At 75.4% G+C, this 56,812-nt stretch carries 51 protein-coding genes, 1 pseudogene and 1 riboswitch (1 of these 53 cut by a window edge); of the genes and pseudogenes, 20 read left to right on the top strand and 32 right to left on the bottom strand.

What is annotated here, in order from left to right; all coding sequences use genetic code 11:
* A protein-coding gene (locus tag RND61_RS24195; RefSeq protein WP_315880202.1) for a phosphodiester glycosidase family protein crosses the window boundary here: on the top strand, positions 1-250 show its 3' end. Its footprint begins 1,007 nt before the window's first position; only the last 250 of its 1,257 coding nucleotides appear in the window; the start codon falls outside the window, past its left edge; its stop codon occupies positions 248-250.
* Between the two features lie 37 nt (positions 251-287).
* On the opposite strand, the gene RND61_RS24190 is transcribed toward RND61_RS24195, so the two are convergent.
* The 12 genes from RND61_RS24190 to RND61_RS24135 all read right to left on the bottom strand — a co-directional run bounded on the left by RND61_RS24190 (position 288) and on the right by RND61_RS24135 (position 12,997).
* Entirely contained in the window at positions 288-482 is a 195-nt protein-coding gene (locus tag RND61_RS24190) for a hypothetical protein (RefSeq protein WP_315880182.1), read from the bottom strand.
* A gap of 122 nt (positions 483-604) precedes the next feature.
* Positions 605-1,342, bottom strand: coding sequence for an ABC transporter ATP-binding protein (locus RND61_RS24185; protein WP_315880181.1), 738 nt, complete (start codon positions 1,340-1,342; stop codon positions 605-607).
* Positions 1,335-2,408 carry an ABC transporter ATP-binding protein gene (locus tag RND61_RS24180; protein WP_315880180.1) on the bottom strand — a complete coding sequence of 358 codons (1,074 nt, stop codon included), beginning with the start codon at positions 2,406-2,408 and terminating at the stop codon, positions 1,335-1,337. The genes RND61_RS24185 and RND61_RS24180 overlap by 8 nt, the downstream gene beginning before the upstream one ends.
* On the bottom strand, positions 2,405-3,271 hold the full coding sequence (locus tag RND61_RS24175; protein ID WP_315880179.1) for an ABC transporter permease: 867 nt from the start codon (positions 3,269-3,271) through the stop codon (positions 2,405-2,407). The genes RND61_RS24180 and RND61_RS24175 overlap by 4 nt, the downstream gene beginning before the upstream one ends.
* Complete coding sequence (locus RND61_RS24170) at positions 3,264-4,229, bottom strand: ABC transporter permease (protein WP_315880201.1); 966 nt, start codon at positions 4,227-4,229, stop codon at positions 3,264-3,266. The genes RND61_RS24175 and RND61_RS24170 overlap by 8 nt, the downstream gene beginning before the upstream one ends.
* Positions 4,230-4,267: 38 nt before the next feature.
* On the bottom strand, positions 4,268-5,875 hold the full coding sequence (locus RND61_RS24165) for an ABC transporter substrate-binding protein (RefSeq protein WP_315880178.1): 1,608 nt from the start codon (positions 5,873-5,875) through the stop codon (positions 4,268-4,270).
* 86 nt (positions 5,876-5,961) lie between these two features.
* Positions 5,962-7,041, bottom strand: a complete 1,080-nt coding sequence (locus RND61_RS24160) for an acyl-CoA dehydrogenase family protein (protein ID WP_315880177.1) — start codon at positions 7,039-7,041, stop codon at positions 5,962-5,964.
* Positions 7,038-8,225, bottom strand: a complete 1,188-nt coding sequence (locus RND61_RS24155) for an acyl-CoA dehydrogenase family protein (RefSeq protein ID WP_315880176.1) — start codon at positions 8,223-8,225, stop codon at positions 7,038-7,040. Before RND61_RS24155 ends, RND61_RS24160 begins: the two co-directional genes overlap by 4 nt.
* The gene (locus RND61_RS24150; RefSeq protein WP_315880175.1) at positions 8,222-9,199 is read right to left on the bottom strand and encodes an NADPH:quinone oxidoreductase family protein; all 978 of its coding nucleotides are present in this window, start codon (positions 9,197-9,199) and stop codon (positions 8,222-8,224) included. The genes RND61_RS24155 and RND61_RS24150 overlap by 4 nt, the downstream gene beginning before the upstream one ends.
* 219 nt (positions 9,200-9,418) lie before the next feature.
* Entirely contained in the window at positions 9,419-10,186 is a 768-nt protein-coding gene (locus RND61_RS24145) for a PIG-L deacetylase family protein (RefSeq protein ID WP_315880174.1), read from the bottom strand.
* A 112-nt stretch (positions 10,187-10,298) separates the two neighbouring features.
* Positions 10,299-11,600: an alpha/beta fold hydrolase gene (locus RND61_RS24140; protein ID WP_315880173.1), complete on the bottom strand. Its 1,302-nt coding sequence runs from the start codon at positions 11,598-11,600 to the stop codon at positions 10,299-10,301.
* Between the two features lie 176 nt (positions 11,601-11,776).
* Positions 11,777-12,997, bottom strand: coding sequence for a glycoside hydrolase family 5 protein (locus tag RND61_RS24135; RefSeq protein WP_315880172.1), 1,221 nt, complete (start codon positions 12,995-12,997; stop codon positions 11,777-11,779).
* 162 nt (positions 12,998-13,159) lie between these two features.
* On the opposite strand from RND61_RS24135, the gene RND61_RS24130 reads away from it, so the two are divergent.
* The 6 genes from RND61_RS24130 (at position 13,160) to RND61_RS24105 (ending at position 19,849) form a co-directional block, all read left to right on the top strand.
* Positions 13,160-14,131, top strand: coding sequence for an acetylxylan esterase (locus RND61_RS24130; protein WP_315880171.1), 972 nt, complete (start codon positions 13,160-13,162; stop codon positions 14,129-14,131).
* A gap of 190 nt (positions 14,132-14,321) precedes the next feature.
* Entirely contained in the window at positions 14,322-15,536 is a 1,215-nt protein-coding gene (locus RND61_RS24125) for a Gfo/Idh/MocA family protein (protein WP_315880170.1), read from the top strand.
* Positions 15,533-16,459, top strand: coding sequence for a DUF6807 domain-containing protein (locus RND61_RS24120; RefSeq protein WP_315880169.1), 927 nt, complete (start codon positions 15,533-15,535; stop codon positions 16,457-16,459). The genes RND61_RS24125 and RND61_RS24120 overlap by 4 nt, the downstream gene beginning before the upstream one ends.
* Before the next feature lie 394 nt (positions 16,460-16,853).
* Positions 16,854-17,978: a CapA family protein gene (locus tag RND61_RS24115; protein WP_315880168.1), complete on the top strand. Its 1,125-nt coding sequence runs from the start codon at positions 16,854-16,856 to the stop codon at positions 17,976-17,978.
* Between the two features lie 136 nt (positions 17,979-18,114).
* Positions 18,115-18,942, top strand: coding sequence for a pentapeptide repeat-containing protein (locus tag RND61_RS24110; protein WP_315880167.1), 828 nt, complete (start codon positions 18,115-18,117; stop codon positions 18,940-18,942).
* A 91-nt stretch (positions 18,943-19,033) separates the two neighbouring features.
* Positions 19,034-19,849, top strand: a complete 816-nt coding sequence (locus tag RND61_RS24105) for a class I SAM-dependent methyltransferase (RefSeq protein WP_315880166.1) — start codon at positions 19,034-19,036, stop codon at positions 19,847-19,849.
* 57 nt (positions 19,850-19,906) lie between these two features.
* Here the strand turns inward: RND61_RS24105 and RND61_RS24100 are convergent, their stop codons facing one another.
* From RND61_RS24100 to RND61_RS24090, 5 genes and pseudogenes are all read right to left on the bottom strand, one after another.
* Positions 19,907-22,807, bottom strand: a complete 2,901-nt coding sequence (locus tag RND61_RS24100; protein WP_315880165.1) for an ATP-binding protein — start codon at positions 22,805-22,807, stop codon at positions 19,907-19,909.
* A gap of 208 nt (positions 22,808-23,015) precedes the next feature.
* Entirely contained in the window at positions 23,016-23,459 is a 444-nt protein-coding gene (locus tag RND61_RS32750) for a cytochrome P450 (protein ID WP_391654024.1), read from the bottom strand.
* Positions 23,386-23,568, bottom strand: a pseudogene (locus RND61_RS32745) (cytochrome P450); the annotation flags it as partial. The pseudogene RND61_RS32745 and the gene RND61_RS32750, both read right to left, overlap by 74 nt.
* Positions 23,565-24,086 (bottom strand): hypothetical protein, encoded by a 522-nt coding sequence (locus tag RND61_RS24095; protein ID WP_315880164.1) that lies wholly within the window; start codon positions 24,084-24,086, stop codon positions 23,565-23,567. The gene RND61_RS24095 and the pseudogene RND61_RS32745, both read right to left, overlap by 4 nt.
* A 264-nt stretch (positions 24,087-24,350) precedes the next feature.
* Complete coding sequence (locus RND61_RS24090) at positions 24,351-25,394, bottom strand: terpene synthase family protein (protein ID WP_315880163.1); 1,044 nt, start codon at positions 25,392-25,394, stop codon at positions 24,351-24,353.
* A 979-nt stretch (positions 25,395-26,373) separates the two neighbouring features.
* Between RND61_RS24090 and RND61_RS24085 the strand changes: the two genes are divergently transcribed.
* The gene (locus tag RND61_RS24085; protein ID WP_315880162.1) at positions 26,374-27,297 is read left to right on the top strand and encodes a helix-turn-helix domain-containing protein; all 924 of its coding nucleotides are present in this window, start codon (positions 26,374-26,376) and stop codon (positions 27,295-27,297) included.
* 187 nt (positions 27,298-27,484) lie between these two features.
* Positions 27,485-29,293 carry a S8 family serine peptidase gene (locus RND61_RS24080; RefSeq protein WP_315880161.1) on the top strand — a complete coding sequence of 603 codons (1,809 nt, stop codon included), beginning with the start codon at positions 27,485-27,487 and terminating at the stop codon, positions 29,291-29,293.
* 196 nt (positions 29,294-29,489) lie between these two features.
* Here RND61_RS24080 and RND61_RS24075 read toward each other — a convergent pair whose 3' ends face one another.
* Positions 29,490-30,245 (bottom strand): AAA family ATPase, encoded by a 756-nt coding sequence (locus RND61_RS24075; RefSeq protein ID WP_315880160.1) that lies wholly within the window; start codon positions 30,243-30,245, stop codon positions 29,490-29,492.
* A 218-nt stretch (positions 30,246-30,463) separates the two neighbouring features.
* Between RND61_RS24075 and RND61_RS24070 the strand changes: the two genes are divergently transcribed.
* A complete protein-coding gene (locus RND61_RS24070) occupies positions 30,464-31,438 on the top strand; it encodes an SDR family oxidoreductase (RefSeq protein ID WP_315880159.1) in 975 nt (324 codons plus the stop codon).
* A gap of 113 nt (positions 31,439-31,551) precedes the next feature.
* On the opposite strand, the gene RND61_RS24065 is transcribed toward RND61_RS24070, so the two are convergent.
* The 8 genes from RND61_RS24065 to RND61_RS24030 form a co-directional block, all read right to left on the bottom strand.
* Positions 31,552-33,162: a phytoene desaturase family protein gene (locus RND61_RS24065; protein WP_315880158.1), complete on the bottom strand. Its 1,611-nt coding sequence runs from the start codon at positions 33,160-33,162 to the stop codon at positions 31,552-31,554.
* A gap of 32 nt (positions 33,163-33,194) precedes the next feature.
* Positions 33,195-33,641, bottom strand: a complete 447-nt coding sequence (locus RND61_RS24060; protein WP_315880157.1) for an SRPBCC family protein — start codon at positions 33,639-33,641, stop codon at positions 33,195-33,197.
* 139 nt (positions 33,642-33,780) lie between these two features.
* On the bottom strand, positions 33,781-33,987 hold the full coding sequence (locus tag RND61_RS24055; RefSeq protein ID WP_315880156.1) for a hypothetical protein: 207 nt from the start codon (positions 33,985-33,987) through the stop codon (positions 33,781-33,783).
* A gap of 57 nt (positions 33,988-34,044) precedes the next feature.
* A complete protein-coding gene (locus RND61_RS24050; RefSeq protein WP_315880155.1) occupies positions 34,045-35,331 on the bottom strand; it encodes an ROK family transcriptional regulator in 1,287 nt (428 codons plus the stop codon).
* A 150-nt stretch (positions 35,332-35,481) separates the two neighbouring features.
* Positions 35,482-38,241 carry an ABC transporter substrate-binding protein gene (locus RND61_RS24045; protein ID WP_315880154.1) on the bottom strand — a complete coding sequence of 920 codons (2,760 nt, stop codon included), beginning with the start codon at positions 38,239-38,241 and terminating at the stop codon, positions 35,482-35,484.
* Positions 38,242-38,292: 51 nt separating this feature from the next.
* On the bottom strand, positions 38,293-39,132 hold the full coding sequence (locus tag RND61_RS24040) for an ABC transporter ATP-binding protein (protein ID WP_315880153.1): 840 nt from the start codon (positions 39,130-39,132) through the stop codon (positions 38,293-38,295).
* Positions 39,129-40,142 (bottom strand): FecCD family ABC transporter permease, encoded by a 1,014-nt coding sequence (locus tag RND61_RS24035; RefSeq protein ID WP_315880152.1) that lies wholly within the window; start codon positions 40,140-40,142, stop codon positions 39,129-39,131. Before RND61_RS24035 ends, RND61_RS24040 begins: the two co-directional genes overlap by 4 nt.
* Complete coding sequence (locus RND61_RS24030) at positions 40,139-41,176, bottom strand: ABC transporter substrate-binding protein (protein WP_315880151.1); 1,038 nt, start codon at positions 41,174-41,176, stop codon at positions 40,139-40,141. Before RND61_RS24030 ends, RND61_RS24035 begins: the two co-directional genes overlap by 4 nt.
* A gap of 38 nt (positions 41,177-41,214) precedes the next feature.
* Positions 41,215-41,413, bottom strand: a riboswitch (cobalamin riboswitch).
* Between the two features lie 224 nt (positions 41,414-41,637).
* Between RND61_RS24030 and RND61_RS24025 the strand changes: the two genes are divergently transcribed.
* Together RND61_RS24025 and RND61_RS24020 are read left to right on the top strand one after the other, a co-directional pair.
* Entirely contained in the window at positions 41,638-42,462 is an 825-nt protein-coding gene (locus RND61_RS24025; RefSeq protein ID WP_315880150.1) for a lysozyme, read from the top strand.
* Between the two features lie 389 nt (positions 42,463-42,851).
* Positions 42,852-43,091, top strand: a complete 240-nt coding sequence (locus tag RND61_RS24020; RefSeq protein WP_315880149.1) for a hypothetical protein — start codon at positions 42,852-42,854, stop codon at positions 43,089-43,091.
* 41 nt (positions 43,092-43,132) lie between these two features.
* On the opposite strand, the gene RND61_RS24015 is transcribed toward RND61_RS24020, so the two are convergent.
* Entirely contained in the window at positions 43,133-43,912 is a 780-nt protein-coding gene (locus RND61_RS24015; RefSeq protein ID WP_315880148.1) for a methyltransferase domain-containing protein, read from the bottom strand.
* A 632-nt stretch (positions 43,913-44,544) separates the two neighbouring features.
* Here RND61_RS24015 and RND61_RS24010 point away from each other — a divergent pair.
* On the top strand, positions 44,545-45,876 hold the full coding sequence (locus tag RND61_RS24010; RefSeq protein WP_315880147.1) for an MFS transporter: 1,332 nt from the start codon (positions 44,545-44,547) through the stop codon (positions 45,874-45,876).
* A gap of 38 nt (positions 45,877-45,914) precedes the next feature.
* Complete coding sequence (gene asnB / locus RND61_RS24005; RefSeq protein WP_315880146.1) at positions 45,915-47,741, top strand: asparagine synthase (glutamine-hydrolyzing); 1,827 nt, start codon at positions 45,915-45,917, stop codon at positions 47,739-47,741.
* A 119-nt stretch (positions 47,742-47,860) separates the two neighbouring features.
* On the opposite strand, the gene RND61_RS24000 is transcribed toward asnB, so the two are convergent.
* From RND61_RS24000 to RND61_RS23980, 5 genes are all read right to left on the bottom strand, one after another.
* Positions 47,861-48,610 carry a hypothetical protein gene (locus RND61_RS24000; protein WP_315880145.1) on the bottom strand — a complete coding sequence of 250 codons (750 nt, stop codon included), beginning with the start codon at positions 48,608-48,610 and terminating at the stop codon, positions 47,861-47,863.
* A 15-nt stretch (positions 48,611-48,625) separates the two neighbouring features.
* On the bottom strand, positions 48,626-48,979 hold the full coding sequence (locus RND61_RS23995; protein WP_315880144.1) for a hypothetical protein: 354 nt from the start codon (positions 48,977-48,979) through the stop codon (positions 48,626-48,628).
* Between the two features lie 246 nt (positions 48,980-49,225).
* Positions 49,226-49,507 (bottom strand): hypothetical protein, encoded by a 282-nt coding sequence (locus RND61_RS23990; protein ID WP_315880143.1) that lies wholly within the window; start codon positions 49,505-49,507, stop codon positions 49,226-49,228.
* 147 nt (positions 49,508-49,654) lie between these two features.
* The gene (locus RND61_RS23985) at positions 49,655-50,506 is read right to left on the bottom strand and encodes a DUF2637 domain-containing protein (protein ID WP_315880142.1); all 852 of its coding nucleotides are present in this window, start codon (positions 50,504-50,506) and stop codon (positions 49,655-49,657) included.
* A complete protein-coding gene (locus tag RND61_RS23980; protein WP_315880141.1) occupies positions 50,499-50,735 on the bottom strand; it encodes a hypothetical protein in 237 nt (78 codons plus the stop codon). The genes RND61_RS23985 and RND61_RS23980 overlap by 8 nt, the downstream gene beginning before the upstream one ends.
* A gap of 468 nt (positions 50,736-51,203) precedes the next feature.
* Between RND61_RS23980 and RND61_RS23975 the strand changes: the two genes are divergently transcribed.
* From RND61_RS23975 to RND61_RS23950, 6 genes are all read left to right on the top strand, one after another.
* Positions 51,204-52,406: a hypothetical protein gene (locus RND61_RS23975; RefSeq protein ID WP_315880140.1), complete on the top strand. Its 1,203-nt coding sequence runs from the start codon at positions 51,204-51,206 to the stop codon at positions 52,404-52,406.
* A 171-nt stretch (positions 52,407-52,577) separates the two neighbouring features.
* Positions 52,578-53,744 (top strand): S1 family peptidase, encoded by a 1,167-nt coding sequence (locus RND61_RS23970; RefSeq protein WP_315880139.1) that lies wholly within the window; start codon positions 52,578-52,580, stop codon positions 53,742-53,744.
* Positions 53,745-54,013: 269 nt separating this feature from the next.
* Entirely contained in the window at positions 54,014-54,580 is a 567-nt protein-coding gene (locus RND61_RS23965; protein WP_315880138.1) for a hypothetical protein, read from the top strand.
* A gap of 1 nt (position 54,581) precedes the next feature.
* Complete coding sequence (locus RND61_RS23960; RefSeq protein WP_315880137.1) at positions 54,582-55,028, top strand: phage holin family protein; 447 nt, start codon at positions 54,582-54,584, stop codon at positions 55,026-55,028.
* Positions 55,004-55,660 (top strand): DUF3618 domain-containing protein, encoded by a 657-nt coding sequence (locus RND61_RS23955; protein WP_315880136.1) that lies wholly within the window; start codon positions 55,004-55,006, stop codon positions 55,658-55,660. Before RND61_RS23960 ends, RND61_RS23955 begins: the two co-directional genes overlap by 25 nt.
* Before the next feature lie 201 nt (positions 55,661-55,861).
* Positions 55,862-56,740 carry a YihY/virulence factor BrkB family protein gene (locus RND61_RS23950; RefSeq protein ID WP_315880135.1) on the top strand — a complete coding sequence of 293 codons (879 nt, stop codon included), beginning with the start codon at positions 55,862-55,864 and terminating at the stop codon, positions 56,738-56,740.
* The last annotated feature ends 72 nt before the right edge of the window (positions 56,741-56,812 follow it).

The following is a 56,812-nucleotide window of genomic DNA, read 5'->3' as shown; positions in this document are numbered from 1 at the left end:
CGGCGGGCGGCGGCTGCTGCTCCTCGCGCTGGACGGCGGCCCGGAGTACCGCCCGGGGCTGACGGTCGCCGAACTGGCGGCGCTGCTGCGGAAGCTGGGCGCCTCCGACGGGGTCAACCTGGACGGCGGCGGGTCGTCGACGCTGGTGGCCCGCGTGAACGGCGCCACCGCCGTACGCGTGCTGAACCGTCCCAGCGGCGGCGCCGAGCGGTCCGTCCCCAACGGGATCGGCGTGTTCGTCCGCCCGTGAGGCCCGGTCCTCCGCGTGCGGACGGGCGGGCGGTGTGCTACGGCTGGACGCTGCTGACCGCGTCGGCGGTGGCGGAGACCCCGTTGTAGATGGTGGGGGCGAGGCTCGTGCCGGCGAGGAAGAAACCGAGCAGGGCGCAGACCAGCGCGTGGGAGAGCTTGAGGCCGCCGTTGCGCAGGAAGACCACCGCCAGGATCAACAGAAGCAACACGACGGAGACGGTTACGGCCATGTGTCGTCCTCCTCGGCCCGGTGCCGCACGGGGCGTGCGGCGTTCGGCGGCCAGTCTGGCCCAGTGACGGCGCCGGACGGCCGTACGGCGTGTGGGCCGAACGGGTACGAATCGACCGGCCGTCAGGCCCCCGTCCCCGTGGCCGCACCCGCCTCCGCGGGCACCGGAACCGGAGCCGGGGCCGGAACCGGATCCGAGACCGGAGCCGCGGTGAGCGACGCCCAGTGCACGGTCCGGTCGCACCAGCGGTCCAGCAGGACCCGGTCGTGGCCCACGGCGAGGAGCCCGGCGCCGTGTTCGCGGCGGTACTCCTCGACGGCGGCGACCAGCGCGGCCGTGGTGGACGCGTCGAGCATGGCGGTCATCTCGTCGCACACCAGCCAGCGCGGGCGCAGCACCAGGGCGCGGGCGAGGCAGGCGCGCTGGAGCTGCCCGTCGCTGACCTCGTGGGGGCGGCGGGCCAGCAGGTCGTCGGTGAGGCCGACACGGCGGGCGAGTTCGGCGGTGCGTCCGGCGGCCTCGGCGCGGCGGCCGGTGGCGCGCAGGGGTTCGGCGATCAGGTCGCGCAGGCGCAGCCGGGGGTCGGCGGAGAGGCGGGGCTGCTGGAAGACGACGCCGACCGCGGTGCGCAGCTCGCGCGGCGCGCGGTGGCGCCAGCCGCGCACCGCGCGGCCGTCGACGGTGACGCGGCCCGCGTCGGGGCGGTGCAGCAGGGCGGCGACGCGGGCGAGGGTGGACTTGCCGCAGCCGCTCGGGCCGAGCAGACCGACCGCCTCGCCGGGGGCGACGGTCAGCGAGACGTCCCGGAAGACGGGGTGGCGGCGGTCGTACCCGGCGGTGAGGGAGGCGAGTTCAAGCACGGGCGGTCTCCTCGGCGGCGGTGTCGTCCGGCACGGCGCGGTCCGGCGCGGGATGGTTCGGCGCGGCGTGGTCCGGCGCGGTGCCGTCCAGCGCAGCACGGTCCGGTGCGGTGCCGTCCGACGCGGCGCGGTCCGGCGCGGGATGGTGGCAGGCGACGCCGTCCGTGAGCCGCGGCAGCGTCCGGCAGGCGTCCGTACGGTGGTCGCAGCGGGCGGCGAAGGCGCAGCCGTCCGGCAGGGCGCCCAGCTCCGGGGGCATGCCGGGGATCGGGGTGAAGTCCCGTTCCGGCAGGGCGGCGAGGAGGCCCCGCGCGTACGGGTGACGGGGTCCGGCGGCGCCGAAGAAGCGGTCGGCGGCGGCCACTTCGACGATCCGGCCCGCGTACATGACGGCGACCCGGTCCGCGATCCGCGCGGCCGCCGCCAGGTCGTGGGTGATCAGCAGCAGCGCCCGGCCCTCGTCGGCGTGGCGCCGCAGCTCGTCGACGGTCCGCTCGACCAGGTCGCGGTCGAGGCCGGTGGTCGGCTCGTCCGCGAGCAGCAGCGGCGCGTCCCCGACGAGGGCGAGGGCGGTGGCGGCCCGCTGCGCCTGGCCGCCCGACAGCTCGTGCGGGTGGTGGTCGAGGAGCCCGGCGGGGAACGAGGCCCGTTCGGCCGCCGCGACGGCGGCCGCGCGCAGCTCCGCCCGCGGGGTGCCGACCAGTTCGCGCAGGGTCTCCTCCAGCTGCGCGCGCACGGTCCGCACGGGGGTGAGGTGGGCGGCCGGGGACTGCGGGACGAGCCCGACGCGCCGCCCCCGTACCGTACGGGTGAGGGTGCGCTCGTCGGCGGTCAGCAGGTCGACCCCGTCGATCACCGCCGTGCCGGCGGTCTGGGCGTTGCCCGGCAGGAGGCCGAGCAGCGCGGAGGCGAGGACCGACTTGCCGCAGCCGCTCTCGCCGACGAGGGCGAGGCACTCCCCCGCCGCGAGGTCGAAGCTCACCCCGCTGACGGCGGCGATGTGGCGGTCGCCGCGCATCCGGAAACGTACGGACATCTCCCGTACGGAGAGGACGACGGTGCTCACAGCATCAGCTCCGATCGACGGCGCGGGTTGATCCGTTCCCGCCAGGCACCGGCCAGGCCCGCGATGGCGAGCGTCGGGACGATCAGGAACAGGCCGGGGAAGAGCGTCGGCCACCAGTCGCCGGCGAGCAGCGAACCGCGCGCCGTCTGGACCAGGTTGCCGAGGCTCGCCTGGTGGGGGGGCAGGCCCAGGCCGAGGAACGACAGCGCCGACTCGTGCCACATGGCGTGGGGCACCATGAGGACGGCCGCGAGGCCGGCCTGCGGCAGCACCGCCGGAAGCAGGTGGCGGACGGTCACCCGCCACCGGGACGCGCCGCCGGAGATCGCCGCGTCGACGTACGGGCGGGAACGCAGCGACAGCACCTCGGAGCGGACGATCCGGGCGGTGGACAGCCAGTGCGTGAGCGCGACGGACACGATGACGGGCCACACGCCGGGGCGGAACATCGCCACGACGAAGATGCCGAGCAGCAGGTGCGGCACGGACGAGAAGGTGTCGACCAGCCGCATCACGAGCCGGTCCACCCAGCCGCCGAAGGCCGCGGCCACCGCGCCCACCGCCGTACCGATGACGGTGGCGACGAGCGCCGCGACCAGGCCGACGAGGAGCGAGACGCGCAGGCCGTAGACGCAGCGCAGCAGCAGGTCGCGGCCGACGTCGTCGGTGCCGAAGGGGTGCGCGAACGACGGGGGCCGGAGTTTCAGCGCCAGGTCGACGGCCTGCTGGTCGAGCCGGACCAGCGGCGGTACGAGGAGCACGGCGAGGACGACGGCCGCGACGATCACGGCGGAGACCGCGACCCGGACGGCGCGGGTGGAGCGGCGGGTCCGTCCGTGGGACCTCCACACGAGCTCAGCCATCGAATCCCACCCTCGGGTCGGCCAGTCCGTACAGCAGGTCGGACAGGAGGTTGCCGAGCAGCACGGCCGCCGTGGCGAGCACGGTCAGCGCGGCGAGCAGCGGGAAGTCCACCGACGTGGCGGCCTGCACGGTGGCCGCCGCGATCCCGGGCCAGCTGAAGACGGACTCCACGAGCAGGGCGCCCGTGATGAGCTCGGGCACGCGCGAGCCGATGAGGGTGAGCATCGGGAGCATCCCGGACCGCAGGGCGTGCCCGAGGAGCACGGTGCGCTCGTTCAGGCCACGCGCGCGCGCACCGCGCACGGGGTCCTCGTCGAGCGCGTCGGCGACGCCCTGGCGCACGTACAGGAAGAACCAGGGCAACTGGGAGACGCCGAGGACGAGGGCGGGCAGGACCAGGTGGGAGGCGACCTGCCCGAAGGTGACGGTCTCGCTGGCGGTGTCGGTGAGGCCACCGGCGGGCAGCACGCCGAGCTCCAGGGCGAAGAACCAGATGGCGAGCAGCCCGAGCCAGAAGGCGGGGGCGGCTTCCAGGGTGTACGCGGCCGCGCTGACGCTCCGGTCGAGCCAGCCGCCGCGGCGGCGGGCGGCCAGCACGCCCAGCGCCGTGCCGAGCAGGATGGCGACGGCGAAGGCGGTGGCGGCGAGCAGCGCCGACCAGCCGATGCGTTCGGCGATGACGTCGGCGACGGGCTGGCGCATGACGCTGGAGTCGCCGAGGTCGCCGGTGAGGGCCGAGGTGAGCCAACCCCACCAGCGCGGGACGAGCGGCTGGTCGACGCCCAGGTTGGCGCGCAGTTGGTCGAGGTTCTCCTGCGAGGCGGTGAGCCCGGCGGTCCCGGCGTACGCCTTGACGGGGTCGAAGGGGGACGCCGCGGCGACGGCGAAGACCCCGAACGTCACCAGGAGGAGCACGGGGACGGCGAACAGGGCCCGACGCCCCGCCATCCGGGCCATCGCCCCCCAGGGGAGGCGACGGCCGGCCTGCTTGACGGTCACTTCTTGGGGGCCCAGTTCTCGATGTTCCACCAGGGGCCCGCGGCGAGGCCGTGGTCGTGCGGCTCGACCTGGGTGGAGAGCCCGTCCCAGTCGTCGTCGACCACGTACAGGTGGTCGATGTGGGTGAGGAAGGTGTAGCCCGGGTTCTTCACCAGTTCGCGCTGGACGGTGTCGTACGCGGCCTTGCGGGCGGCCTTGTCGTCGGTCCTGCGGCCCTCTTCGAGGGCCTTGTCGACGGCGGGGTTGTCGTACCAGGCCATGTTGTTGAAGCCGTCGCCGCCGAGGGAGGAATTGAGCAGCAGGTACTGGTCGAAGTCGGGGTCGCCGGGCGAGCCGCCGCCGGCGAGGACCGCGTCGTGCTTCATGCGCGGCTCGATGACCTCCCAGGTGCCGGCCTGGGTCGTGATGTCGATGCCGGCCTTCTTGGCGTCGGAGGCGTAGGCGAGGGCGTGTTCCTGGCGGAGCTTGTCGCCGGAGACGTACCACAGGGGGAAGGCGGCGCGGACGCCGTCCTTGACGCGGATGCCGTCGGGGCCGGGCTTCCAGCCGGCGTCGTCGAGGATCTTCTTCGCCCGGTCGAGGTCGTGGGGGCGTTCGGTGCCCTTGGTGAACCACTCGCTGTCGGTGGGCACCGGGCCGTAGGCGGGCTTCCCGGCGCCTTCGAGGATCTTGTCGACCATGGCCTGGCGGTCGACGGCGACGTCGAGGGCGCGGCGGATCGCGGTGTCGCCGGTGACCTCGTTGTGGGTGGGCAGGGTGACCAGGCGGTAGTCGTAGCTGGTCGCCGCGTACGTCTTCTTCGCCTTGTCGTCCTTGAAGCCCTTGGCGAGGTTCGGGGGCAGGATCGCGCCGTCGAGGTCGCCGGAGCGGAGGCGGGTGGCGCGGACGTCGTCGTCCTTGATGATCGCCATGGTGAACTTCTTCACCTCGGGCGCGCCGCCCCAGTAGTCGGGGTTGGCCTTGAAGGTGAGCTTCTCGCCCTTGGACCAGTCGGTGAGGACGTACGGGCCGGTGCCGACGGGCTTGGTGGTGAAGGGGCCGCTGTTCACGTCCTGCTTCGCCGCGACGTGCTCGGGGGCGATGGCGAGGACGGTGCGCTGGGCGAAGGCCGCGTAGGGGTACTTGAGGGTGAAGACGACGGTGTCGTCGCCGACCGCCTTGACGTCCTTGAGGGCGTCCAGCTCCGTCTTGGACGGGTTGTTGGTCCGCTTGTCGAGGATGGTGCGGTACGTGAAGACGACGTCCTCGGCGGTGAAGGGCTCGCCGTCGCTGAACTTCACGCCCTTGCGGAGCCGGTACGTGTACGTCAGGCCGTCGGCGCTCACCTCGGGCAGCGCGACGGCGAGGGCGGGCTTGAGCTTCATGTCGGCGTCGAAGGCGAGGAGGCCGTCGAACACCTTGGAGTTGCCGTCCTTGCCGTAGCCGAGGAGGGGGCTGAGCGTGTCGGGCTCGTAGGCGATGCCCACGACGACGCCGTCCCCCGCGGCGGAGCCGCCGGAGCCGGAGCCGCCCGGGTTCGAGCAGGCCGCCGCGGTGAGGGCCAGGGCTGTGGCCAAGGCCGCGGCGGCCGTGCCGCGTATCGGTCGGACGGGTCGGGTGGTCATGCGCCACACCCCTTGTGGAAGATCAACTGTTGTTGCGAACGACTCGCAATTAAACAGCACGCGCAGGGGTGTGTCGTCAAGGGCCCTTACGGGGTGGGGGCGGGGAGGTCCACGAGGGCCGCGAGGGCGTCCTTGTGGTGGCCGGCCGACCCGTACGCGAGCTGGTCGGCCTTGGCGCGCTTGAGGTAGAGGTGCGCCGGGTGCTCCCACGTCATGCCGGTGCCGCCGTGCAGCTGTACGCACTCCTCCGCCGCGTGCACGGCGACGCGGGAGCAGTACGCCTGGGCGACGGCCACCGCGAGGGGCGCCTCGGGGCTGTCCGCGGCGAGCGCGTCGGCGGCGTTCCGGGCGGCGGCGCGGGCTCCGGCGACCTCCAGCCACAGCTCGGCCATGCGGTGCTTGAGCGCCTGGAAGGAGCCGATCGGCCGGTTGAACTGGTGGCGCGTCCGGGTGTGCCGCACCGCCTCCTCCAGGCACCACTCGGCGAGCCCGAGCTGTTCGGAGGCGAGCAGCCCGGCCCCGGCGAGCAGCCCGGCCCGGACGGCCGCGCGGGAGGCGTCGGCGTCCGCGAGGCGGGTGCCGGAGGCGGTGGGGAGGACCTCGACGGAGGCGAGGGGGCGGGTCAGGTCGAGCGGGGTCTGCGGCCGGACGGCGACGTCCGCGGCGTCGACGGCGTACAGGCCGTCGGGGCGCGGGACGAGGAGGACGTCGGCGAGGACGGCGTCCGCGACGGCGGCGGTCGCGCCCTCCGCGGGGACGGGGGTGTCCGGGCCCGCGGTGAGCGGGACGGCGAGGACGGCGGTCCGGCGTCCGGCGGCGAGGTCGGCGAGGAGCGGCGCGGCCGGGTCGGACGGGCCGAGGGCGAGCAGCGTCCCGGTCGCGACGACGGAGCTGGTGAGGTACGGCAGCGGGGTCACCGCGCGGCCCAGCTCCTCCAGGACGACGGCGGCCTCGCGGTGGCTCGCGCCCTGGCCGCCGAGCTTCTCGGGGACGAGGAGGCCGGCGGCGCCGATGTCCCCGGCGAGGGCGTTCCACAGCTCCGCGTCGTACGGGCCGGCCCCCTCCAGGCGGGCGGGCAGGGCGGCCGGGTCGGCGCGGTCGGCGAGCAGGGCGCGTACGGCGGCCCGCAGGTCCGACTCGGCCTCGGAGTAGAGCAGATCCGTCATCGCGCGAGGTCCTTCCACGGGACGTCCTTGTCGTCGCGCGGCTCGGCGGGCAGCCCGAGGACGCGTTCGGCGACGATGTTCAGCAGTACTTCGCTCGTGCCGCCCTCGATGGAGTTGCCCTTCGAGCGCAGGTAACGGTAGCCGGCCTCGCGGCCGGTGAAGTCGACCAGCTCGGGGCGGCGCATCGTCCAGTCGTCGTACAGCAGGCCGTCCTGGGCGAGGATTTCCACCTCCAGGCCGCTGATCTGCTGGTTGAGGCGGGCGAAGGCGAGCTTCATGGCGCTGCCCTCGGGGCCGGGGCGGCCGGTGGCGAGCTGCTGGCGCAGGCGCTCCCCGGTCAGCCGGGCCACCTCGGCGTCCACCCACAGGTCGAGGAGGCGCCGGTGCAGGTCGTGGGTGCGCAGCTCGGGGCGGTCGCGCCAGGTGCGGGCGGCGCGCCCGATCATGCCGCCCTCGCGGGGGATGCGGGCGCCGCCGATGGCGACGCGCTCGTTCATGAGCGTGGTGCGGGCGACGGCCCAGCCGTCGCCGACCTCGCCGAGGCGGTGGCTGTCGGGGATGCGCACGCCGGTGAGGAACACCTCGTTGAACTCGGCCTCGCCGGTGATCTGGCGCAGGGGCCTGACCTCCACGCCGGGGTCGGTCATGTCGCACAGGAAGTAGGTGATGCCGCGGTGCTTGGGGGCGTCGGGGTCGGTGCGGGCGATGAGGATGGCCCAGCGGGCGAGGTGGGCGCTGGACGTCCACACCTTCTGTCCGTCGACGACCCAGTCCCCCTCGCCGTCGCGGACGGCGCGGGTGCCGAGGGCGGCCAGGTCGGAGCCGGCGCCGGGCTCGCTGAACAGCTGGCACCACACCTCCTCGCCGGTCCACAGGGGGCGCAGGAAGCGCTGCTTCTGCTCCTCGGTCCCGTACGCGAGGATCGTCGGCGCGGCCATGCCGAGGCCGATGCCGATGCGGCGCGGGTCGTTGTCGGGGGCGCCCGCAGCGGCGAGTTCGGCGTCGACGACGGCCTGGAGGGCGGGGTCCGCGCCGAGGCCGCCGAGGCCCTGCGGGTAGTGGACCCAGGCGAGGCCGGCGTCGAAGCGGGCGCCCAGGAAGTCGGCGCGGTCGGTGGTGGCGGGCGGGTGGGCGGCGAGGAGGCCGCGCACCCGGTCGCGCAGGTCGGCTGCGGTGACGGTCATCGGGTGGCTCCTTCCGGGCCGCCGGGGAGGACGACGAGGCGGCCGGTGGTGGTGCCGTCGGCGACGCGCTGGACGGCGGAGGCGGCGTCGGCGAAGGGGACGCGTTCGCTGACGAGCGGCTTGATCAGGCCCTTCGCGGCGTAGTCGGTGAGGGTGTCGTGGCACGCGCGGACGGCGGCGGGGTCCTTCTGGTTGTACAGGCCCCAGTGCAGGCCGAGGATCGCGTAGTTCTTGACCAGGGCGTGGTTGAGGCCGGGGGCGGGGATGTCGCCGCTGGCGAAGCCGACGACGACGATCCGGCCCTCGAAGGCGACGCACTTGGCGGAGGCGGCGTAGGCGGGGCCGCCGACCGGGTCGTAGACCACGTCGGCGCCGCGGCCGCCGGTGGCCTCCTTGACGGCGGCGACGATGTCGTCGGCGTGCCGGTCGACGACGGTGTCGCAGCCGAGGGCGCGGGCGGTGGCGGCCTTGGCGGCGCCGCCGACGACGCCGATGACGCGGGCGCCGGCCGCCTTGCCGAGCTGGACGGCGGCGCTGCCGACCCCGCCGGCGGCGGCGTGGACGAGGAGGGTCTCGCCCTCGCGCAGGCCGGCGCGGCGGTGCAGGCCGAACCAACCGGTCTGGTAGCCGATGTGCAGGGCGGCGGCCTCGGCGTCGTCGAGGGTTTCGGGGGCGGGGAGCACGGCGGCCTCGTCGGCCACGGTGTACTCGGCGAGTCCGCCGTGCGGCAGGGTGGGCGTGGCGATCACGCGGCGGCCGTCCTCCGTCTCGGCGCAGATCTCGACGCCGGGGGTGAAGGGGAGCGGCGGGCGCACCTGGTAGTGGCCGCGGCAGAGGAGGGCGTCCGGGAAGTTGACGTTCGCGGCCCGCACCCTCAGCAGCAACTGCCCGGGGCCGGGCACGGGCCGGTCGGTCTCGTCGAGCCGCATCACCTCGCTCGGCTCGCCGTTCCGGTGCACGCGCCATGCCTGCATTGGGGCCTCCACAGAAGAGTCGGGCAGTACCGCAGTGGGTCGCATACTAAGCGGTCGCTTGTCTTCCTGGGAACAGTGCGGCCGGCCGTCCCTCCGGGGGCCCGTGGCCGCCGCGCCGTGCGGCGGCCACGGCGCGGGTCAGCGCGGTCAGCGCGGTCAGCGCGGTCAGCGCGGTCAGCGCGGTCAGCGCGGTCAGCGCGGTCAGCGCGGTCAGCGCGGTCAGCGCGGGAACAGCTCGAAGGTGACGGCGGGCACGCCGCCGAACCGTCCGGCCGCCGCCCCGGCGCCGCCGGTGAGGAGGTTCCGGCAGTACGCCTCCGGCTCCTCGCCCGTCAGCGCCTCGATGTACGTGCGGTGCTCCAGCAGGGAGCGCACGGCGCGCTCCAGGCCGGGCCGCGCGTCGACGGCGTGGGTGGGGCGGGGGGACCCGGCGACGGCGACCCAGCGGACCCCGTCCCAGGGTTCGAGGCCCCGCTCGGCCAGTTCGGGGAAGATCCAGCGGTTGCCCGCGTCGGCGGCCGCGTCGAGGACGGCGCGACCCACGGCGACGTGGTCGGGGGTGTTCCAGGTGGCGCCGCCCCAGGTGTCGCGGTGGTTGAGCGTGATCACCAGCTCGGGGCGGTGGCGGCGGATCGCGGCGGCGACGTCCCGGCGCAGGCCGGTCCCGTACGCGACGACGCCGTCCTCGTGGCCGAGGAACTCCACCTCGCCGACGCCGACGACCGCCGCGCTCGCCCGCTGCTCCCGCTCGCGCAGCGGACCGCAGACGGCGGGCGCGAGGCCGTCGATCCCCGCCTCGCCGCGCGTGGCGAGCACGTACACCACCTCGCGCCCGGCGTCGGTCCAGCCGGCGACGGCCGCGGAGCAGCCGTACTCCAGGTCGTCGGGGTGCGCGACGACGGCGAGCGCCTTGCGCCAGTCCTCGGGCATCGGCCGGAGCGGGGCGGCCTCCCGGCGGTCCGCCGACGGGTTGTCCTGATCGCTCATGCGCGCAGGATACGGTCGGCCCGGCCGCGTACGGGTCTTCCCGCGCCGCCCCGCCGGCACGCCCCCGGCCGTGCCGGCGGGACGCCCGCGCCTCCCGGGTGCGCGGGCGGCGTCAGACCTCGCCGCGGGCCAGGGACAGGAGGCGGTCCAGGACCCGGGTGCCGCTCGCCCGCACGCCGTCGTGCTCGTACTCGTCCGTCACCCAGGTGCGCAGGCCGCGGACGGCGCGGGCGGTCTCCAGGGAGTGGGCCGTGTCGACGTACATGTCGTCGTGGTAGACGGCCGCGGCGACCGGCACGGTGTTCGCGGCGAGGCGCGCCGGATCGTACAGGGCGGGCCAGTCGGCGCGGGCGGCGAGCAGGTCGGCGGCCTCCCGCAGGGGCCGCAGGGCCGGGTCGGACTCGAAGTGCCAGGGGTGGACGGTCTCCCCGGTGAACAGGAGCGGGGCGTCGCCCGCGAGGGCGGCCATCGGGTCGAACTCCGGGAACTCCCCGCGCACCCGCTCGGCGGCCCAGCCGGTCGGGCCCTTCCCCTGGGCGTAGATGGCCTCGTGGAGGACGGCGTACAGCGGCCGGGACGCGAAGGAGAGCTGGGAGCGCACGGCCTCCAGGAACGTGTCGGACAGCGCGGCGCCGGAGGGGGTGGGGACGAAGGCGTCCTCCAGGAGGTAGTGCAACTGGTGGCTGCCGTCGCCGCCGCCGAGGAGGATGCCGAGGGACTGGAACGCCTCGACCGTCAGCCGGTACCCGTCCGGGAGGACGGCGGGGCGCTCGGCGAGGTGGGCGGCGATCCGGCGGGCCCGTTCGACGTCCTGCGGGTAGCGGTCGTAGTGCGCCTCGTTCTTGCGCCGGACGCGCGGGTACGCGGCGCGGTAGACGTCGTCGGCGGTGGCGTCGAGGGACGGCAGGCCGCCGGTGACGAGCACCGTGTCGAGGCCCTCGGGCGCGGTGGACAGGTAGTGGGTGGCGCAGAAGCCGCCGAAGCTCTGGCCGAGGACGGTCCACGGTGCGCCGCCGGTGAGGCGGCGGCGGATCAGTTCGCAGTCGCGCACGATGGAGTCGGCGCGGAAGTGGGCCAGGTAGCGGGCCTGGTCGGCCGGGCCGCCGCGCAGCGGCAGCGTCTGCCGGTTAGCCGGGGTGGACCGGCCGGTGCCGCGCTGGTCGAGGAGGAGCACGCGGTACTCCTGGACGGCGCGGGCCAGCCACGCCTGGTTGCCGGTGAAGCGGCGGGCCGCGCAGCCGGGGCCGCCCTCCAGGTACACCAGCCACGGCAGGCGGTCCGCGTCCGTGCGCCCGGCGGCGACGACTTCGCGTCCGTACACCTCGATCTGCTCGCCGGAGGGGTCGGCGTGGTCGAGGGGGACGGTGAAGTGGTGGTCGGTCAGGACGACGCCGGGCTGGCGGTAACGGGGCACTGCTCCTCCTGTCTGGTGCTCGTGGCGCGCCGGGGCGCGCGTGGGCGGCGCGCGGCCGGACGGTCGCGGCCCCCGCCCGCACAGTGGACCACAGCGGTCCGCGGCGGGCGGGGGCGGGTGGAGGCGGATGGAGACGGATGGGAGCGGATGGAGACCGGGAAGGGCCGGTCGGCGGGTCAGCCCGTCGGGAAGTCGTCCGGGGTCCGGATCCGGTCGCGGACCCACACCCCGGCGGGCTTCAGCGGCGCCGTGCCGGCCCAGGGGCCGTTGTTCGCGCAGGTGCCGGTCTTGAAGACGGCGCCGGTGCGGTGGTCGTCGGAGAAGTTCCAGTTGACCCAGCTGATCTTCTTCGCGGCCATCAGGTCGAGGTAGCGCTGCGCCATGGCGAAGTCGTCGTCGCCCTCGCCCGCGTAGTTCTGCGTGCCGAACTCGGTGACGAAGACGGGCAGCCTGTCGGCGGCGCGGGAGAGCGTGGCCAGGTACGCGTCGCGGTGCGAGGAGGCGTAGAAGTGGAACGTGTACATGATGTTGGCGGCGTTCACCGGGTTCGCCACGACCTCCGACTCGTCGGCGCCCTCGGAGACGCCCAGCGACGACCAGGCGCGGGTGCCGACGAGGACCGGGGTGTTCGGGTCGTGGGCGCGGATCACCGGGATCAGCTCCTCGGCGTAGCCCTTGATCCGGGACCAGCTCACGCCGCTGGGCTCGTTGGCGATCTCGTACAGCAGGTTCGTCTTGCCGCGGTGGCGCTGGGCGATCTCGGTGAAGAACGTCTTGGCGCGGCTGAGGTTGTGGTAAGGGTCGCCGGGGCTCAGCATGTGCCAGTCGACGATGGCGTACATCCCGCGCGCGGTGGCCTGTTCGATGACGGAGTGGACCAGGTCGGTGTACCTGCGCGGGTCGGTCTCGTAGCCGCCTTCCTGGACGTACAGGGAGACGCGCAGGACGTCGGCCCTCCAGTCGCCGGCGAGGGCGTCGAGGGAGCCGGGCGTGACGCACCGGCCGTACCACTGCAGGCCGTGCGTGGACATGCCGCGCAACTGGACGGGCTTGCCGTACTGGTTGCAGAGCTTCGTGCCGCAGACCTTCAGCCGGCCGTTGACGGCGGCCGGAGTGGTGGCGGCGGCCGGAGCGGTGGCGGCGGCGGTCGCGCCGTGGCCGGCGGAGCCGGTGCCGGTGGAACCGGTGCGACCTGACGCCACGGTGGCACCCGGGGCGGGCGCCCGCTCGGCCCCGTACGCCGTGGCGGGCGCGGGGGCGACGGGCGGGGCGGTCCGAGCGGCGGGCGCGGGGGCGGCGGGGGCCGCGGGGGCGGTGGTGAGCCCGAGGAACAGGGCGGTGGCGAGGGCGCCGGCGGCCGTGCCGAGCCCTCCTGTCCAGGTCCGTGCCGATCTCATGGGGCCTCCGATGCGGACGGGCTGAGAGCCGAGGACTGGAAGGAAACTTTCCTAACCAAGGGGTAGCAGCTCGCCCGACGGTCCCGCAAGGCCCCTGACGGAACCCCGGCCGGGGCGCGTAGGGTGCGCTCGTCCGTTTGCGATGATCAAGGAGGGTGCCCGATGGCACGTTTCGACCTTCCCCTCGACGAGCTGCGCGCCTACCGGAGTTCGTCCGTGGAGCCCGAGGACTTCGACGCGTTCTGGGCGAAGACCCTGGAGGAGGGCCGCTCCCACCCACTCGACGCGCGCTTCGAACCGGTCGACACGGGCCTCTCCACCGTGGACGTGCACGACGTCACCTTCGCCGGCTTCGGGGGCCACCCCGTCAAGGGCTGGTTGGTCATACCCGCCGGGACCACCGAACCGGTGCCGGTGGTCGTCGAGTTCGTCGGGTACGGCGGCGGGCGCGGCCTGCCGCACACCCACCTGCTGTGGGCGTCGGCCGGGTTCGCGCACTTCGTCATGGACACCCGGGGACAGGGCAGCGGCTGGGCGGGCGGGGACACCCCCGACCCGGTGGGCAGCGCCCCCTCCGTGCCCGGCTTCATGACCCGGGGCGTCGAGGACCCCGCGACGTACTACTACCGGCGGGTGTTCACCGACGCGGTGCGCGCCGTGGAGGCCGCCCGGTCGCACCCGCTGACGGACGCGTCGCGCACGGCGGCGATCGGGACGAGCCAGGGCGGCGGGATCTCCCTGGCCGTGGCCGGGCTCGTGCCGGACCTGGCGGCGGTCGCGCCCGACGTGCCGTTCCTGTGCGACTTCCCGCGCGCGACGACGGTGACGGACCGCCACCCGTACCGGGAGATCGGCCAGTACCTCAAGACCCACCGCGGGAAGGTCGAGCGGGTGGCGCGGACGCTCGCCTACTTCGACGGGGTGCACTTCGCGGCGCGCGCGACGGCGCCGGCGCTGTTCTCCGCCGCGCTGGAGGACCTGACGTGCCCGCCGTCGACGGTGTTCGCGGCGTTCAACGCGTACGCGCACGACGACAAGGGGATCGAGGTGTACGCCTTCAACGACCACGAGGGCGGCGAGGCGTACCAGCAGGCGGCGCAGCTCCGCTGGTTGCCGGGCAGGCTCACGGCCTGACCCGCCCGGCCGGCCGGACCCGCCGCCCGACCGCCCGGCACCCGACCGCCGGGGGCCCCGCCGCCCGGCACCCGACCGTCCGGCGCCCGGCCGACGGACCCGCCCCTCCCCCGGGCTTGACGGGGAGCCGCCCCGGACCTAGGTTCTCTCCGGCCGGAGAAAGCGCTTACTACATGTCTGGGGGGTGGGGGTGACGTCCCGTACGGACACCGTCCGCGTCGCCGTCGTCGGGACCGGGGCCATCGCCCGGCACAGCCATCTGCCGGCCCTCGCCGCGCTCGCGGCCGAGCAGCCGCTGGAGGTGGTGGCCGCGTGCGACGTGGACGCCGGGTCGGTCGCGGTGTTCTGCCGGGAGGGCGGCATCCCGCACGCGTACACGGACTACGACCTGATGCTGGCCGAACGCCGGCCGGACCTGGTCGTGCTGTGCACCCCGCCCCGCTTCCACCGCGACCAGACCGTCGCCGCGCTGCGCGCCGGGGCGTGGGTGTGGTGCGAGAAGCCGCCGTGCCCGTCGCTGGCCGACTTCGACGCGATGGAGGCGGCGGAGGGCGCGGGTCCCGGGCCCGGCCCGTACGCGGCGATCGTCTTCCAGCACCGGTTCGGGTCCGGCGCCCGGCACGTCGGGCGGCTGCTCGCCGAGGGCGCGCTGGGCCGGCCGCTGGTCGCCCACTGCCAGACCACCTGGTACCGCGACACCGAGTACTACGCGGTGCCCTGGCGCGGCCGCTGGGACACCGAGGGCGGCGGGACGTCCATGGGCCACGGCATCCACCAGATGGACCTGCTGCTGGACCTGCTCGGCCCGTGGGAGGAGATCCGCGCCATGGCCGGGCGGCTCGTCCACGACGTGGAGACGGAGGACGTGGCCACGGCGCTGGTCCGGTTCGCCGGCGGCGCGCTGGCCACGGTCGTCAACAGCGTGCTGAGCCCCGACGAGGTGAGCCGCGTCCGGATCGACTGCGAGCGCGCCACCGTCGAGCTGACCCACCTGTACGGGTACGGCAACGCCGACTGGCGCATCACCCCCGCCCCCGGCGTCGATCCGGCGGAGGCCGCCCGCTGGCGGGACTTCGGCCCCGACGAGCCCAGCTCCCACCTGGCGCAGTTGCGCGGCCTCCTCGCCGACCTGCGCGCCGGGCGCCGCCCCCGCAGCAGCGGCCCGGACGGCCGCAAGAGCCTCGAACTCGTCGCCGCCCTGTACAAGTCGGCGTTCACCGGGACGGCGGTACGGGCCGGGGACATCGGGCCGGGCGATCCGTTCTACGCGTCGCTGCACGGCGGCACCCCCGGCTGGGCCCCCCGATCCGCGCCCGCCGCCGAACCCGCGCCCGCCGCCACGGCGGTGCCCGTGCCCGCCCCGGCCGGCGGCACGGCGGCGGCCCACGAAGGGGCCGCGCGGTGAGCGGCACCCGGCCCCGGATCGTGCACGCGCACGGCGACCACGTGTCGGTCCTCGTCGGCGACGTCGAACTGATGCGGTACGTCTACCGGCCCGAGGCCGCCTGGGAGGCACCGAAGCCGTACGCGCACCCGCTGCGCACCCTCGCCGGGCACACCGTCACCGGGTACCGGCCCAACGACCACCGTTGGCACAAGGGCCTGCAGATGACGGCCTCGTACCTGTCCGGGCAGAACCTGTGGGGCGGCGACACGTACGTGCCGGGCGAGGGGTACGTCGCCCTGCCGGAGCGGGTCGGGTCCATGGCGCACCGGTCGTTCGACCGGTGCGACGAGCAGGACGGCCGGGTCACCGTCGAGGAACGGCTGACCTGGCACCCGTACGGCGGGGAGCTGTGGGCCGACGAACTGCGCCGGATCGAGGTCCACGACGTGGACCCGGCAGCCGGCTGCTGGGCGCTGACCTGGTCCTCGGCGGTGACCAACCGGCGTGCCGAGCCGCTGCGGTTCGGCAGCCCCACGACGCGGGGGCGCGAGATGGCCGGGTACACCGGACTGTTCTGGCGCGGCCCCCGGGCCTTCCGGGGCGGCGCGGTCGTCGGCCCGGACGCCGAGGGCGACGCGCTGATGGGGGCGCGGGCGGAGTGGCTCGCGTACACCGGGGAGCACGACGGGGCCGACGGGCACGCCACGCTCGTCTTCGCGCACGCCCCGGAGAACGACCACACCGGTGCGGGCGGCGCACACCCGGCGCACTGGTTCGTCCGCAGCGAGCCGTTCGCGGCGGTCGCGCCGTCGTTCGCGTTCCACCGCGAGCTGGTGCTGCCGCCCGGCGAGACCCTGGCCCGCCGCTACCGGGTCCTCGTCGCGGACGGGGCCTGGGACCGGACCCGGATCACCGCGCGCCTGGCGGCCCTGGCCTGGTGACGGAACCCGCCGCCCGGGCGGCGGGAGGCCGGTCCGGGAAGCGGGGCGGAGAGGCCCCCGGTGCCCGCGGTCCGGCGCGGGCACCCGCCGGGCGCGGCGAACGCGGACCGGCCGTCCGGTGGAAGGGCCCGTCACGACCCGCGCCCACCGCAGGGTCCACGCCGGTCGCCCCCGTGCGGCGGCGGCACCTGACGGAGCCGCGGCCGCACGGCTCCCGGTCCGGCCGCGGGGCCGCCCCGCCGGTGGCCTCCGCCCCGGGCGGCGGGTCCGGCGCCGCCCGGGGAGCCGGAGGCGTCCGCGGCGGCGGCCTCCGCGCCGCGGCCCCGCCGCGCGCGATCGTGGCCGCGGCCGCTCACCCGCCCGGTCGCCGGGGCTGCCGGTCTACGGTGGAGGCATGCGCGGGGAACCGGCGGTGACCCTCTTCCTCTGCGGCGACGTGATGCTCGGGCGCGGGGTCGACCAGATCCTGCCCCGCCCCGGTGACCCCACCCTGTGGGAGGATTACGTCGGCGACGCCCGCGCGTACGTGGCGCTCGCCGAGGCCGCGCACGGCCCCGTGCCGCGCCCCGCCGCCCCGTCCTGGCCGTGGGGCGTGGCGCTGCCGCTGCTCGACGAGGCGGCGCCGCAGGTGCGCGTGGTGAACCTGGAGACGGCCGTCACCCGCCGGGGCGCCCCGGAGCCGGGCAAGGCGGTGCACTACCGGATGGCGCCCGAGAACCTGCCGTCGCTGGCCGCCGCCCGGCCCGACGTCTGCGTGCTCGCCAACAACCACGTCCTGGACTTCGGCCGGCGGGGGCTGCTGGACACCCTCGACGCCCTGGCCGCGGCGGGGCTGCGGACGGCGGGCGCCGGCCGGGACCTCGCGGAGGCGCGCCGCCCCGCCGCCGTCCCCCTGCCCGGCGGGCGACGGGTGCTGGTGTTCGCGTGCGGGATGCCGTCGAGCGGCGTCCCCGAGGAGTGGGCGGCCGCGCCCGGCCGGCCCGGGGTGGACCTCGTGCCCGCCGCGACCGGGGCCGCCGCCGGGGACGTCGTACGCCGGGTGCGGGAGGCCCGGCGGCCCGGCGACCTCGTGGTGGTCTCCGTGCACTGGGGCTCCAACTGGGGGTACGGGGTGCCGGACGGCCAGGTGCGGTTCGCGCACGCGCTGGTCGACGGCGGGGTGGACGTGGTGCACGGCCACTCCTCGCACCACCCGCGCCCGCTGGAGGTGTACCGGGGCAAGCTGGTCCTGTACGGCTGCGGCGACCTCGTCGACGACTACGAGGGCATCACCGGGTACGAGGAGTACCGCGACGACCTGCGCCTGCTGTACTTCGCGGCGCTGGAGCCGGACACGGGCCGGCTGGCCTCGCTGCGGATGGCTCCCGTACGGGCGCGGCAACTGCGCCTGGAGCACGCGTCGGACGCCGAACGCGACTGGCTGCGGGCCACCCTGGACCGGGTGAGCCGCGGTTTCGGGGTGCGCGTGGTGGCCGGGCCCCGGGAGCGGGGCGGGTCGCTGCGGGCGGTGCCGGTCTGACCGGCCGCCCGGGCCCGCGCGACCCGCGCCGCCCCCGCGGGGAGCGGGCGGGGGCCGGTCCCCCGGGAGGGGACAATGGGCACGTCCGTACGCCCCGCCGGGCACCGCCCGCACCGCCCGTAGGAGACCGCCCGCCGTGTCCGCCCGCACCCCGCACACCGACCGAACCGACCTGCGGGCCGACTGCGCCAGCTGCTTCGGGCTCTGCTGTGTGGCACTGCCCTTCGCCAGGTCCGCCGACTTCGCCGCCGACAAGCCCGCCGGAACGCCCTGCGGAAACCTCGGCGACGGCTTCCGCTGCGGCATCCACGCGCGGCTGCGCGACAGCGGCTACCCGGGCTGCACGGTCTTCGACTGCTTCGGCGCCGGCCAGAAGGTGTCCCGGGTGACGTTCGGCGGCCGCGACTGGCGGGCCGAGCCGGACTCGGCGCGCACGATGTTCGCGGTGTTCCCCGTCATGCGGCAGCTGCACGAACTGCTGCGGTACGCGGCGGAGGCGCTGGACCTCGCGGCGGCGCGGCCCGTGCACCGGGAGCTTCGCCGCCGCCACGACGAGATCGACGCCCTGACCCGCGGCGGCGCGGAGGCCCTGCTGGCCCTGGACGTGCCGGCGCTGCGGGCGGAGGTGAACGTCCTGCTGCTGCGCGCCAGCGAGCTGGCCAGGGCCGGTGTGCCGGGGCGCCGCAAGGACCGCCGGGGCGCCGATCTGATGGGGGCGCGGCTGCGCGGCGCGAAGCTGCGGGGCGCCAGTCTGCGCGGCGCCTGCCTGATCGCCGCCGACCTGGCGGGGGCCGACCTGCGCGAGGCCGACCTGATCGGCGCGGACCTGCGGGACGCCGACCTGTCCGGCGCCGACCTGACGGGGGCGCTGTTCCTGACGCAGCCGCAGCTGACCGCCGCGCGGGGCGACGGCGCGACGAGGATCCCCGCCGCGCTGCGGCGCCCGGGGCACTGGGCGGCGTAGCACGGCGTGTCCCGGCCGTCCCGCGCGCCGCGCGGTGCACCGTGGACCGGGCAGATGTCCGGCACGCGGAAGACACATCCAGGAGGGCGCCATGCCGCGGAGCGGATCGGCTCGACCGTGGACGGACCGGTCCAGGCCGTCGTACAAGGCGCGGTACGCGCTGCGGCACCCGGAGCGGATCGTCCCGTACGTGCGGCGGGCGGGCCGCGACCTGTGGCTGCGGCTGCGCAGCGGCGGCGACCACGTGGCGTACTACCGGGCGGTGATGGCGAGCGACACGGCGCGCAGCCCGGAGGCGGCGGTGGGCGGCGGGCCGTCGCGGGAGCGGTGGCTGGCCGTCGGCCGGATGCAGTTCGACTACCTGGTGGAGCACGGGCTGCGCCCGCAGGACCGGATGCTGGAGATCGGGTGCGGCAACCTGCGGGCGGGGTGGCGGTTCATCGAGCACCTGGAGCCGGGGCACTACTACGGGATCGACATCTCGCCGGACATCCTGATCGAGGCGAAGAAGACGCTGGTGCGGTACGGGCTGCAGGACCGGATGCCGTACCTGACGCCGGTGGACGACCTGCGGCTGGACTTCCTGCCGGACGGCTGGTTCACGGTGGTGCACGCGCACAGCGTGTTCTCGCACTCGCCGCTGGAGGTGATCGACGAGTGCCTGGCGCACGTGGGGCGGGTGCTGGCGCCGGGCGGGTTCTTCGACTTCACCTTCGACCGCACGGAGGGGGCCGAACACCAGGTGCTGCGGGAGGACTTCTACTACCGGACCGAGACGCTGGTGCGGCTGGCGCGGAGGCACGGTCTGGAGGCGCGGTTCATGGAGGACTGGGAGCGGCTGCCGCACGGCCAGTCGAAGCTCCGGGTCACCCATCCGCAGCCGGACGCCGACCGGGCGGTCCGCTGAACCACCACCCCTCCGGCGTGCCCCGGCCGGGGCCTGGGCGCCGCCCGGCGGACGGGGTCACAGGCCGATGCAGCGGCGCAGGCCGGGCCGGTCGGTGCCGAGCTTGGTGAACACCGCCGACAGCAGCTCCGACACGGTCCGCTCGTCGCTGTCGAGGCGGTCGGCGATGGCCGCGTTGTCGAGGCCCTCCGCGGCGAGCAGGGAGACCGCCTCCTCCCGGGTGGTGAGGGTGTCCCGCTCGACGGGCAGCGGGCGCCGGGGCCGCAGGCCGGCGGCGGCGAGCTGGTCGCGGGCCCGGGTGACGAGGGTGTCCGCACCGCAGGCGGCGGCGGTCTCCATGCCGCGGTAGAGGCGCTGCGCGGCCTGGTCGAGGTCGCCGACGGAGCGCAGCGCCGTGCCGTGGTCGACCAGCGCGTGCGCCAGCTCGTACGCGGAGGGCGACTGCTCCAGGTGGTCGACGGCCTCGGCGAGCAGCGGGATCGCGCGGGCCGGCTCGGAGACCGCCGCGGCGACCCGCAGGGCCTGGCCGATCGCGCTGGCGGTGCCGAACCCGCGGGCCCGGGCGACGGCCTCGTCGGCGTGGCGCCGCGCCTCCTCGGGCCGGTGGCCGGCCAGGGCCAGGGCGAGGTCCAGCTGCCAGGGGCTCCAGGCCGGGTTGCGCGTGCCGCGCTGCTCGAGCCGGTCGCCGGCCGCCGTCAACTGCTGGACCGCCTCGTCGATCCTGCCGCAGGCCAGCAGGAGCTTGCCGCGGACGGCCTGCGGGTCGGGGTAGATGACGGTCTTGGGGAGGTCCTCGCCGAACCGGTAGCCGTCGGCGATCCGCTGGGCCGCGTCGATGCGGCCCCGGGCGAGGAGCGTCTCGACGAGGGTACCGATCGCGTACAGCTGGGCGGGGACGCCGCGGCCGACGCGGTCGGCGATCTGCAGTCCGCTGCGCACGAAGTCCTCGGCCTCCGCGAGCCGTCCGCGCCGGTAGCGGATGTAGCCGAGGAGCGTGTACGCGAAGGAGAGGTGGGCGCCGCGCCAGCCCTTCGCCTCGAACTCCGCGATGCCGTCGTGGAACAGCTCCTCGGCCCGGCCGGGCTGGTCGCAGTACACCAGCGTGAGGGCGACGACGGCCGGCACCTCGAAGCCGAAGTCCTGGTCGGTCCAGCTCATCCCGCCGCGCAGGGCCCGGTCGGCGTAGTGGAGGGACTGGGCGACGGGCTCGCCGCGCAGGACGACGTCCCAGGCGCGCAGGCCGAGGATGTGCCGTTCCGCGAGGTCGCGGCCGGTGAGGCGTCTGGCGAGCTGGGACAGCAGACGGGAGCGGCCGTGCGAGTCGTGCTCGGCGGCGTTGACCGCGTTCCACTTGAACTGCTCGGCCTGCATGCGCAGGCGCGTGCGGGCGCTGGTGGTGCGGTGGGCCTCCTCGGTGAGGAGGCCGGTGGCCTGGTCCATCTGGCCGGTGTGGACGAGAGCCTGGGCGAGCCGGTACGTGACGACCTCGCGCAGGTCCTGCCCGATCTTGGGTTCCTCCAGAGCGGCGCGCAGCTGGTTGACGGTGGTGGCGGGCTCGTGCGGCAGGTTGGCGGAGCCGAGTTCGAACAGGACCTGCGCGCGGTCCTCGATGTCCGGGGGTTCGCGCAGGGCGCGGGCGAGGTAGCGGCGGGCCGCGTCGGGCGCGCCCGCGGAGAAGCTGTCGCGGGCCGCGCGGCGGAGCTGCTGGACGACCCAGGGGTCGCCCTCCGGGTGCATCTCGAGCATGTGGCGGGCGGCGGCCGCGGCGCCGTGCCCCTCGTCGACGAGGGCCTGGGCGGCCACGCCGTGCATGCCGACGCGTACGCCGTGCGGTATCGACCGGTACACGGCGGTGGCGATCAGCGGGTGGTAGAACTCGACGACCCGCTCGCGCTTCAGGTTGGGCAGGACCGTCAGGATGCGGGCCGTGTCCAGCAGGTCGACGGCGTCGTCGAGTTGGGCGTCGCCGAGCGCGGCGACGGTCCCGACGATGCCGGCGGGGACGCCGCTGCCGACGACCGCGGCGGCCCAGGCGAGGCGGACGGCGGAGGGGCCGAGCTGTTCGAGGCGTTCTATGAGGCCGTTGCCCTTGACGGCGGAGGCGAGGTCGCGGAGTTGCGGGATGTTCTCCTCGCGCGGGACGAGGCCGCGGGCGTTGCCCTTCGCGGTGAGCTCGACGACCTCGAAGGGGTTGCCTCCGGTGATGGCCCAGCATTCGCGGCAGAACAGTTCGTCGGCGTGTTCCCCGAGGGTGGCGCGGACGATGCGGCTCACGGCGGCGGCGGTGAGCGGGGCCAGTTCGTGGGCGCGGGAGCGGTTGCGCGCGACGAGGTTGTGCAGGGGGAGGGCGTCGGACGGGAGTTCGTCGGGGCGGCATGCGACGGCGATCAGTATGCCGAGCTCCCCGGCGCGGGCGGCGAAGGCGATGAGCCAGGCGAGGGACTCGGAGTCGACCCAGTGGACGTCGTCGACGGTGAGGACGACGGGGCCGCTGCGTACGGAGAGGTTGGTGACGACCCAGTCCAGTCCGTCGCGGACGCCCTGCGGGTCGGGGTTGGCGTCGGGCTTGGGTGCGGACAGCCCCGTGGCCGGCGCGACGATGTCGTACCAGTCGCCGAGGATCTCGCGGCGTTCGTCCTCCGGCATGGCGGCGAAGGCGGGCTGGACGAGCTGGCGCATCACGTGGAACGGGACCTGGCGCTCCTGCTCGCCGCCGCGTGCGGAGAGCACGGTGCAGCCGCGGGCGGCGGCGGACCGGCGGAGGCGGGTGAGGAGCGTGGTCTTGCCCAGGCCCGCCGGTCCGGCGAACCCGATCACCCCGCCCTGCCGGGACGGGCGCCCGCCCTCGGAGGGCGTGCCGCACAGGTCGTCGAGCGCGCACTCGATGGTGAGGAGCTCGGACTCCCGTTCCAGCAGCGGGGTCGCGTCGCTTCCCCGCCGCCCTCCGGCCGTTGTCATGACTTGCCCCCTCCAGCACGTGCGGCCGAGTGTAGGCGCAAGGACACGGGAAGTTGCCGTGGATCACCATTCTTCCCGGAACACCGCCATTCGTACGGGGGTGGCGCTGTATCCTTCGCTGGCGTGTTCGCCCGGGCGGCGGTTCAGCGGCGCGGCACGGGGATCATGGGCAGCGCGTCGGGCAGCGGGATGCCGGCGGGGACCTCCTTCACGGTGGTGCCGGGGCGTGTGCCAGGCGCCGCCGCCGGGCCACGCTCGCCACGGCGGAGAGGATCTCCGCGACGGCGAAGGCGTCCCCGATGCGCGTGTGCCGGCCCGCGCCGAACGGGATGGAGCTGCCCGGGCGCGGCGGCATCCGGGACGGGTCGGCGTCGTTCCACCGTTCCGTGTCGAAGGCCGTGGGGTTCGGGAAGAGGTCCGGGTCGCGGTGGAGCGCGTAGGGGCTGTGGGCCGGTTCGGTGCCGGCGGGGATGTCGACGCCGCCCAGGGTGACCGGGGTGGGGGGGCCGCCGGGTGAACAGCAGGGGCGAGCGGAGCCGCGGGGACTCCTCGAAGACGCTCTTGGCGTACGTGAGCGAGGCGAGGTCCCCGGGGCGTACGGGGCGGTCGCCGACGACCGTGTCGACCTCGGCGTGGAGGCGCTCCTCCACATCCGGGTGGCGGGCGAGTTCGTGGAAGATCCAGGAGAGGGTGGTGGAGGCCGTCTCCGTGCCGCCGAACAGGAGGGTGACGAGTTCGTCGCGGACCTGTTCGGCGCTCATCGTGCCGCCGGTCTCCGGGTCGGTGCCGGTCGGCAGCAGCGGGACGAGGTCGTCGTGGCCGCGCTCCCCGGGGCCGCACCCGGCGACGACCTCGTCGACGATGGCGCGCAGGCGGGTGGCGGCGCCGTGAAGCGCCGGTTCAGGGGGACGGGCAGGCGGTCGAACGCCTTGGGCATGACGGTGCGGACGAGCGTGCCCTCCAGGACGATCGGGAAGGACCGGTGGACCTCCCGGACGGCGGGCCGGTCCACGTCGCCGGAGAAGGTCATCCCGGCGACGGCGGAGAGGGCGGACCGGCGCATCTCCCGGTCCACGCGGACCTCCCGGCCGGGGGTCCAGGAGGCGGCCACGGCGTCCGCCTCGCGGCACATCAGCTCGGCGTACCGGGAGAGGCGGTCGCGCCGGAAGGCCGGTTGCAGGGGCCGGCGCCGCCTTCGGTGGAGCGCCCCGTCGGTGGTGGCGGTGCCGTTGCCGAAGAGGGGGCGCAGCTTCTCGAAGATTCTGCCGCGCCCGAACACATGGGCCTCGCCGACGAGGACGGCGTGGATGAGGTCCGGGTCGGTCAGGACGTCAGGGGCCAGCCGCCGAGGTCGATACGGACGACGTGGACGACGCGGACGACGCCGCGGAGCGACTCGAGGAACGCGATCGGTCCCCGCGACGTCGGAGAGCGTGGCCGACGACGGGCAGCCGGCCGGGCGCCACGCGCGCGCCGCCGGCCGCGCGCGGGCGGCCGGGTAACGCCGCGCGGCCGGTGGGCGTACGGGTCGTGGGACGCCGTCTCATCCCACGGTGACCAGGTCCGGGCGCGTGTACGCGGCTTCGCGCCCCGCGGCGAACCGCTCGTCGCGGTACCGCGTGCAGTCGTGGCGCTGCCAGAGGTCGGCGCCGATCATCCAGTCCTCGTAGCTGCGGACGCGGCGTTCCACGGCGGCGCGGGCGACGGGGTCGGTGACGCCGAGGGCGTCCAGGGCGCGGGGCAGGTCGCGGGCGGCGGCGAGGAAGTCCTCGACGCGGGCGCGGATGCGCTCCTCGACGGCCCGTACGGCCTCGGGCAGGGTGAGGCCGTGCCCGTCGGCGAGGAGGACGGCGAGATTGTTGGTGTCGCCGCAGGAGTACTCCTTGGGGAGCGAGAAGACGTCGTTGCCCCAGGAGATGACGTCGATGGCGCTCCAGGCGAGCTCCGTGAGGGCGGGGCTCGCGTCGACCTCGTCGGGGACCTCGATGCCCTGGGCGGCCTCCACCATGTCCATCATGGGCAGGAGTTGGGAGCTGTGGCGGCGGGTCAGGACGTAGTCCTCGACGGCGGGGCGGTGTCCGGGGCGCCGGTTGGCGGCTTCCTCGTCGAGGGAGCGCAGCATGCGCGGGACGTGGCGGCGGTAACGGCCCTGGAGCAAGGGGGGCATTCCGGCCAGAACGCGGTCGCACAGTTCGGCGAAGGAGGACACCAGCGGGTTGTCGCGGGCGGGTTCCGGCGCGTCGGCCGGCCCGCCGCCGACGTGGCGCGTGATGGCGTCGGAGAGGGGCTTCCAGTCGTCGAGGCGGCCGGACCTGATGAGGTGGTCGTGCTGGTCGTCGAGGACGAACGACCAGGCCATCCACTCGGCCAGCAGGACCAGTTCCCCGGAGGAGGCGCCGCGGCTGACGCGGGCGGCGAGGTGACCGAAGCCGATGCCCGCGAACTGCTCGGCCGCTTCCGCCTCGACCAGGCCCCGGTCGACGGCCCAGGCGGTCGCCTCGGCGTTGGCGCGGTCACCCCCCGGTTCCTTGGAGCCCTCGAAGGGGAGGTGGAACTCCGGGACGGTGAAAGGGTCGAGATGGGGCATTGATCTCCCTCCGGAGAAGATCCCGGTCCGCATTTCCCCGTCCACCCGCTCCCGGCGGACACCGGATTCGAGCCTGCGACCGGGGGCCGTCTCGCCGTGACGTACCGTGCTCACTCCGGCCGCAGGGCGGCCCGTTTCCCGAGCGGGCGGGAACGACGAGCCGCACTTTGAAGCCATTCGCGCCCATTAACCCGTACGGTGATCGGCACTGTCAACACGATCCGGTCCGTACGCCCCGGCCCTCCGCCCATGCCGGTGGGGCGTTCGGGAGGGCGTGCGCGGCGGCTGCGGTTCGCCCGGTTCGGTGGTGGTTTCGGGGCCCGGGGCCGGGCGGCACCCGGGCGGTGCGCCCGTACGCCCGCGGGCCCGGCCGACCGGCTCCCGGCGGCCACGACGCGGGCGGCGAGGACCGGGTACCGCCACCGCGCGTCCACCTGACGGACCTCGACCCGCGCCTTCAGGACAAGAGCCGGTCGCAGAGGTGACCTGTAACTGTCGGGCCGGGGCCGTCCCCCGGCGCTCCCGTCCGCGTTCCCCTCCCCGCGGAAGGAGAGGAGGAGGGCACGTGTCCCCCGTACCCCGCCCGTCGCGGCGCACCGCCCCGCGCGCCACCACCGCCACCGCGGTCGTCGCGGTCGTCTCGGGCGCTGCGGTCGTCGCGGGCGTGCGGTCCGGCACCGGCGCTGTCCACCGACGACGGCGGCACCGGGGCGGCGGGGCCGCGCCCTCCCGCGTCCGCTGCGGCGACGCGTACGTCAACGCCCCCCTGGCCGGCCGGTGCTTCCGCGGGACGCACGGCGGCGCTCCGGGCGGCGGCCGGCCCGTACGGCTCCGGCAGCACCGGCGTACCGGGCCGCCGCCGGGGCCCGGGCCCGGGACGCGGCCGGTGTGGGCGGCGGTTCGCCTCCGCTCCCCCGCGGTACCGGCGCGCCCGCGCGCCCCGGTACCGTGGGGCTCCCCGCCGAGGGAGGTGAAAGGGGTGTCCACCGACGGGACGTGGAGCATCGGGGAGCTCGCCGAGCGCGCGGGCGCCACCGTGAAGGCCGTGCGGTTCTACTCGGACCTGGGGCTGCTGCCGGAGACCTCGCGCAGCGCCGGCGGCCACCGCCGGTACGGCCCGGAGGCGCTCGACCGGCTGCGGCTGATCCGGTCGCTGCGCGGCCTCGACCTCCCCGTCGCGGAGGTCGGCCGGGTCCTGGACCGGGAGGACGCCCTGGAGGACGTCATCGCGGGCCAGTTGCGCGAACTGGGCTCCCGGATGGCGGCGCTGCGCTGGCGGGAGGCCGCCCTGCGGCTGCTGCGGGACTGTCCGGCAAAGGAGCGCGCCGACCGGTTGCGGCTGATCGGGACGCTGGACGCACCGCCCAGTACGGCTCCGGTGGCGCGCTTCCTGCGGCGGGTGCTGCCGCCGCGGCTGCCGGCCCGGCTGCTCTCGTCGATCACCGACTCGGCGGTGCCGCCGCCGCCCGAGGACCCGACTCCCGCGCAGGTCCTGGCCTTCGCCCGGCTGAACGCCCTGGCGACGGACGCCACCGGCGCGGTCAGCGTGTGCCGGCCGGTCGCGAGCGCCCCGGGCGGGACGTGCCGTCCGGCGGTGCTGTACGACGGGCTCGTCGAGGCGTTCGCGCTGGCGGCGCCCGACGTGCGGGCACGGCGCGGACCCTCCGAGGGGGAGGCGCTCGACTGCTTCGTGGCCGCCCACGCCGCGATGCGCGACACCCGCGACACCCCGGAGTTCCGGCGGCGGCTGAGCCGTTTCCTCGACGAGGTCGCCCACCCCCACATCGACCGCTTCTGGCAGCTCACCGCCGAGGCGACCGCCTCCCCGGAGCCGACGTTCGGCGCCGTGGACGACTGGCTGCGCGCCGCGCTGGCCCGGCAGGTCGCCGAAGCGGACCGCTGACGCACCGGCACCGCGGGCCGACCGCAAGCCGCTTTCCGGCCACGGGGGAACGACCGGGCACCGGGGTGCCGAACGGCCCGCGTCGAAACGGCACTTCCCTCGACGCGCCCCCGGATGAGATCTTGCGCGTCGACCACTTCTTCACCCCGGCCGGCACCACCCGTGCCGCCGGGCCTTCGGAGGACACATGCTTCCCCACATATCCGCCGGGCTCAGGCGCTCGGCCGCCGTCGCCGCCCTCGGCGCGGCCGTCGCCCTCGCGGTCCCCGCGGCCCCCGCCGCGGCCACCCCGCGGACCCCGGCAGCCGCGCCGGCCACCACGGCGGCCAACGCGGCGGGCCCGGCCGGCACCTGGGCCGCGGGCACCCGCGCGTACCTGGTGATCACCGCTCCGGGAGACACCTCGGCCGTCCGCGCCGCCGTCACCGGCAACGGCGGTACGGTCTTCGCGCACCACGACGCGATCGGCGTCGTCGTCGCCCACTCCACGTCCACCGCCTTCGCCGCCAGGATGCGCGGCGTCGCCGGCGTGCAGCACGTCGGCGCGACCCGCACCTCGGACGTGCCGGCCGACGCGTACGCCCCGGCCCTCCCGACCGCCCCGGCGCAGAGCCCGACGACGCTCACCGAGTCCAACCGCTGGGACATGACCCAGATCAAGGCGGACCAGGCGTGGGCGGTGACCACCGGCTCCGCCGCCGTCAAGGTCGGCGTCCTGGACACCGGCGTCGACGACCTCCACCAGGACATCGCGCCCAACTTCAACGCCGCCGACTCGGTCTCCTGCGCCTACGGCAGGCCCGACACCCGCCCCGGCGCCTGGCGCGACGTGGACACCCACGGCACGCACGTCGCGGGGACGATCGCCGCCGCGAAGAACGGCAAGGGCGTCGTCGGCGTCGCACCGGGCGTGCGGATCTCCTCGGTCCGCATCGCGGAGCCGGGCACCGCGCTGTTCTACGCCGAGAACACCATCTGCGGGTTCATGTGGGCCGGCGACCACGGCTTCAAGGTCACCAACAACAGCTACTACACCGACCCGTGGATGTTCAACTGCCCGGACGACCCGGACCAGGCCGCCATCATCGAGGGCGTCCGGCGGGCCCAGGCGTACGCCGAGGGCAAGGGCTCCCTCCAGGTCGCCGCCGCCGGCAACTCCTCCTACGACCTGGCGAACAAGACCACCGACACGTCGAGCCCCAACGACTCGACCCCGGTGAGCCGCCGCATCACCAACGCGTGCGTCGACATCCCGACCGAACTGCCGGGGGTCGTCACGGTCTCCGCCATGGGCCGCGGCAACGTGAAGGCGTCGTACTCCAACTTCGGCCGCGACGTCATCGACATCGCCGCGCCGGGCGGTGACGGCTCGTCCGGCATCTACTCCACGCTGCCGGGCGGGACGTACGGCAACATGAACGGCACGTCGATGGCGTCGCCGCACGTGGCCGGTGTCGCCGCGCTGATGGCGAGCGCCGACCCCTCCCTCACCCCGGCGGACCTGCGGGCCCGGTTGGCGTCGCAGGCCACCGACACCGCCTGCCCGGCCGACAGCCGCTGCACCGGCACGACCGCGAACAACGGGTTCTTCGGCGAGGGCCAGACCGACGCGCTGAAGGCGGTCACCGGCGGGACGACGCCGCCCGCGCCGGGCAGGTACTTCGAGAACCCGGCCGACGTGGCCGTCGCCGACAACGCCACGGTGGAGAGCCCGATCACCGTCACCGGCCTCGACGGCAGCGCACCGGCCGCCCTGAAGGTGGGCGTGGACATCAAGCACACCTACCGCGGCGACCTGGTCGTCTCGCTGGTGGCCCCCGACGGGACGGTGTACCCGCTGGAGGACTTCGCCAACGGCGACAGCGGCGACGACGTGGTGAAGACGTACACGGTCGACGCCTCCGCGGAGACCGCGGCCGGCACGTGGAAGCTCCGCGTCCGGGACGTCGCGACGCGGGACACCGGCAGGATCGACGCCTGGAACCTCACCTTCTAGGCCCTCCCTGCGGCGGACCGCGCCTCCGGGCGCTTTCAGCGGGCGTCGAGGGGACGGTCGTGCGCGGGCGTGGAGCGCCGAGCGCGTCCGTCCCCCGGTACCCGCCGCCCCTTCGGCTCCCCGAGCCGGCCGCCGGCCTGCCGGCCCGGCCGGCGTCCGGCGGTCGGGGGCGCGCCGGGCACCGGCCGTCCGCCGGCTACTCCTCGTAGTCCTCGCGCTTGACGCCCGCCTCCTCCATCGCCTCGCGCAGGGAGCGGCCGGTGCCGCCGGGCTGCCGTTCCCGCTGGTCGTCCGTGTCGGTGGACTCGATGACATCGTCCGTGGTGGTGGTCTTCGGCCGGTTCTCCTCGGGCACGGTCACCTCGATCCCTCCTCCGTGCGTCGGATCCTGTACGTCGCCCGGCGGGTACCCGGGAGGCCCGGCGGGATGCCTCCGACCGGGCGGCGCCTCCCCACCGGGCACCGGACGCACGGCGAACCCGCCGCGGCCGTCGAACCGGACCTCCAGCACGGCGTCGAACCCGTCGGAGCGCGACGGGGCGCGCAACCGGCCGAGCGTGGCGTAGAGGCCCACTTCCGGTACCCGCTCCCGGCCCCGCCGCGCGGCGTTGCGGCGCAGCGAACCGGCCACGTCCGGCGGGAACCAGTAGGCCGTGGCGGTCGCGCCGTGGGCGCGGGCCGCCGCCAGCAGGGGACCCCACTCCTCGGAGGACGGGTTGGTGTTGTCGACCGCCACCGGCCGGCCCGCGGCCAGGGCCTCCTCGACGAGGGCCATCTGCCGCCGCTGCTTGTTCCGGGCGCCGCGCGGGAACAGGTCCTTGCCGACCAGGACGTACCGGTCGGCGAGGCACTGCCGGTAGAACGTCGACTTCCCGGACGCCTGCAGCCCGACCAGGACCGCCACGTCCGGCACTCCTTCCCGCACGTCCGGCACTCCTTCCCGCTCCCGCACGGCGTGCCTCCTCCCCGGGTCGTCCGGCCGCACCGGTGTCGTCCGCGTACCACCAGCATGACCGCGTCGCCGCCCACCGCGGCGGGCGGGGCGGACGGTGCCCGTGGGGCGGCGAGCCGATGCGCGGATCCGGCGGGGGCGGGGGGGAGTGGAGGTGGGCGGGCGCGGGTACTCCGTCCCGCGTTCGCCCGACCGTCGAGAGGGTTCCGGAGGCCGACGTGCACACCAAGGACCTGGTCGTGGTCATCACCGGGGCGTCCAGCGGGATCGGCAGGGCGACCGCGCTGGAGTTCGCCCGGCACGGCGCCGCGCTGGTGCTCGCCGCGCGCGGGACGGAGGCGTTGGAGGCGGTAGCCCGCGAGTGCCGCGCCCACCGGGGCGCCCGGGCGGTCGTCCAGCCGGTCGACGTGGCGGACGAGGCGGCCGTCGCGGAGCTCGCCCGGCGCGCGGTACGGGAGTACGGGCGCGTCGACGTGTGGGTGAACGCGGCGGCGGTCGCCGTGTTCGGCGCCGTGGAGGACGTACCGGCCGACGAGGTGCGCCGCGTGCTCGACGTGAACGTCCTGGGGTGCGTCAACGGGGCGCGGGCGGTGCTGCCGGTGATGCGGCGCCGGGGCGCGGGCGTCCTGGTCGACGTGGCGTCGGTGCTGGGCCTGGTCTCGTCGCCGTACAACGGCGCGTACACGATGTCGAAGCACGCGCTGCTGGCCTTCGACGCCACGCTGCGGCAGGAGCTGCGGCTGGCGGGCGAGCGGGGCGTCCACGTGTGCACGGTGCTCCCGGCCACCGTCGACACGCCGTTCTTCCAGCACCTGGCCAACCGCACCGGCCGCAGGGTGCGGGCCATGCCGCCGATCTACACGCCGCGCCGCGTGGCCCGGGCGATCGTGGGCGCCGTGCGCAGGCCGCGGCGCGAGGTCTTCGTGGGCGTGTCGACGCGGTCGCTGCGGCTGCTCGCGGCGGCCGCCCCGGGCGCGTTGGAGGGGGTGCTGGCGGTGAAGGTCGACCGCACCCACTTCGTGCGGGGCGAGAGCGCCCCGCACGACGACGGGACCCTCTTCGCGCCGCCGCCGGGGCCGGGCACCGTGGGAGGCGGCTGGCACGGCACGGTCCGCACGGCGGGTCGGCGTGCCGGCGCGGCGGCGGCGGTCGCGGTGACGGCGGCCGGGGTGGTGCGGCGGGCCCGCCACTGAAGGCGGTTCGGGCCGCTGAGGCGGTTCGGGCGGGTGGCACCCCCGCTCCCCGGCATCCCACTTCGCGGGATCCCCCTCTCCGCCGTCCGGCCGGACCCGGAGAGGGGGGCCCGTCAGCGGCGGGGGGTGAGGAGCCGCTGCCCCGTCGTGAACAGCGCCGACACGGACGCCCCGCTGGTCCGCAGCGCCGCCCGCGCCGCGTTGGCGCCGGGCGCGCCGTGCACGCCGCCGCCCGGGTGGGCGGAGGCGGACGCCAGGTAGAGGCCCCGTACCGGCGTCTCGGGGCGGCCGGTGCCCGGTACGGGGCGGAACACCAGTTGCTGGTGGAGCGCGGACGTGCCGCCGTTGATGGCGCCGTCCCGGAGGTTGGCGTCCATGGCCTCCATCGTGGGCGGCGCCAGGACGCGGCGGGCCCGCACCGCCGCGCGGAAGCCGGGCGCGTACCGCTCGACGACCGCCTCCATGCGGTCCGCCATCCGCTGCCGGTCGTCCTGCGTCCACGCGCCGGTGATGCCGTCCGGGCCCGCGTCGCCCGCGACGGTGCGCGGGACGTGGGTGTACGCCCACGCCGACTCGGTGCCGGCGGGCGAGCGGGACGGGTCGGCGGTGGTCATCTGGCCCATGACCATGAACGGCCGGTCCGGGACGAGGCGCCTGGCGATCTGGGCGGCGAAGCGGGTGAGTTCGTCGACGCCGTCCGCGAGGTGCACGGTCCCGGCGCGGGCCGGCCCCTCCGCGGCCCAGGGGACGGGCCGGTCCAGGGCCCAGTCGACCTTCACCGTCCCGAAGTCCCACTGGAAGCGTCGCATGTCGTCGCGGAGCCGGTCGGGCAGGTGGTCCCAGGCGACGAGCCCGCCGTACAGGGCGGGTGCCGGCACGTCGGCGAGGACGGCGCGGCGCGCCGCGACGGTCTCCCCGTCGGCGGTGCGCACGCCGCGCGCCCGGCCGCCGCGCACCGTCACCTCGGTGACGCGTCGCCCGCAGCGGACGGTGCCGCCCCGGTCGACGAGGCGGCGGACCAGGGCTTCGGTGAGGGCGTCCGCCCCGCCGGAGGGGACGGGGAAGCCGAAGCTCTGGCCGAGCATGCACATCAGCCAGCCGAAGCCGCCGCCGAGCGCCGTCTCGGGCGTCAGGTCGGCGTGCAGGGCGTTCCCGGCGAGCAGCAGCCGCCCGCCGTCCCCGGCGAAGGTCTCCTCGCCCAGCCGCCGCGCCGGCAGCAGGGCCGTGCGGACGAGGCGCAGCCCGTCGGCGGCGCCCAGCCGGGCGGCGAGCCGCAGGCCGGGCAGCACCGGCGGGAACGGCGTGAACAGGGCGCTCAGCGCGTCGGCGCGGACGCGGTCCCAGAGGTCGTACAGGCCCTGCCAGGCGGCGCCGTCACCGGGTGCGAAGGACTCCAGTCCGGCGGCGGTGCGCTCCGGGTCGCGTTCGAGCACGGCGCAGCGGCCGTCGAGCAGCGGGTGGGCGACGACGGCCGGGGCGTGGCTCCAGCGCAGGCCCCACTCGTGGAGGCGCAGGGAGCGGATGACCGGGGAGGCGGCGGTGAGCGGGTAGAACGAGCTGAACAGGTCGCTGACGTGGTCGGGGTCGACGCCGCGGTCGCTGCGCACGGCACCGCCCGGCTCGTCCTGGGCCTCCAGGACCTCCACCGTCCAGCCGCGGTCGGCGAGCAGGTTGGCGGCGACCAGGCCGTTGGGCCCGGCCCCCACGACGACGGCGTCGGGCATGGCAGGTCTCCTCCCGCGTTCGGCGGCGGCGGTCAGGCCGCGGCGGTGTGCGCGCCCTCGACGACTTCGGCGAGGCGGCGCAGCATGCGGCGGTGGCGGAGCTGGATGGCCGCTTCGAGGACCACGTTGTGCAGCCGCGCGCCCGGGCCGCGCAGGGGGTGCTCGTCGACGATGACGAGGGTGCCCTCGCCCCAGGGGATGATCTCGACGGCGACGCGGGCGGTGCCGGCGGGTCCGCTCTCGACCTCCAGTTCCAGCCGGTTCGGCGGCTCCAGGCGGCGGACCACGGTGGAGCCCTCGAAACGGACCGGACCGAGCGCGACGGTGTACTGGAGGGAGGCGCCCACCTCGGGCCAGGTGCCGTACAGGGGGTGGGTCTCCTCGGTGCCGACGACCCATTCGGCGTACTTGTCGGGGTCGCTGAGGACCTCCCACACCGCCGATGGCGGGCTCTGTATGAGGTGGTGCCGTACAGCCATGCCAGTTCCTCCGGGGCCGGGGTCACCCGTGTGCACGAAGTGACGGTCTGTGTCGACGCGCCCCCCACGGGTGACCCGGCAGCAGCCGGTCAAACCGGCGGGGTGCTGCGGCGGGGCGGGCGCGGGGCCCGTGGCGGCCCTACCGCCGCCCCGGTCCGGGCGCGTCCTCGTCGTCCGGGCCGCGCCCCCGCACGGACTCCTGGGCGGACCGGCTGGGGGTGAGGGCGTCGGCCGCCTCGCCGTCGTTCTTCCCGGCCTCTCCGTCGTCGAGCCGGAGCTCCGCCTCCTCGAACTCGTGCAGGACTTCTTCCGCGGCGGTTTCCGGCGTGCGCTTCGTCTGCTTCATGCACCCCCGTGTTCCTCGCTCCCGGCCCCGCTAACCTCCGGCCGGGCGGGCGGGCCGTCAGGTGAGGACGCGGGACTCCAGGGCGGCCTGCCAGGCGGGGGTCTGCGCGGGCCGGGCGGACGGCGGGCGGTGGCCGCCGGCTTCGAGGAAACCGGCCAGGGGGAGGGTGGCCGCGCCGACCGTGACCGCGTCCGGGCCCAGCGCGCCGAGGTCCAGGGCGACCCGGTCCGCCGGATACGCCAGGGAGTACGCGGTGGCGTGCTCGCGCACGTCGTCGAGGAAGCGCGGGCCCAGCCGGAGACCGGCCCAGCCGCCGACGAGGATCCTCTCCGGCTGGAACAGGTTGACGAGCCCCGACAGCCCCGCGCCGAGGTACTCGGCGGCCTCCCGCAGCACCGCGCGGGCCACCGGGTCGGGATCACCGCCGGGCGGGTACGCGGCGTCGGCCAGCGCGGCCAGCGCGGCCTCCTCGTCCGTGCCGGCCGGGGGCCGTCCGCCCGCCTCCCGCCACCGGTCGAGCAGGGCGCCCGCGCCGACGTACGCCTCCAGGCAGCCGGGGGCGCCGCAGCGGCAGCGGCGACCGCCGACCTGGACGGTCAGGTGTCCCCACTCCAGGGCGCGGCCCTGCTGGGCGACGTCGGTGACGTGGCAGGCGCCCACGCCGGACCCGAGGAGGACGACGGCGACGCTGCGGGCGCCGCGCCCGGCGCCGAACCACATCTCGGCCTGGCCGAGGGTCCTGGCGCCGTTCTCGATCAGGAAGGGCACCGAGGCGGGCAGGCCGCTGGTCTCTCTGAGCAGGTCCTCCAGGGGGACCGCGTCCCAGCCGATGGTCTGGCCGTGGACGACGGCGCCGCGCTCGGGGGCGCGCGCCACGATGCCGGGCACGCCGACGCCGACGCCGAGGAGGGTCCCGGCCGCCACGTCCGTGCGGCGCAGCACCTCGTCGACGCCGTCGCGGACGTGGCCGACGATGCCGTCGACGTCGTAGCCGCCGCCGGTCAGGGGGCGTTCGGTGCGGGCGAGTTCGGTGAGCGCCAGGTCGAACAGCTCGACGCGGACACGGGTCTCGCCGATGTCGACGCCGATGAGGTGCCCGCTCGCCGGGGCGACGCGCACGAGGATGCGGGGGCGTCCGCCGTCGGACTCGACGCTGCCGGCCTCCTCGACCAGCCCGTCCGCGACGAGGTCGCCGACGACGTTGCTGATGGTGCCGGAGCTGAGGCCGGTGGCGGGGCCGAGCTCCTGGCGGCTGAGGGGTCCGTCGAAGTACAGGCACCGCAGCACGGCGGCCCTGTTGCTCCTGCGCAGGTCGTAGACCGTCCGCCCCGTTCGTCCCGCCATGTCCCGCCCCTTCCCGCCGACCCCGTCGCGCCATTGTCCCCGCTCGGGGCCGTGACGGCCGACTTCACACGGAACAGCTTAAATCACGGACTAAATTAAGTGGTGAGGGGACATGCCGCGCGGAGGCCGCCGCACGGCGGCCCCCGTCCGTCAGGGGCAGGGGTGCCCCCGGCCGCTCCCCCACCGCTCGCGCACGTCGCCGTGCGCGACCGCCCCGCACAGCAGCACGGTCCGCGCGCCCGACGGCCCGCCGCGCTCCACCGCGATCAGCTTCTGCCGGGTGGAGCGCTCGCCGCCCGCCGCGCCGTGCGCGTCGATCCAGCCGGTGGCGCCGTCGAAGCCGCCCCCGCCCAGCCCCTGGTACAGCACGGCCTGGAGCAACCGCCGGTCGAGGCGGTCGTCGCGGCCGCCGGTGCCCCGCCACGCCTGGTCGACGCCCTCGGCGAGGTAGCGCATGGCGTCCCAGGCGAGCGCGACGTGGGCGTCCTGGCGCATGGAGCCGGTGCGGACGCCGTGGTCCTTCGCGTACGTGCGGTCGTACGCGGCGAGGAAGGCCGCCGCCTCGCCGCTGTCGCGCGCGAGGGCCGGTGCCCGGCCGTGCGACACGTAGTACAGGTCCAGTCCGGGGAAGACCTCCCAGGGGCGGTGCTCCTCGGTCAGCGCGTTGGTGACGTCGTCGCCGCCGAGGACGCTCAGCTTCGGGCAGGTCCGCGCGCCGCGGGCGAGTTCGCCGAGGAAGAGCTGGAAGTGGCTGCCGCGCCCCGCCCACACCACGGCCGTGCCGGGCTCCTCGGCGACCGCGCGGCACACCTCGCGCGCCAGGTCGTCGGTGGTGGCGACCCGGGTGCCCGCCAGCGTGCCGGGCACGGCGGACGGCTCGGGCGCGTCGGTCGGGGTGTACAGCAGCGTGGCGATGCGCCCGGCGCCGTACGCGGCGCGGAAGGCGGTGGCGAGGCCGGCGCTGTAGGCGTCGGACGGGTCGGCGACGAGCCGGATCCGCCGCGCCGGGCGGCCGTCCGCCAGGGGGGCGTGCCGGGCGAACGCCGCCATGACCCGACCGGCGCGGGAGTCGGTGGGCGCGGTCTGGTAGTAGTGCTCGCCCTGGGCGAGGAGTTCGTCGGAGGTGCCGGACGTGCCGACCATCGGCAGGCCGGCCTCGTCGAAGACCCGCATCGCCTCGTACGTGCGGCGGCGGCTCTGGCCGAAACCGACGACCCCGACGATGGACCGGTCCCGGGCGGCGAGTTCGACGATCCGGTGGGCGACCTCCGGGGCGTCCTTGAACCGGTCGCCCGCGTTGGCGGCGAGGACCCTCAGGGGCACCCGCTCGCCCGACCCCAGGGCCTGCGCGTTGACGAACGCCTGGGCCAGGGCGAGGCCGCGCAGTTCGGCGAGCGTGCCGCCGCGCACCGGGTCCTCGGCGTCCCTGCCGCCGCTGAGCGGCCCGAAGTAGACGACGGTGCGGGCCCCGGGCCGGTTGCGGTCGGGGGCGCGGCCGGCGAGTTCCCGCTCCACGGCCTCGTTCTGCCGCTCGATGCGCTCGAGCACGTCCCGTACGGCCCGCTCCCCGTCGACCGTCCCGAACGACGCCGCGCCCTCGGCGACGCCGACGCACTGCCCGTCGGTGCCGAGGAACGTGGAGCCGAGACACGGGTCCGGACCACTGTGACCGAACGGCACGCCCGCCACCAGGCCCGCCACCACCACCAGGGCGAGCAGCGCGGCACCGGCGGCCGCGGCGATCTCGGCGCCCGGGCCCCAGCGGTGCGCGGGCGGCGCGAGCGTGGGCCAGCGGCCGAGCCAGTACGTCGCTGCCTGGTCGTCCTCCGGGCCCTCGGACACGGGGACGACCATGCCGGAGGGGCGGCCCGGCGGGATGCCGTGCTGGGCGATGCGGTGCAGCTCCGCGCCCGCGGCGGCCAGCCCGGGGGCCTCGATGTCGGGGATGCGGCTGGCGAGCGTACGCACCCCGCCCGCCACCGCCACCACCGACGTGCACCTCAGGTCCTCCATGGCGGAGCGCAGTTCGCGCAGGAACCGCTGGATTCGGGACTCGGCGGGGCCGGCCTCCTCCACCAGCAGGACGAAGCGGCTGACGCGGCGCCGGCGCCACGGGTCGTACCAGCGCTTGCGGCTCGCGGCCTCCAGGTCGGCGAGGAGCGCGTGGACGAGGATGCGGTCGAGCTGCTCGGGGTCGCCGCCCGGCCCGCCGCCGACGAGGTCCAGCGCCGAGCGGAAGAAGTCGGTGGGCGGGGTGCCCTGTTGCTGGCGGACCCACTCCGCGTACCAGCGGCGGGTGCCGGAGCGGGCCCGGCCCAGCATGCGCCGGCTGGCGCGGCGGCCGTACAGGGCGCGGGGCAGCCGCTGGAAGAGCGGGCCGGCGACGAAGTTCCACAGCAGTTCGAGGAGCGTGCCGCCGTTGGCCTGGTCGCGTCCGCCGAGCCACCACAGGCCGCGGGCGAGCCCGGAGACCTCCCGGTGCTGGGCGTAGCAGTGGTCCCGCAGCTCCTTGGGGCGGCGCTCCATCAGGCCGCCGGCGGCGGGCGCGGTGACGACGGCGCGCAGCAGCCGGTACGCGGGCAGGCGGAGCCGGCCGCTGCCGTGCGGCATGGACTCGTCGAGCTGGTAGGCGATCTGCTCGTACAGCTCCAGCGGTGCGACGGCCGGGTCCCCGACGGCCTCCGTGAGGTAGGCGTGCGGCGCGAGCCGGCCGTGGCGGCCGGTGAGCCGGGACCGCAGCCCGGCGACGATGCGGCAGCCGGCCCGTCCGTCGCCCGGTTCGCTCAGCAGCACCACCGGGACGCGGCCGCGACCTCGGCGCGGTCGCACCACGAGCTTGTCGAAGGCGTCGACGAACCGTTCGACCCCCGGATAGGCCGGAATCCTGGCCTGTGTTTCCCCCGTTGTCACGCGCGTACCCCTCCCCCGGCCCGCGCCCCCGCGCGGGCGGTCACACGGGCGTCAAAGGTCCTGCCCCGTACCGGCGGTACGCAACCGCCTTTCCGGACAATCCGGTGCGGTGCGGCGGTGGCGGGCGAGGGTGCCGATGACGCGGATGTGGGGGCGGTCGCCGCCGTCCGGGGTGGTGACCTCGGCGCGGACGCCGTAGACGTCGGCGACGAGGTCTTCGGTGAGGACGTCGCGCGGGGTTCCCGCGGCGGCGACGCGGCCGTGGGCGAGGACGACGACGTGGTCGCAGTACAGGGCGGCCAGGTTGAGGTCGTGCAGGGCGACGACGGTGGTGACGGGGAGGGCGGCGACGAGGTCCAGCAGGTCGTGCTGGTGCTGGATGTCGAGGTGGTTGGTCGGTTCGTCGAGGAGGAGTTCGCGCGGCTCCTGGGCGAGGGCGCGGGCGATCTGGACGCGCTGGCGTTCGCCGCCGGAGAGGGTGTGCCAGGACTGTCCGGCGCGGTCGGCGAGCCCGGTGCGGGCGAGCGCGTCGCGTACGGCCCGCTCGTCGGCGGGGGACGGCGGGTTCCAGGCGCGGCGGTGCGGGACGCGGCCGAGGCGTACGACGTCGGCGACGGTCAGCTCGACGAGGGTGTCGGCCTGCTGCTCGACGACGGCGACGCGGCGGGCTACGTCCCTGCGCCGCAGGTCGGGCAGGGGGCGGCCGTCGAGGGTGATGACGCCGGAGGCGGGGGCGAGGACACCGGCGAGGAGGCGGAGCAGGGTGGACTTGCCGGAGCCGTTGGGGCCGAGGAGTCCGGTGACGCCGCCGGGGCGGGGCGTGAGGGTGACGCCGTCGAGGATGGCCTTCCCGTCGGCGGTGCGGGTGACGCGGTCGGCGGCGAGGGTCATCGGGTGGCCTTCCTGGTCCGGTACAGCACGAGGACGAAGGCCGGCACGCCGAGCAGGGAGGTCATGACGCCGACGGGGACCTCCTGCGGTTCGAGGAGGGTGCGGGCCAGGGTGTCGACCCAGACGAGGAACACGGCCCCGCCGAGGGCGGTGGCGGGCAGCAGCCGGGTGTGGCCGGGCCCGACGAGGGCCTTGGCGGCGTGCGGCAGGACGAGGCCGACGAAGCCGATGGCGCCGGCGGAGCTGACGAGTACGGCCGTGAGCAGGGCGGTGGCGCAGAGCAGGACGACGCGGGTGCGGGCGACGTGGACGCCGAGGGCGGCCGCCGCGTCCTGGCCGAAGGCGAACGCGTCGAGGGTCCTGCCGTACGCCAGGCAGACGGCGAGGACGGCCGCGAGGGCGGCGGCGCACAGCGCGACGTCGGTCCAGCCGGCGCCGCCGAGGGAGCCGAGCAGCCAGAACAGCACCCCGCGGGTCGTCTCGGCGTCGGCGGAGGTGACGACGACGAAGGAGGTGAGGGCGGAGAACAGCTGCATCGCGGCGACGCCGGAGAGGACGACCCGGTCGGTGGTGCCGCCGAGGACGTGGCTCAGCAGCATCATCAGCGCGAACGAGCAGACGGCTCCGGCGAACGCCCCGGCGGACACCGACAGCGCGCCCCCGCCGACGCCGAGGACGACGACGAGGACCGCCCCGGTGGAGGCCCCGGAGGAGACACCGAGGACGAAGGGGTCGGCGAGCGGGTTGCGGAGCAGGGACTGCAGGACGGCCCCGCACACGGCGAGGCCGGCGCCGCACACGGCGGCGAGCAGGGTCCGGGGCAGCCGCAGCTCCCACACGATGCCGTCGCGGATCGCGGTGAGGCCGGACGGGGCGCCGCCGAGGTGGGCGGCGACGGTGGACCACACGTCGGTGACGCCGATGTCGGCGGGCCCGATGGTGATGGCGAGGGCGACGGACACGGCGAGTGCCGCGAGCCCCGCCGCCGTGCGCAGCAGGGCGGCGGTCACCGGGCGAGGCCGAACCGGCGGAGGGCGGCGGCGACCTGTTCGACGCCTTCGACGGTCCGGATGGTCGGGTTCATGGCCTGGCCGCTGAGCAGGACGTACCGCTTGCGGCGCACGGCGTCCATGTTCCGGGTCACGGGGTGGGACTCCAGGAACTCGATCTTCTTGGCGGCGCTCTCCGCCGTCTGCGACCTGCGGGTGAGGTCGCCGATCACGAGCACGTCGGGGTTGCGGTCGGCGACCGTCTCCCAGGTGACCTGGGGCCATTCCTCGGTGGTGTCGTCGAAGGCGTTCTTCGCGCCGAGCTCGCGGGTGATGACGCCGGGCGCGCCGCAGCAGCCCGCCAGGTACGGGGACTCGGCGTCGGAGAACCAGTACATGAGGGTGACGTCCGACGCGTCGAGGCCCTTCTTCGCCTCGGCGACGCGGGAGGTGAGGCTCCGGACGAGGGCGTCGCCGCGCTCCTCCACGCCGAAGACGCGGGCCAGGTCCCGCACTTCGCCGTGGACGGCGGCCATGGTGAGGGGCCGGGTGCGGACGCCGTCGCCGTCGCCGCTGTTGTCCTTGCCCTCGCAGTCGGACGGGGAGAGGTACGTCGGTACGCCGAGCCGCTCGAACCGGTCGCGGGTGGCGACCCCGCCCTTGCCTAGGGTGGAGGCGAACGAGGCGGCGACGAAGTCGGGTTCGGCGTCGAGGACCTTCTCGAACGACGGCTGGTTCTCGGCGAGGCGCTCGACGCGGGCGTTCTCCTTCTCCAGCCCCTTCATGACCGGGTCGGTCCAGGTGGCCGTGCCGGCCATGCGGTCGGCGAGGCCGAGGGCGAGGAGGATCTCGGTGGCGCCCTGGTCGAGGGAGACGGCGCGGCGCGGGCCGTCCCCGGTGATCTCGACCCGGCGCCCGCAGTTCTCGATCACGCGGGTCGCGGCGTCGTCCCGGGGCGGGGAGGAGCCGTCGGAGGGGGCGCCGCCGCAGCCGGTCAGGAGGAGGGTGCCGCACAGGGCGGCGGCGGGCAGGCGCGCTGGACGCGGAAAGGGCACGGAGCCGTCCTCGGTGTCGAGGGCCCATGCGCGGGGCCCGTCCGTACGGTGCGCCAGCAGGTCTTCGGACTCGGGATCATCCGGACGGGGCGCCTTCCCGGGCCGGTGCGCGGCCCAGTGGCATCGGTTGCCCCGCCCGTCACCCTCACCGCTGCGCGTCAGTTCCGGATTCGCACCGGATTCCCTGACTCGTCGTACGCGTGCGTACGGAGTGCGACTGGCCCCGGCAACGTAGCACAGCCCGGTGGGGGTCGAGTCCGGGGGGCGGGGCCGCCGGGCCGCGGGGACGCGCCCGCGCCGGGGCGGGGCCGGCTCTGAAAACCCCCGCCGTCGCCGCAGTTCGGCACCGGTTTCGGTGGCGTAGACCAACGGCGGTTCCGTTCGCCCTTCCGCGGCGCGTTCTACGTGCGTAGCGTGAAGCGTAACCTGTCATGTTCACACCAGGTTTTCGGAGGCACGCCATGCCCGTGCACAGATCCGGAACGACCCGAACCGCCATGGCCACGGCCCTGCTCGCCGTCCTGGCCCTCCTCCTGGCCCTCCCGGGAGCGGCGAGCGCCGCCGACGGCCCCGGCAAGCCGCCCCGGGGCAGCGCCCGCATGGGGACGGGCGTCGCCGCCCACGACGGCGTCGGCGGCGTCCCCGCAGGCCCCTACGCCACCCAGACGGAGGGCGTGGACGTCTCCAGCCACCAGGGCAACGTCGACTGGTCCGCCCTCTGGACGAGCGGGGTGCGGTGGGCCTACGTGAAGGCCACCGAGGGGACGTACTACAAGAACCCGTACTTCCCGCAGCAGTACAACGGCTCGTACGGCATCGGCATGATCCGGGGCGCGTACCACTTCGCGACCCCCGACACGGCCGGCGGCGCCGCCCAGGCCGACTACTTCGTCGACAACGGCGGCGGCTGGTCCCGCGACGGGAAGACCCTGCCGGGCGCGCTCGACATCGAGTGGAACCCCTACGGCGCGGCCTGCTACGGCAAGACCCAGGCCGGCATGGTCAGTTGGATCCGCGACTTCCTCGCCCGCTACAAGTACCGCACCGGCCGCGACGCGGTGATCTACACGGCGACGAGCTGGTGGAGGCAGTGCACCGGCGACTACGGCGGCTTCGCCTCGGCCCATCCGCTGTGGATCGCCCGCTACAACACCACCGTGGGCGAACTCCCCGCCGGTTGGGCGTACCACACGATGTGGCAGTACACCTCCTCGGGCCCGATCGTCGGCGACCACAACCGGTTCAACGGCGCCTACGACCGCGTCCAGGCCCTCGCCAACGGCTGACCGGCCCCCGTCCACGGGCCCGCGCGGACGCACACGGGCGCGGGCACGGCGACGGCAACGGCAACGGCCGAACACCGCAGCCCCGTACGGGGGCGCGGCGGGCGGCGCGTACCCGCCGGGCGGGCCGGGCGCCGGGCGGGCCGGGCACCGCCCGGACGCGCCGGACGGCGGGGGCCGGGGCGGCCTTCACCGCCCGACCGGCCCGGTCCGCGCGGGGTCACCGGCCGGCGCGCGCGACGACGAGGGCCCCGGCGGGAGGCGCCGTGTACGCCAACCGGGCGACAGCCGGGGGGAATTCCGTGCGACGGCGCACCGGGGCTGGGAACCTCACCGACTGACCAGCCGCGCCGCACCACGGCGGCGCCGGCGACCAGAGAGGAGCACCTCACGTGACAGGCACCCCCACGCGGATCGGCGAGCGGCACGTCGCGGCCGTCCTGGCCATGGGCGGCGGCCTCATGCTCGGGCCGGCGCCGGCGGCGCGCGCCGGCTCCTCCGGCGGACGCGGACTGCCGGCCCGCGCGTCCGACGCCGGCCGGCCCGCCGGGCCGGTGACCGCGGCGGGGCACACCGCCGCGGACCTCACCGCGCCCGCCCCGCCCGGCGGCGCTCCCCGCGGGACGCGGTGACCGGGCGGGGCGTCACCCGCGTACGGGACGGGCGGGGCCGGTCAGGGACGGCGTCCGGTGGTGACGAACATGGTCATCGCCACGACGAACGTCCCCTGCCGGTCCAGCCGCTCCAGGCCCCTCCGCCAGGCGCGGACCTCGTCTTCGGAGACGGCGCCGGCCGCGACGGCGGCGGCCCCGGCGGGTTCGATCAGCAGGGGCGCGACCGGGGCCAGGGAGGAGAACGCGAGGGGCAGGGCCTGCACGGTGACGTCGGTGAAGCCCGCCTCCGCGAAGAGGGCGGGCATACGGGTCCCCGCGTGGCCGTTGGCCATCGAGTCGGTGAGCGCGGCGACGACCGCGCGGGTCAGCGCCGGGTCGGAGGAGGCCATCACCGTGGAGTCGAAGTCCTGGTCGGCGACGACCGCGGTGCCGCCCGGCCGCAGGACGCGGCGGGCCTCCGCGAGGGCCCGCAGCGGATCGGCGATGTGCAGGTACGTGCGCTCCGACCGGTACCAGTCGAGGCTCTCGTCCTCGAACGGCAGGGCGGTCGCGTCCGCGGTGGTGTACTCGCAGGCCGGGAAGCGTTCCCGGGCGGAGCGCACCATCGCGTCGCTGCGGTCCGCGCCCACGGCGGGGCGGCCCAGCGCGGTCAGGTCGGCCACGGCGCGGCCCCGGCCGCAGCCCACGTCCACGCCCCTGCCCGGAGGCAGCGCGGCGTAGGTGTGCTCGCGGACGGCGGCCATGGGCGGGAACGCCTCGGTCCTCTCCAGGTAGTCCAGGTGGGCTTGCGGGGTGGCGGCGGCATCGACGTCGTCGAAGTCCCAGACGATTCGGGTCACGTGCCCCATGCAAACATCGGACCACGGGCACCCCACAAGCCGCTAACTAGCCAAGGATGCAAGGGAGTTGACGAAGAGGCCGGAACGAGTCGCCCGAGGAGCGCGCGGGCCCGCTCCGCCGCGCACGGGTGTCCGGGGCCGGCGGCGCGCCGGTAGGAGGTTCGCGTGCCCTCGGCGCCACCGGCCTTCTTCAGCCACATCCCGCGGCCGGGGCGCACCCGGCTCCCCACCCGGAAGCGGAACCGCCGCGCGTGCCCCCGCCGCCCCTCCCGGGGTCGGCGCCGGGCCCGCCCGTCGCACCGCGAAGCCGCCTGATCAGCGAGGAACGTTCTGGCGCGCCGGGTGGCCGCCCGCTGCCGGAAGCCGGTTCTCCGCCGGTGTTCCGCGCGCCTACCGGCCCTTACATCGGAGGTTCGGGGCTTTTAGGACCTTCGATTTCACGCCTGATCGACGCGACGGGCCGAGAACCGGGAACCAGCCGTTTCGCGCTTCCGACTTCTGGGACGAGGCCGTCCACTGCGGCCGCGCGACGAGGGGGAGGCCCGGGGGTGTCAGGCGACGGCCGCCGTTCAAAACCGTCCGGTCACATACCGGAAGCCGGCGACCGCTGGCTCCTGGTGGCGGTGGCGGGCATGTTGTCGTTCGTGGCGATGCTCGACATGAACATCGTCAACATCGCGCTCGCGGCCATCTCCGACAGCCTGGGCGTGTCGGCGGCGACCGCCCAGTGGGCCGTGCTCGCCTACCAACTCCCGGTCGTGGCGCTGCTGCTGCCGGTGGGCCGGTGGCTGGACGGGGTGGGGCAGCGGTCCGCGCTGCTGGTCGCGACCGGCGGGTTCGCGCTGTGCAGCGCGCTCGCCGCCGCCGCGCCGTGGGCGGCGTGGCTGATCGCCGCCCGGCTCGCGCAGGGCGCCTTCGGCGCGGTGCTGTTCGTGCTGATGCCGGTGCTGGCGATCCGCTCCGTACGGCCCGAGGCGCGCGGGCGGGCGATGAGCGTGCCCGCGACGCTGGGCCCGCTGGGCGCGGTGACCGGCCCGGCAGTGGGCGGGCTGCTGCTGGACCACCTGGGCTGGCGCGCGGTGTTCCTCGTCAAGATCCCGTTCTGTCTCCTCGCGCTGGTGATCGCCTGGCGGGCCATGCCGAAGGACGGCGGGCTGCGCCCCCTGGACGGCCGGGCGCTCGTCGACACGGTGCTGGTGGCCTCCGGCGTGACGGTCCTGCTCGTGTCGCTGACGCTGGCGTACGACGCACCCGCGTGGCTGCTGCTCGCGCTCGCCGCCGTACCGCCGCTGTGGTGGTGGCTGCGCGGGCCGGGCGGCCGTCCCGTGACCGGTGCGCTGCGGGCGTCCCGCGCGTACCCGGCGCACGGTGCCGTGCTGGGCCTGGCGGCCGGGTTCGCGGCGATGCACTACGTGGCGGCCCTGCACCTCCAGCGGGACACGGGCGCCACGGCGACCGCGACCGGGCTGACGCTGCTGGCGTTCCCGCTCGGGATGGGCCTCGCCGGGCCGGTCGGCGGGCGGCTCGCCGACCGCTTCGGGGCCCGGCCCGTGGCCGTCGCGGGCGCCTCCCTCACCGCCGTCGGGCTGCTCCTGCTGGTGCCGCTCGACGACGGGTGGTCACTGCCCGACATCGCGTGGCGGCTGGCGCTCGCGGGCCTCGGCATGGGGCTCAACGGCGGTCCGACGCAGGCCCTCGTCATGGGTTCCGCGCCACGGGAGCGGACCGCCACCGTCGCGTCGACGCTGCAGCTCGCCCGGAGCCTCGGCTTCACCGTCGGCCCCGCCCTGGCGACCGCCGCGTGGGGGCTGGCCGGCCCCTCCGGCGGGGTGGGCGCCGGACTCGCGACGGCCGCCGTCGCCGCCTGCGCCGCCGTCCCCCTGATCGCCTTCCGCGGCCGTACGGCCGCGCCCCTGACCGACGACGGGACCGACGTGGCCTCAGCCGCCCGCCCCCGACCATGACCAGCCGCCCGCCCCTGACCATGAAGTAGGAGTGCACCATGTGCGGAATCACCGGCTGGGTGTCGTTCCACCGCGACGCCCGGCACCAGGCCCCCGTCATCGAGGCCATGACCGCCACTCTCACCCCCCGCGGGCCGGACGCGGGCGGCGTGTGGGTCGGCGAGCGGGCCGCCATCGGCCACCGGCGCCTCGCCGTCATCGACATCGCCGGCGGCGTCCAGCCGATGCTGGACCGCCCGGACGACCCGGCCGTCGTCCTCACGTACAGCGGAGAGGTGTACAACCACCACGAACTGCGCGCCGAATTGAAGAGCCTGGGCCACGCCTTCCACACGCGCAGCGACACCGAGGTCGTCCTCCGCGCGTACGCCCAGTGGGGCGAGGCCATGGCGGAGCACCTGGAGGGCATGTTCGCGTTCGCCGTCTGGGACGAGCGGGAGCAGCGGCTGCTGCTGGTGCGCGACCGGCTCGGCGTCAAGCCGCTGTTCTGGGCGGCCGTCGACGGCGGTCTGGCCTTCGCCTCCGAGCCGAAGGCACTGTTCGCACACCCCGAGATCCGGCCGCGGGTCGACGCGGACGGGCTGCGGGAGGCGTACAGCCTGCTGTTCAACACCGGTCCGACCGTGTGGTCCGGCGTCCGCGAGGTGGAGCCCGGCGGGTTGCTCGTCCTGGACCGGGGCGGCATCCGCGAGCGCCGCTACTGGCAACTGGAGGCGACCGCCCACCGGGAGGACCGGGAGGCCACCGTCGAGCGGGTCCGCGAGCTGGTCGGCTCCGCCGCCCGCAGCCAGTTGGAGGCCGACGTACCGCTGTGCAGCCTCATGTCCGGCGGCATCGACTCGACCGTCCTGACCGGTCTCCTCGCCGAGGAGCTGCGCCGCCGCGAAGGCCCCGACGCCCGCATCCGCTCGTACGCGGTCGACTACAGCGACCAGGCCGAGGAGTTCACCGGCGACATCCTGCGCACCGGCCACGACACCCCGTACGCCAGTGAGGCCGGGGCCTTCATCGGCACGGACCACAGCACGGTCATCCTCGACCCGCGGGCCCTGCTCGACCCCGAGAACCGCAAGGCGGTCGTCGTCGCGCGCGACTCGCCGATCGGCGTCGGCGACATGGACACCTCGCTGTACCTGCTCTTCGGCGAGATCCGCAAGCACTCCACCGTCGCGCTGTCCGGCGAGGCGGCCGACGAGGTGTTCGGCGGGTACCCGTGGTTCCACAACCCGAAGGCGCTCGCCGCGGAGACGTTCCCCTGGCTGCTGGTGACCGGCGACGACGCCGCCATGCCGATGAACCCGGAACTGCGGCTCGGCCTCACCGAGTTCCGCGAGGACACGTACCGCGCCGCCCTGAACGCCGTGCCGCACCTCGACGACGAGACGCCCGAGGAGCACCGCCAGCGCGTCATGCAGCACGTGTCGCTGACGCGGTGGCTGCGCCAGCTCCTCCACCGCAAGGACCGGCTGAGCATGGCCCAAGGCCTGGAGGTCCGCGTCCCGTACTGCGACCACCGGCTCGTCGAGTACGCCTTCTCCACCCCGTGGGCGCTCAAGAGCTTCGACGGCCGGGAGAAGAGCCTGCTGCGGGCCGCCGGCGTCGGGTACGCGCCGGACTCGGTGCTGTACCGGCCGAAGAACCACTACCCGGCCACCCACCACCCCGACTACAACCGGGGCCTGCAGGACATGGCCCGGGACGCCCTCGCCCTCGACCAGGTCCGGGCGCTGGCGGACGAGTCCCGCGTCAAGCCGTGCCTGGACACCGCGCCGGACCGGCTGGAGTGGGGCCACCGCCTGCGCCTGGAGCGCGTCGTCGACCTGGCGCTGTGGCTGGACCACTACAAGCCCGAACTGGTCCTCTGACACGAGCCGTCACCCGCCCCGCACCCGGGCGGCGGGCGGCGAGCGGCGAGCGGCGAGCGGCGAGCGAAAAGTACGCGACTGGTGGTCGGAGCGGGGTCACCGTGCCGTACCGGCGCCACTCACCGCCACCCGCCGCGTGCGGGGGTGCCCCGGCGCCGCCCGCGCAGTACGGCCGGGACGGTGCGGCGGCGGAGCTGCCGCCAGGTCGCAGTGGGGCAGGGCCCCTGGGGCCGGTCCTTGAGGAAGTTCCGGTACGGCACCCGGCGCGGCCGCCGAGCGGTCTCCACCCAGTGGCCCCTGCCGGAGACGGTGTCCCACTCGCCGTTGGGCATGGGGAGGTAACCGGGGCGGCCGTCCTTGTTCTGCGAGGTGATCTGCAGGACGTCGGCGTACCCCCAGCGGCGTTTCAGGACGACGCAGTAGTGCCGCGCCTCCTCGTCGCTGTCCCGGAACGGCACCATCGCCAGCCACACCTCCCCCGGCAGCGGCCGGCCCCGCTCCCGTCGGCGCACCACCACGCGGAAGACCAGGGCGGTGACGCCGGCCGCGAGGCCCTCCAGGGTGGAGCCGAGCATCCAGTTGTCGGTGCCGACCCGGTCGCGGACCCACAGCGTCACCACCGCGCACAGCGCCAGCAGCAGCACCGTGCCGGCGGCGAGGGCGGGCGCGCGGCCGGAGCGGCGGCGCCCGGCCGACCAGGTCACGACGAGCGCCGTCGCCGCGGAGATCCCGACCAGTACGGCCCTCTCCCCCGGGGTGGGGTGCTGCGGCGGCGACTGCGCCGCCATCAGGTCGGAGACGGTCAGCGGCGTCGACAGGAGCTGCCCGAGGAACGCGACGGCCAGCAGGAGGAGCAGGCATCCCCGCACGGTCGGTCCCTTCCCCTAGGCGGTGGCCGCGCGGAGCTTCACGATCCGCCGAACGGCGACCGGCGCCGGCCTGCGCGCCTCCCCGCACGTGGCCGGGGAGGCGGCGAAGCGGAGGAGGGCGGGGCCCCGGCGGACGGCGGGGCACGCCATCGGCGCCGGCGACGAGGCGGTGGTCCTCCCCACCGCTTCGTCACCGGTGCTGCCCGGGGCACCGGAGGGGGCCGCGGCCGTCGGGCGGGCCGCCCGATCCTCGTCGCCCGCGCCGCCGCGGGCGCTCACCGAGAGCAGCGGCACCCCCGCCGGCGCCGTCACCGCGCGTACCCGAGCGATCACCGAGCCGGCCACCGGTATCTGCCGTCGACGTGTCATCCGTTCCGCTCCCCCTGTTCCCGAGCCTCGCGGGGAGACCCTTCCAGAGGGGGTGGTACGGAGGCATCCGTGAAATGACGTAGGAGCGCAGTATTTCGGGCGTACGGGAGCCGGGGTAGTGCCGGGCCGGTGGCCGACCCCGGGCAGTGGGGGAAGCGAGGGGGGCGGCCCGGCCGGCCGTCGCGTGCGTCCCGACACCGTCGCGCACGTCCCGACGCGCGGTCCCGGCACGGGCGCGGTGGCCCGTCAGCCTCCGAAGCGGAGGTACACGAGGCGGCACACGCGCATCAGCCGTCTCCGCAGCCGGGTACGCACCCTCGCCCCCGTGCCGTCCTGGGGCGGGGCGGACACGGCGTGCCGGCGGGTGAGGAGCTGGGCGTTGGCCTCCAGCACCCGGACCATGTGGCGGTGGCGGCGCAGCTCGGTCGCGTCGAGGCGGGACATCCCGATCCGGAGGGACGAGCCGAACGCCGACACCATCGAGCACACGGACGCGCATGCCACGAGGAACCACAGGGTGGTGTCCACAGGGGTTTCCTTTCGTAAGTACCGCGTGGGCGGGCCCGGCTCGCCGGTGCGCGTCCGGTGGCCCCGCGCGGGAGGTCTCGCCCTCCCCGCGGCTGCGCGGGCTCGGGGCACCGCTCGGGGCGCCGCCGCGGAGAGGGGTGCCGGTCCTCAGAAGAGGCGCTTGCCGTCGGTCGACTGCCGGGGCAGGGGAATCGCCGCGGGAGGGGCGGACGGACGGAGGACGCGGCGGCCACGCGTGGGCCTGCGGGGCGGCCTGGTCAGCGTGATGAGGCGGACCAACTGGTGGAAGCAGGCCAGGGAGGCCACCGTCGGCAGGGCTGCGGCGGCGATGTCGGTGAAGGTGCGGGGCGCCTGGGTGACGCAGAGCAGCATCGCGGTGAGGGAGAACAGCAGGACGACGATCCAGGAGTGGGCGGCGCGGCGCTGGTGCACGGCGGCCCGCAGGACGGAGAGGGACGCCACGAGCCACGGGCCGTACACGAGCAGGGGCCACCAGTCGACGACGTCGGCGGAGATGCGGGGCTTGGCGATGTGGCGCAGCGGATCGTAGGCGATGACGCCGCTGAAGACGCTCACCATGGACACGAGGACGGTGGCCGCCGCGGCGATCGAGTAACTGATCGTCGGCACCCAGCCGATGGCGAACCGGCGGGTCTTGCGGTGGCCGGGGCCGGCGGTGCGGCGGACGGGCGGCAGGTCGGCGGTGATCTGCGTCAGGCCCGCGAGGGGGTCGTGGGCGAGCGGGTAGCCCTCGTCCTCCGGGTGGCGGACCGGTGGGGGGATGTTCCGCTCGGTCGCGATGGTGCCCTGGAGCAGGGAGGCCAGTTCCTCCGCCGGATCCCAGGAGGAGTCCAGCAGGCCGCCGGGCCCGCCGTATCCGGAGAGGTCCGTCTGCGGGACGGTCGGGTCCTCGGGCGACCGCGCCCACGCCTGGGTGCCGGTGCGGTCATGGTAGCCGTAGGGGTTGCCGAAGGACTCCCCGGCGCCGAAGTCACGCATGCTCGTGCAGCCCCGCCCGCTTCCCGGCCGCCGGGTCCGCACTGCCTGCTGACAGGTCGACCTTCTTCCACGAGCACGAGAAGTCACGCTCGATGCGTTCCATCGCGGTGACGAATTCTTCCAGGAGGGGGGCGGACCAGGTGAGGGGGATGGCTTCGTCCGTGTTCCAGAGTTTCCCGTCGTCACCGCCGGAGAGCGGCGACGCCGGGATGAAGACGAAGTCGCCCATGGCCACGGAACTGTGCGCCCAGGCGGGGACTCTGGCGCGACCGGAGGTATAGCTGTCGGTGAGCGTTGCTGCCATATCCCGCCTAACGCAACCCACATCGCCTGGATGCGCGGCATCCGGGTGACCGCGTCACTCCGTTCGCGTGAACGCCGGCGTTTTATCAGTTCTACACCACGGGGACACTCAGCCTGAATCAGGCAAGCTCCGGCAAAACGCCCACGACCCGCCGTTGATCGTATCCTCCCCGCAGAATTCCGCCCCCCGCCACGCGGGCCCCCGGAGCAACGTCTCGGCCCGCTGCCGCACGAGCCGGAGCCCCCTCGGATGCGGAGGCGACGGATTCCAGTCACCATCGACGTCGAGACCGCCACGTTCACCAGCAAGATCGGATGATATGCCGACACGGTGGCGGTCGGGCGTGGTAGGTAGAGGGGCGGGACATCGCCGTACGCGCCGATGAGGGGGAACATGGACAGGGTCACGGTCGACGCACGGCTCGGCGGCATCATGACGGGCGACTCCCGCCAGTTGGACCGGGTCTGCGAAGAGGTGGCCGCGGCGCTCCACCGCGACGGTACGGAGCCCCCGTTCGACGTGGGTTCGTCGGATTTCGCGGCGGACCCGTACCTGATCTGCGCCGACCGCTACTGGCGGCTGCGGTTCCTGGACCTGCCGAGCATCCGCACCGCCGCCGCGTGCGCGGTGTGGCTGGTCGAGCGCGTCGCGGAGGAACACCGGACCGAAGTGGCGGAGAGGTGGGCGCTGGGGTACGCGTTCATCACGAAGGACACCGTCGAGTCGGCGCGCGAACTGGCCGAGGCCACCGAGGAGATCGTGTCGCGGGACTCGCCCTCCGGTGACGTGGCGTACTTCGCGACGCTGTACCACGCGGGCAAGCTGCGTTCGAACTTCTGGTCCGACGAACTGCACCAGTTCCTCTCCTCGTCGCTGCTCGCGCTGGCTGCCGGCCCCCACCACGAGGAGCCCTTGTTCCTGGCGCTGCGGGCGTTCGCCGCGTTCGGCAGCCGGGCGATCACCTCGGAACACGCCGTCTCGCTGCTCGACCGCGCCTGGGCGTCGCCCCGGCGGACCCGGCACGTGATCGACGTCTGCCTCAACGGCATCTACGCCGCGTCACCGTTCGAGGGGCACGGCGAACTGCTGCGCGCACGCGCCGAGGAGGCCGTACGCGACCATCCGCGGGACCACATGTTCCACTTCAGACTGGCGTGGGGCCGGCACATGTGCGGGGAGCACGACGCGGCCCTCGACAGCATCGACGCCGCGCTGCGCCTGCTGCCCGCAGTGGGCAACCGGGGCAGCCACAAGCTGCTCCAGGAGCAGTACCTGAACAAGCGCGACGCGATCCAGGAGGCGCGGGTCCGGGCCCGCCTCGACGCCGAGCACCGGCTCCGGTGGGACCGGCAGGAGCGTGCGCAGCGGGAGTTGGAGGAGGCGTTGCGCACCTCGTCGGTACGGGCGGTGGAGCTGGTCGCCGTGTTCACCGCCGCGATCGCCTTCGCGGTCGGCTCGCTCCAGGTCACCCTCAACGGCACCCTGCCGCTGCGCGACCGGCTCTGGCTGCTGGCCGCGCAGGGCGGGGGGCTGGCGGTATTCGCCCTGCTGGTCGTCGGCGGCACCTGGTTCCTCACCCGGCGCCGGGGCCGCTGACCGCCGGACGCCCGGGCAAGGAGGGCGGGGGCGGTTCCGAGCCAGACCGAAGGCGTTGGCATGGTCCTGCCATGGAGGAGCCGGTACGCTCTGCCGTGCGTCTTTTGAGAGCGCTCTCACACCGTTCTTACTCCACTCCAATCCCTGTCAGTGATGACGGAAGGGAATCCAGTGAGACGTACGACGATCCTGCGCACCGCACTGTCCTCCGCGCTGTCCTCCGCCCTGCTCCTCGTCACGGCGGCCCTCGGTCCCTCCACCGCCTCGGCCGTCGACCGGTCCCCGGCCCCCTCCCGGGCCGACACCCCGCTCTCCCCCGGCCTGCTCACCGCGATGCGGCGCGACCTGGGGCTGACGGAGGAGCAGGCCGCCGCCCGCCTCCGGGCCGAGACGGCGGCGCGCGGCGTCGAAGGGCCGGCGCGGCGGGCCGCGGGCGCCGCCTACGGCGGTTCGTGGTTCGAGGCGGACTCCGGCCGGCTCACCGTCGCGGTAACGGACCGGGCCAGGCGGGCCGCCGTCGAGGCGACCGGCGCCGACACCGTACTGGTGCGCCACACCGCGCGGCGGCTCGACGCCGCCAAGGCCCGGATCGACCGGCTCGAAGCCCCGGCGGGCGTGGCGAGCTGGCACGTCGACCCGGAGGCGAACACCGTCGCCGTCCACGTGGCCGAAGGCCACCGGGACGACCCCGCCGTCCGGGACTTCGTGGCGCGCGCCCGCCAGGCGGGCCCCGTGACCGTCCGGACCGCGGGGGACGTGCCCCGCACCTTCGCGGCGGGCACCGTGGGCGGAGACCCGTACTACACGGGGAACGTCCGCTGCTCCATCGGGTTCTCGGTGCACGGCGGCTTCGTCACGGCCGGGCACTGCGGCTCGCCGGGCGCGACCGTGTACGGCTGGGACCGCAGCCACGTCGGCGCGTTCCAGGGGTCGTCGTTCCCCGGCGACGACTACGCGTGGGTGAGCGTGGGCAGCGGCTGGTGGACCGTGCCGGTCGTCCTGGGCTGGGGCACCGTCCCCGACCAGCTCGTGCGCGGATCGGCCGAGGCGCCCGTCGGCGCGTCCGTGTGCCGCTCGGGGTCGACGACCCGCTGGCACTGCGGTGTCGTCCTCGCCAAGGGCGAGACCGTCAACTACAGCCAGGGCCCGGTGCACCAGATGACGAAGACCAGTGTCTGCGCCGAGCCCGGTGACTCCGGGGGCTCCTTCATCAGCGGCGACCAGGCGCAGGGTGTCACCTCCGGGGGCTGGGGCGACTGCCGCGGTGGCGGCCAGACCTGGCACCAGCCGGTCAACGAGATCCTGAACCGCTACGGGCTCAGGCTTCACACGGCCTGACCCGCATCGGACCCGGCGCCGCGCCGCCGGGTCCGCGGACCCTCCCCGCGGACCCGTCCGGCCGCCCGCAGCCCCGGCTTCCGCTCCCGCTCCGGCCGCGCCGCGGCCGATCGGGACGGGAAGCCGGGGCTACCGCTGTTTTGCACGGGCGCCCGGTGGTACCCGCGAGCCCGACACACAATCCGGCGGGCCCCGGCTCCACAGGGGGTCCGCAGCTGAAGGAGGAGTGGCTTATGACTGATGCCGGTCGGGTTCGGCAATCGGGCGAGGTGGCGAAGGAACAGGCCTCGGTCACGGCCTCTCAGGCCGGTCAGGCGGGCCGCGAGGTCGCCGGGAGCGCCGCCGAGCAGGCGAAGGCGGTCGCCGGTGAGGCCCGCCAGCAGGCGGGCAGCGCCGTCCGCGACCTCCGCCGCCGCGTCCGGGACGAAGGACAGGGCCAGACGGAGCGGCTCGCCGGCACCGTACGGCAGTGGGCGGACGACCTCGAGGGCATGGCGCGGAACGCGTCGGACGACTCCCCCGCCCGCGGTCTCGTCACGCAGGCCGCCAACGGCGGACGCCGGGCCGCGGACTACCTGGACCAGCGCGGCGTGGACGGCCTGATGGGCGACCTCCAGGACTTCGCACGCCGGCGGCCGGGCGCTTTCCTCGGCGGAGCGGTGGTGGCGGGTCTCGTGGCCGGCCGTCTCATGAAGGCCGGCAAGGCCGTGCAGTCCGGTGACGCCGCGCACTCCGGTGACGGCGACGCGCGGCGGACGTCGGAGATCACGGAGCCGGTCCTGCCTCCGGGCGGGTCGGCAGGCACGGAGCTGCCGGAATACCCCCGGGTGGTGTGACATGGCGACCATTTCCCCGCGGGCGCGCAGCGGCGCCCACACACTGCCCTCGGAGGAGGTGCGCTCCACGCGGGACCGCTCGGCCGGCGAGCTGCTGGCCGCGGTGACCGCGGACGTGCAACACCTGCTCAGGCAGGAGGTCCGGCTGGCGAAGGCCGAGATCCAGGAGGAGGCGTCGAAGGCGGGGAAGGCCGCCGGGATGTTCGGCGGCGCGGGCTTCGCCGGTTACATGGTGGCGCTCTTCCTGTCGCTGGCGGCCGTGTTCGGGCTGGCCAACGTGATGGACGCCGGCTGGGCCGCGCTCATCGTCACCGCCGTGTGGGCGGTGATCGCGGCCGTGCTGTTCGTGCTCGGCCGGTCCCGCATGCGGGAGGTGTCGCCGAAGCCGGATCGGACGATCGAGACGTTGAAGGAGGACGCGCAATGGGCACGTCACCCGACCAAGTGAGGGCCGACATCGAAGCGACGCGTGACAGGCTGTCGCAGAACGTCGACCGGCTGGCCGACCGGACCAGCCCGAAGCGGATGGTGCGCAGGCGCACGGACCGGGCACGCTCGGCGGCGTCGGGCCTGCGGGCCCGGGTCATGGGCGTCGCCTCGGACACGGGAAGCGCCGCCGCGGACCGGACGCGCCACGCGGCGCGGTCCGCGCAGGACAGCGCCGAGCACATGGGCGAGGCCGTCAAGCAGGCCCCGGAACAGGCCATGCGGCAGACGCAGGGCAATCCGCTGGCGGCCGGGGTGATCGCGTTCGGCGCGGGGATGCTCGCCGCCTCCCTGCTGCCGGAGACCAAGTCCGAGCAGCAGGCGGTGAGCCGGATCTCCGACCAGGCCGGCGAGATGATCGAGCCGGTCAAGGCGGCGGCCGTGGAGTCGGCGCAGCGCTTGAAGGAAGACGCCACGCAGACCGCCCGGCAGGCCGCCACGCAGGTCAAGGACACCGCCGCGGAAGCCGCCCGCAGCACCGGCGAGCAGGCCCGCGACCAGGCCGCGCACCTCAAGGAGCAGGCGCGCGAGTCCGGGCAGCACGTCGCCGGCGAGGTGCGCGGATCGGGGTCCGGCACTCCGGGCACCGCGTAGTCCCGGCGCGCGCCGGGACGGACCGCTCCGGGCCGGGCCGGGTTCCGGGTCGGCCCGGAGCCCGGCCCGGCCGGGTGGTACCGCCCGAGGAGGAACCATGGACCGCAACGCGCGCACGCGCCGCGACGGCGGCGCCTCCGGGGGCCGCGGGCGCGGGGCGCGGGAGCCCGCCCGGGGGCCCACGCAGATGTCGGGGCGCTCGTGGGGACCGCGCTGAAGCGCACCGTCAAGGAGTTCCAGCGGGACGACCTGACCGACTGGGCCGCCGCGCTCACCTACTACGGCATATTGGCGATCTTCCCCGCACTGCTGGCCCTCCTGTCGGTCGTCGGGCTGATGGGGACCTCCACGATCAGGCCGCTCCTCGACAACCTGGGCGGGCTGGCGCCCGGCGCCGCCCGCGACCTGATCGCCGGTGTGCTGGAGCAGTTGGAGGGCAGCCGGGGCAGGGCCGGGTTCGCGCTGGTCGCCGGTCTGGCCGTCGCGCTGTGGTCGGCGTCCGGGTACGTGGCAGGGTTCATGCGGGCGTCCAACGCCGTGTACGACATCGGCGAGGGGCGCCCGGTGTGGAAGACGCTGCCCGTGCGGCTGGCCGTCACGCTCGTCGTGGTGGTCCTGCTGGCGTTGATCGCCATCGGGGTGGTCTTCACCGGTGGCCTCGCCCGGCGCACCGGGGAGGTCCTGGGGCTCGGCGACACGGCGATCACCGTGTGGAACATCGCCAAGTGGCCCGTGATGGTGTTCCTGTTCAGCCTGATCATCGCCCTGCTGTACTGGGCGGCCCCCAACGTCCGGCACGGCTTCCGCTGGGTGTTCCCGGGCGGGCTGCTGGCGGTGCTGATCTGGATCGTCGCGTCGGCCGCGTTCGCCCTGTACGTGGCGAACTTCTCCGGTTACGACAAGACGTACGGCAGCCTGGCCGCCGTCATCGTGTTCCTGGTGTGGCTGTGGATCTCCAACATCGCCGTCCTGCTCGGCCTGGAGTTCAACGCCGAGCTGGAACGCGAACGCGCCGTCGCCACGGGCCACCCGCCCGCGGCGGAGCCGTACGTCGAGCCGCGGGACACCCGGAAGCTCTGAGGGGGGCGGCCCGGGAAGGCCCGGTGCCGGCGGGGGGGGGGGGGGGGGGGGGGGCGGGGCCCCCCCGGGGGG

This window comes from Streptomyces tamarix (genome assembly GCF_032423885.1).
GTDB lineage: Bacteria > Actinomycetota > Actinomycetes > Streptomycetales > Streptomycetaceae > Streptomyces > Streptomyces tamarix.
Note: the sequence above shows the minus strand (reverse complement) of the source record. Positions and strands in the feature narration are given on the sequence as shown.

Excerpts from the sequence above, each read along its gene's own strand:
- RND61_RS23980 (WP_315880141.1), bottom strand. The coding sequence starts at position 50,735 with ATGGGCGACTTCGTCTTCATCCCGGCGTCGCCGCTCTCCGGCGGTGAC.
- RND61_RS24105 (WP_315880166.1), top strand. The coding sequence starts at position 19,034 with ATGCCGCGGAGCGGATCGGCTCGACCGTGGACGGACCGGTCCAGGCCG.
- RND61_RS24150 (WP_315880175.1), bottom strand. The coding sequence starts at position 9,199 with ATGCAGGCATGGCGCGTGCACCGGAACGGCGAGCCGAGCGAGGTGATG.
- RND61_RS24190 (WP_315880182.1), bottom strand. The coding sequence starts at position 482 with ATGGCCGTAACCGTCTCCGTCGTGTTGCTTCTGTTGATCCTGGCGGTG.
- RND61_RS24175 (WP_315880179.1), bottom strand. The coding sequence starts at position 3,271 with ATGGCTGAGCTCGTGTGGAGGTCCCACGGACGGACCCGCCGCTCCACC.
- RND61_RS24130 (WP_315880171.1), top strand. The coding sequence starts at position 13,160 with ATGGCACGTTTCGACCTTCCCCTCGACGAGCTGCGCGCCTACCGGAGT.
- RND61_RS23985 (WP_315880142.1), bottom strand. The coding sequence starts at position 50,506 with ATGCGTGACTTCGGCGCCGGGGAGTCCTTCGGCAACCCCTACGGCTAC.
- RND61_RS24160 (WP_315880177.1), bottom strand. The coding sequence starts at position 7,041 with ATGACGGATCTGCTCTACTCCGAGGCCGAGTCGGACCTGCGGGCCGCC.
- RND61_RS24065 (WP_315880158.1), bottom strand. The coding sequence starts at position 33,162 with ATGCCCGACGCCGTCGTCGTGGGGGCCGGGCCCAACGGCCTGGTCGCC.
- RND61_RS24100 (WP_315880165.1), bottom strand. The coding sequence starts at position 22,807 with ATGACAACGGCCGGAGGGCGGCGGGGAAGCGACGCGACCCCGCTGCTG.
- RND61_RS24155 (WP_315880176.1), bottom strand. The coding sequence starts at position 8,225 with ATGACCGTCACCGCAGCCGACCTGCGCGACCGGGTGCGCGGCCTCCTC.
- RND61_RS23995 (WP_315880144.1), bottom strand. The coding sequence starts at position 48,979 with ATGACACGTCGACGGCAGATACCGGTGGCCGGCTCGGTGATCGCTCGG.
- RND61_RS24145 (WP_315880174.1), bottom strand. The coding sequence starts at position 10,186 with ATGAGCGATCAGGACAACCCGTCGGCGGACCGCCGGGAGGCCGCCCCG.
- RND61_RS23975 (WP_315880140.1), top strand. The coding sequence starts at position 51,204 with ATGGACAGGGTCACGGTCGACGCACGGCTCGGCGGCATCATGACGGGC.
- RND61_RS24115 (WP_315880168.1), top strand. The coding sequence starts at position 16,854 with ATGCGCGGGGAACCGGCGGTGACCCTCTTCCTCTGCGGCGACGTGATG.
- RND61_RS32750 (WP_391654024.1), bottom strand. The coding sequence starts at position 23,459 with ATGTGGAGGAGCGCCTCCACGCCGAGGTCGACACGGTCGTCGGCGACC.
- RND61_RS24170 (WP_315880201.1), bottom strand. The coding sequence starts at position 4,229 with ATGGCCCGGATGGCGGGGCGTCGGGCCCTGTTCGCCGTCCCCGTGCTC.
- RND61_RS24050 (WP_315880155.1), bottom strand. The coding sequence starts at position 35,331 with ATGGCGGGACGAACGGGGCGGACGGTCTACGACCTGCGCAGGAGCAAC.
- RND61_RS24025 (WP_315880150.1), top strand. The coding sequence starts at position 41,638 with ATGCCCGTGCACAGATCCGGAACGACCCGAACCGCCATGGCCACGGCC.
- RND61_RS24080 (WP_315880161.1), top strand. The coding sequence starts at position 27,485 with ATGCTTCCCCACATATCCGCCGGGCTCAGGCGCTCGGCCGCCGTCGCC.
- RND61_RS23955 (WP_315880136.1), top strand. The coding sequence starts at position 55,004 with ATGGGCACGTCACCCGACCAAGTGAGGGCCGACATCGAAGCGACGCGT.
- RND61_RS24060 (WP_315880157.1), bottom strand. The coding sequence starts at position 33,641 with ATGGCTGTACGGCACCACCTCATACAGAGCCCGCCATCGGCGGTGTGG.
- RND61_RS24090 (WP_315880163.1), bottom strand. The coding sequence starts at position 25,394 with ATGCCCCATCTCGACCCTTTCACCGTCCCGGAGTTCCACCTCCCCTTC.
- RND61_RS24040 (WP_315880153.1), bottom strand. The coding sequence starts at position 39,132 with ATGACCCTCGCCGCCGACCGCGTCACCCGCACCGCCGACGGGAAGGCC.
- RND61_RS24055 (WP_315880156.1), bottom strand. The coding sequence starts at position 33,987 with ATGAAGCAGACGAAGCGCACGCCGGAAACCGCCGCGGAAGAAGTCCTG.
- RND61_RS24135 (WP_315880172.1), bottom strand. The coding sequence starts at position 12,997 with ATGAGATCGGCACGGACCTGGACAGGAGGGCTCGGCACGGCCGCCGGC.
- RND61_RS24165 (WP_315880178.1), bottom strand. The coding sequence starts at position 5,875 with ATGACCACCCGACCCGTCCGACCGATACGCGGCACGGCCGCCGCGGCC.
- asnB (WP_315880146.1), top strand. The coding sequence starts at position 45,915 with ATGTGCGGAATCACCGGCTGGGTGTCGTTCCACCGCGACGCCCGGCAC.
- RND61_RS24010 (WP_315880147.1), top strand. The coding sequence starts at position 44,545 with ATGTTGTCGTTCGTGGCGATGCTCGACATGAACATCGTCAACATCGCG.
- RND61_RS23960 (WP_315880137.1), top strand. The coding sequence starts at position 54,582 with ATGGCGACCATTTCCCCGCGGGCGCGCAGCGGCGCCCACACACTGCCC.